This window comes from Undibacterium sp. Dicai25W (assembly GCF_049340505.1).
Classification (GTDB): Bacteria; Pseudomonadota; Gammaproteobacteria; order Burkholderiales; family Burkholderiaceae_D; genus Undibacterium; species Undibacterium jejuense.
In genome coordinates, this window is sequence record NZ_JBMPOQ010000009.1 from 1 (window position 1) to 57,671 (window position 57,671).

The following is a 57,671-nucleotide window of genomic DNA, read 5'->3' on the forward strand; positions in this document are numbered from 1 at the left end:
CTCTCAACGGGAGGACACCTGTTGAATACCGATTATTTCATCAACCTCAAAACTCTAGTAATACATGGCACTGATTGGGGGAGGTTTACAATTGAGCTTGGAGAGATTAAATTTTATTGGAACTGAGGTACTTGGAGTCAAAACCGACCAACTAAGATTGGACCTTCTAGAGGCATTCAAAATCCATGGTGAGTAACGTGCGAGACGAAATAAGGAGAATCGTGAGCAGATTACCCTACCAAATGCCGATAATTGAATAGAGATAAATAGCTTTTCGAATTTTAGAACTACAAGGGCAAGGTGCAAAAAAGTCTTAAGTACACTAAAAAAAACTCCCGAACGTCAGGGAGCCTGCGAGCCAAAGGCTAGCAATAAAAGAAGTAAATAATGAATTTAATCATTAAATAAATCCAAATCAATCCAACGATGATTAACAACAGCGGTATTAACGTGAGGAAAAGCAGCGCTTTAAAAATAGCCATGCTTATACTCCGTTATGAGACGCAACTTTCGCATCGAGTTTTTTTAATAATGTTGACGCAGTAACCGAAGGCGGACTATTAGATGTATTGACCTCAGTAAAAAATTCCTCGACGATTTCTGCCACCTCATCATCGCCCTCCTCAAACGCACTATTAGCAAAACCAACTTTGGCTGCTAAATCTAATGCCTGTTGATCATAGCCAACCGATTTTCGTTGAGCGTCAACCTGCTTTGCCTGTGAAATAGCTTCCTCTAGAGTTAGACCATCCCGAACCGTCAAGTCAACAAAGTAGATTGCTGATCGATAAGATTGCGTTGTACTTTTTGCTCTTAGTTTTAATTCAAGTGGCATACTCGATAGCAAACATCCCGATACAGCTTGGTAGTAACTGAGTCTGGCCGCCAGAGTTCTAATGCTGTTATAGCCCGTCGTCCTAAAGATAAAAGTTCCTAATTCTTCAGTGTCACCGATTTGTACGTTTAAACGGCCATAGGGCTTGCATAATCCGCTTTTGGCAAGCTCGCATGCGCTTGGAGAAGGGCAGTCAATAGTTACGATACCATTGCTTGTAAAACGCCTACAAGTCTCTCCATTGCCAACGCAAATAGGTCTTCCTGTATTACGATCAAACATACTATATTCAGCCCTTAAATTAAGATCAGGATCGTTAAACAAGAGACGAACTGGGATCGAACGGATTTTGCCATTACCTGTTTTGCGTAGGCTTTCATCAATTGGATGAGGAACCCAGCCGTCTTTATTTTGTACCTGAGAGGTAATGGTGAACTGGTCATCCTTTTCAGGAATTCGCTTACCATTTCTCTCAACAACTTTTCCTATAGAAATTCGCCCAAGTACAGGCGGCGTTATTGCTAAACCTTTTATCATGATAAATACTCCTTGAAGAGAATGCTGCCCATCCAAGCACTAGACATCGGACAGGCAGCACAAAACAACTCACAGCTGAGTGAGTATTGGTGTGAAATAATGGGATTAGATTATTTAATGCGAGGTAATCAAGAACCGGCGAGCGCCAGGCTTAGTTTTGAAGTAGCGTTGAATAAGATCTGGTTGATCTAGAAGCAGATTTTCCATATCTATGACCTGGCCATCTTTGCTCTTTTTGTAGCTTACTTTGCCAGTTTCAAACTTAGCATAGCTTGCATCCCCCATTCGTTGCTGAACACGCTGCTTTAACTTAGCTTCAATCTTTTCACGATTGGCGATATCAGTACGTAAGTTAACCAAGTCTGCAAAGACTGAAGACATTTCAACGTCTTGGCTGAAATCAACCGTATTGCCAGCATCTGAGGGATATAAACAGCGTAACGCTTGTTCAGCAGACTCACTACCATCAGCTGGTGGTGCTGTGTCAGTTTCTACGTAATGCCAGAACTGACGCTCTAGCGATATCAAGCGATCTATTAAAGCATCGTCTCGATTTATCCTGTAGATACGGATTTCCTGCCCACAGATGAGAACGCAAACATCAGCCGAGGCTTTGCCAGTGACTGCAAGTTGATGTTGAACCTGTAACTGAACGTATTCCGGAACGCCGTCTCTCCAGAGTCGAGCACCAAACTCACCAGCCGTTTTGCATTCAAGTATTTGTACGTCTGGCGCTCCTATGACCTCACGATCAATGTTTGCTAGCATCCACGGTTTGTCCGCATCAGGATGCTGTAGAACAGCGTTAATACGCCGCACTCGATTGCCAGATTGCTTGGTGTAGTGAGCAGCTACGATTGGTTCTAACAAGGTCCCCCAATACATTGGGCTTGTCTCGTCCTTAGGATCAATTTTAGGTAAGCCCGAATCTCTGCCTGTTTTAATTAGCCATAATTCCAACTGAGACTGATACGGATTTAAACCAACTGCTGCAGCAGCATCAGAACTACCTATGCCATTTTTTCGTATATCGAGCCAATCATCTCGGCTTAGATTATTAGTTTTCACTAGTTTCAACGCAGGTCGATTTACGGATATTTTCGAGACCCTTTCTGCATAAATCATTTTCTTCTCCTTAAATAGAAAAAAGCCCAGTAAAGTATCAACTAGACTGGGCTTACTTGAGGTAAGACAATTTACGAGACCAATGACATCGCCTGTTCTAGAGCTTTTTGCTTTAACGTTGCTCCGGCGCCAAACCATGCTGAATCAAGACGATAGTCGTTTGTGCGTGCACGCTTTTGATGATCAACGTACTCAGTAACAGCGTTCAATAATCCAAACGCCGTCCCTTTTGCCGATGAAAGCTCAGCACCTCTGCCACGGCCATCGAATAATTCCTGAACTTGTTTCATTGCTCGTTCATTGGTGGTCGTGGTACTTAAGCATTCAGTACTGTTAAATAGACGGAAGATAAAATCACTAGATTCAGAATGATTTACCTTACGGTTTGAAAGTGCTTTCATCTCGTAAATAAACGTCTCCCAAGTAGACACAGATATTCCTAAACGTAGTTTGACTTTGTTGGCATCAAAGGACGTACTATGGGGAATTTTCACTGCTCCGGCTTGGTCTCTAAGTGCAATATTGAGGGTATTGTTGCAAACCACTCTTATCGAAGTGAATTGGGCAGTTGTGGCTAGCGTCCCATCGCAAGCAGTGGCAAGAAGCAAATAGGCGTTAATTAAATCATTGCCTTTAATTATTGCTCCTTGATTTGTTTTTGCAAGTGCCCAAATTTTTCGGCCTCCTTTTAAAACTCCTGCCGTTTCTAGCTCGTAACCACTAACTTCTGTTAGATCACGGTAAAACTCAAGAATAGTCTTCGGCTGCACTACTTGATAACGTTTGCTGACAACAGACAATGGAGATTTATTGTCTGATCGATAGAGAACTTTCTGGTCTGAAAATAAATGAATTCCATGAGGACTATTTGTGGTTTCTTCAATGAAGCTTACTGGTGCTTCTTTGATCTCGAAGCACAGTCCTGACTGCTTTTGCCATACTTCAATAGGTTGTTTTGCTAAGAGCTGGTTGCCTAAGCCATGCCAAGGTGTGCTGTTTGCATAAGCAATTGACTCGATTAAATGTGACATGGTTATGTTCCTTTTTAAGTATTTGAAAGACGAGATTGAGCCTCTGCAACATCTATGCAGATAAGCGTAAAGGACGAAGATTATTTAGTAGGGGCTAACGGGGAGATATTGCTTTGAACGTAGTTGGCATGCTTGAAATTTCTTAGAGGTAATCTAATTCAGAATTGCATTCTTCATTTCTGCTTTGCAGATGCCGATTCAAGTATTCGGATAAGAACCGAAATAGTGTCGAAATTGCTTCGATCAAAATGATAAGAAAAAAGCTTTTAGCAGATTGATTCATATTTGCTCCCTGTGGTGTTTGAAGATGTAGATAAATAACTACATTTTTCTTATACCAAATAGAAGCATTCAAATTGAACCAACTGATTTTTGGCTGGCTAACTAGGATAATTGGCGCATTTATTTTTCTAATTTTGCGTCAATTTTTTTGACTCTTTGCTGTATAAACACCGTCTGCAGGGAACTTGAATATTGGTGTTTATGAGTTTGTTTGGTGTAGACTACTAATAATTCTGGATGTGTGTTTGTTCAGAATGGCGCTTCAGATTTTGTAGCGATTTTGTATCCGAAAACTTTGTGTGGTCGCTAACTTCTTGATTTAACAACGATTATTGTCAATCGTGCAGAAGGGATAATTTTCTGCCGGAATGCCCGCTTTTGTCAGTGCATTAAATAAAGTAGATTTGCCGACGTTAGGCAGGCCGACGATGCCGCATTTGAGACTCATAGTATGTCCTTGTGCGCCTTAGGGAGCACGATAAATGTGCCTGTCGGCGTGAGGCAGACAGGCAAAAAAGCCGATAAGATGGAATTAACCCGCTATTTTACCGGAATTGGCGTCCATTCTGACCCGCAGACTGCTGATTCGCTGTAAATAAGCCAGTAAGAGTCCGCCTGCCACGGTCAGTCCGAGTACCAAGCCTATCCAGAAACCTTGCGCTGCCATAGGTGTATCCGGGTGCCACGGCATCCAGTCTGGGGCCAGACCAAGCACACTGCCGATAGGCAAAGCAAAGCCATAAAACGCCATTAAATGGATTAACATTGGCGTTCTGGTGACTTTATAACCACGAATCGCGCAAGAAGTGGTGACTTGCGCCGCATCAGATAGCTGGAAAATAGCCGCGAATAACAATAGATGGGCAGTCATTTTTTGTACATCAGGGTCGCTGGTGTAGGCCGCAGCGATCAGGTCTCTGAAGACCATGATAAAAGTGGCTGAAATAATCGCAAACGCCAGACCAATACCAACCCCGACCCAAGAGACAAAGCGCGCCCGTTGCGCATCACCTTCGCCCAGCGTCTGGCCGACGCGCGTGGTCAATGCGATACCGATGCTTAACGGCACCATGAACACCAGCGAAGAAAAGTTCAGTGCAATCTGATTAGCTGACACCGGTATCACGCCAAAACGGGCGACCAGCAACCCCACCGCACCAAACGCGGAAACTTCAGCGAAGTAGGTCACGCCGATCGGTAAGCCGAGTTTGAGCATGGAGCGAATTTCACTCCAGACCGGACCTTCTGCGTGGGTAAATGGGTAGGTGGCGCGATACACATCGGCACGGCGTATCCACAGCAGCATCGCCACCAGCATGAGCCATAAACCCAGGCCAGTCGCTACTGCACAGCCGGTGGCGCCAAGCTGCGGCATGCCTAAATGGCCGTAAATAAAAATCCAGTTGATCACAATATTAAAACCCAGCCCGCCAAGCGCAATCATCATGACTGGCTTAGTCTCATTGAGACTGGTGGTATAGCCATACAAGGCCCGGTACATACCAAACGCGGGCAAGCCAAGACTGATTACATGCACGAATTGCGAGGCTTTTTGATTGACGACCGCATCAATGTGCAGATGATCAAAAATTAAGGTTGCTGCATTCAGTAACAGGCAGGCAATCAGACCAACGCCAAAACCCATCCACAATGATTGGCGTATGGTGTGTGGCATTTTATTGAGGTTATTGGCGCCAACTTCATGTGCCACGACGGCATTGACGGCCATCATGATACCCATCACGGTCACCAAAATGATGGACCATAAAGAAGCACCTAATGACACTGCGGCCAGCTCTTCCGCGCTTAAATGCCCCGTCATCGCCACATCAGAGACGCCCATGCCGACGGTAGCGAGTTGACCAATTAAAACAGGCCAGGCGATTTGCCACAGGGCGGCGGCTTCAGTGCGGATACGGGTTTTCATAGGAAATTAATACTTTTTTTTCAGAACAGCGCGCTAGCTTAACCTATCGTCTCGCGAAAAAGGGGAAGTGTCACTGATATCGCTTATCTGATTGCGTTGATGGCATGACAAATCAGCAAAAAAACAGATCAAACGTTCTTGACATGCAGAAATTCTATCCTAAAGTGATATCACTTTGATTTCATTGTGAGATCTGATAGCAGAATAGCTTTGCGATCAAGGTGGTAAACCCTTAGATAAGAAGAGTAAGAAGAAAAATAAATTCCCCTGGAGTAATCATGAATAACGTGAATAAAAGTGCTGAACCAGCATCACATTCAGCAAACCTAGCAAACCCAGCAGGCATTAAAAGAATACTGCTCAAAGAAACGTAACCTGTCGTTAATACGGGTACCTTGTATAACTAAAAATAAATTTTAAAAATTAAAAATTAAAAATTGGCGAATAAAATGTCTCATCCTTTCTATGAAGAAAAACAGTATTTGAAAGTACTTTGGATCACTGCGCCATTACTGGCTGCCTTTTTCATCTGGCAATTTACCAGAGGTGAGTTTTCCGCTTTTGCTGGACTGATGAATGGTAGTGGAAGTTGGCTCTTTCCAGCGTCTTTTATGTTAGTCATTGTTATCCAATTAAATTTCGGAATGATGAAGATTAATGTTGACGAAGAATATTTACGCTGGCAGTTCGGCTTGTTGACTCTGCCAACGTGGAAAGTCGCTTTGAATGACATTGCGGATATAGAAATCGTTGATCTACGTTGGTATGAAGGTTATGGCATCCGTCTGACGACCAGCGGTATGTTGTATCGTGCGTCAGGTTCCCAGGCACTACGTGTGGTTCGCAAAAATGGCAAAAGTTTTCGCCTGAGCAGCACCGATCCACAACGCCTGCTCAGTTATATCCAGCCGCGTCTCAACAAATAACGATGGCCAGTCCAGGTAAAAAATCGTTTGCATTGCGTATCGATCCTGCCCTGTGGGCAGAGATCGAGCGTCTTGCAGCGCAAGAGTTGCGCAGTGCGAATGCACAAGTGGAATACATGTTGCGACAGGCATTAATCCAACGTGGGCGTCAGGTGCCGCCAGCATCAGACGATCCAGATGAAGCGGCGCGATAATACAGAACTGATGCCGTATTAAAAATTTAAAGCCTGCACTTTTTGCATGTCTGGTTTTGTGATGAATGCGATCAACTCATCACGCATTCTGGCGCTTTCTGCGATCGCTGTTCTCCATGCTGTCATTCGTTGCTGGTGATTGGTTCCGTAATAGAAGAAATCTTTACGGTCCGGTAATTTGCCGCGTGGCAGGCTGCGCAGGAAGTCTTTCGATGGCGAAACCATGATCACATTATCGAGCCAGTGTCGATGTTGCCAAGTGTGCGCTCGTCGCCACGGCAACGACTTATCTAACCATCCCGGAACAATGTGATCCGTAAAGTGCGGATACAACACTAATTCGCTATTGCCGCGAGCATTTTTTTCCGGCAGACGCGAGTATGGCAAAGCAAGATGGTAATCAATGATGCCGCCGTCCCAATACGTTCCTGCTGGTGTATGTGGAATATTTTTGACTGGCTCCATAATCAAAGGTAAGGTACCGGACGCTAACAAAGCCGGTGCCAGATTATCGACGCCAAGAGCACAGAATTGGGTCTCAAAGCTGTCAAATTTTGCTTTTAGCCAAAACAGTGGATCACGCGCATCGCCAATGACTACTCTATCCAAATGCTTCGCTAAGCGTGAGCGCGAAGCCAGATTGGCAAACGTTGCAGCCACAAATCCCAGCTTAGCTTTGGCTTCAGAGTTTGGTGCATTTAAGGCCCCACGCCCACGATTTGTCATCAAATGCAGACGGTGTAACGGCTGCTGTACAATTTCACTTTCATAACCGCCGATGAAGGCTTGCAACAAGCTTTGAATTTCTTTGGTAACGTCATTGGCGCTTGGTTTTTCCGGATAGCTTTGTTCGCAATATAAATCCGCCAACCGCTGAAATGCAGCGACCGGATCAGCGCAACTCGCTGCCGCCATACGCCAAGACCCTATCGATGCACCGATCAGGCTACGTTCACGCGGCGCAGCTGGCAACCATTCGCCGAAGAGCCACTGGTCTATCCCTTGCAAAATCAAACCTTTAGGGCCACCAGCGGCGGCTGGTATCACCGCCACATCTTGTGCCTGCAAGCCGTGTTCTTGCAAATGAGCATACGCTGCTTTACCAGCATGGATTTGGATTGCTGAACTCATAGTGTGACATTCAATAACATTGAAGTGAAACAATGCCCGTGTGCGATATTGCGATCAAACAAGGGCGTTCGCCCTAGGCATTACTTTGTTGTGTGCAATTGCATCATCGCTTCTGGAAATTTACCTTCCGCCAGCAAGGGCAAAATATCCATGCTTTTAGCGATAGCTTCATCGATCAAGGGCTGTTCTTCTTTGCGTGGTCTGTGCAATACAAAATCGGCCACGCCTTGCTGCAAATTCAAGGTACGTGGATGACCGATACCGATGCGTAAGCGCCAGTAGTCTTGCGTCCCCAAGGCAGCGGTAATATCTTTTAAACCATTATGACCGCCTGACGAGCCGCCTTTTTTGAGCTTCGCAATGCCCGGCATGATGTCGAGTTCATCATGCACAACTAATACTTCATCCGGCGTGATTTTATAAAAGCGACACAGCGCTCCAACCGATTGCCCGGACCGATTCATATACGTCTGCGGTTCTAACAACCAGACTTCATTGCCAGCGATACGGGTTTTACCAACGAGCGCATTAAAATTTTTATCGCGTTGCAAGCTCACCGGAAATTGATCCACCAGCCAAAAACCCGCGTTGTGGCGGGTTTGTTCATATTCAGGGCCAGGATTACCCAGCCCTACGATCAAACGAATAGACATGTTATTGAGAATTTTTTAAACTTACTTTGACAGATTTAAGACTTGTGCTTTTTGAGCAGTGGCAACAAATATTTACCTGTCACGCTATCGGCATTTGCAGCCACTTCTTCTGGCGTTCCGCTCGCGATAATCAAACCACCACCAGCACCACCTTCTGGCCCCAGATCAATCAGCCAATCGGCGGTTTTAATCACGTCCAGATTGTGTTCAATAATGACCAGCGTATTGCCCTGATCGCGCAAACGATGGATCACCTTGAGCAGCAGGGCGATATCGTGGAAATGTAAACCAGTCGTTGGTTCATCCAGAATATACAAAGTGCGACCAGTATCGCGCTTTGATAATTCGAGTGACAATTTTACGCGCTGCGCTTCACCGCCTGACAGTGTGGTCGCACTTTGACCAAGGCGGATATAACCCAGACCCACGTCCAGCAAGGTGTGCAATTTACGCGCAATGATAGGGACTGGTTTAAAGAATTCATGCGCATCTTCTACTGTCATTTCTAGTATCTGATGGATGTTCTTGCCTTTGTATTGCACTTCCAGCGTTTCGCGGTTGTAGCGTTTGCCGTGGCAGACATCACAAGGTACATACACGTCTGGTAAGAAGTGCATTTCGACCTTGATCACGCCATCACCCTGACAGGCTTCGCAACGACCGCCTTTGACGTTGAACGAGAAACGCCCCGCGCTGTAGCCGCGTTCTTTCGCCATCGGCACAGTCGCAAATAAATCGCGTATCGGTGTGAACAGGCCCGTATAAGTTGCCGGGTTAGAGCGTGGTGTACGACCAATTGGTGCCTGATCGACGGAGATCACTTTATCAAAATGTTCCAGACCACTGACGTGCTCAAATGCCGCAGGTTCCGCCTGTGAACCATACAAGTGACGTGCCGCAACGTGGTACAGCGTGTCGTTGACCAGCGTTGATTTGCCTGAACCAGAAACACCTGTCACGCAAGTCAGTAAGCCAACTGGCAGATTCATGGTGACGTTTTTCAGATTATTTCCACGCGCACCGGCGATCACTAATTGCTTATCGGGATTGCTGACGGTGCGTTGTTTTGGTACGGCGATTTCTAATGCACCACTCAGATATTGGGCGGTTAAAGAACGTTCGCTTTTCATAATGTCAGCAAGCGTACCTTGTGCAATGATTTCGCCGCCATGTACACCAGCACCCACACCCATATCGACCACAAAGTCGGCACAGCGAATGGCGTCTTCATCATGCTCAACCACCAGCACGCTGTTGCCGATATCACGCAAATGTTTAAGCGTGTCGATCAGGCGGTCATTATCGCGTTGATGCAAACCGATTGAGGGTTCATCCAACACGTACATCACGCCAGTCAGACCAGAGCCAATTTGCGATGCCAATCTGATCCGTTGTGCTTCACCACCCGACAAGGTGTCGGCACTGCGATCGAGCGACAAATAATCGAGGCCCACATTGTTCAAGAAAGTCAGACGGGAAGAAATTTCTTTGATAATACGATCTGCAATATCGCGCTTCGCACCATGTAATTTCAGGTGTTCAAAGAAATCCAGTGTCTGGCGCAAAGGCATGGCGCTGATATCGTAAATCGCTTTTTCTTGCTTGCCTGTACCAACCTTGACGTAACGTGCTTCAATGCGCAAACGCGCGCCGTCGCAGGACGGACATTGTTTTTCGTTGATGAATTTAGCGAGTTCTTCTTTGACTGCCATCGAATCGGTTTCGCGATAACGGCGTTGCAAATTATTGACCACGCCTTCAAACGCGTGTTCTTTGACGACCGCGCGGCCTTTTTCATTGATGTACGTGAATGGAATTAATTGTTTGCCTGAACCATGCAAAATAATTTGCTGCGCGGTTTCAGGCAATTGTTCAAACGGCGTGTCGATATCAAAATCAAAAAACGCGGCCAGATTGGAGAGCATCTGGAAATAAAATTGATTGCGTCTATCCCAACCTTTTACCGCGCCGCTGGCTAGTGACAAATTAGGAAACGCGACAATACGCTTAGGATCAAAAAACTCTATATGCCCCAGACCATCACATTCCGGACAAGCACCCATAGGGTTGTTGAAAGAGAACAAGCGTGGTTCTAATTCTTGCAAAGAATAGCCGCAAGTCGGGCAGGCAAATTTGTTCGAAAACAATTGCTCGTGCTTGCTATCCATGTCCACCACCAGGGCGCGACCATTGGCGATGCGCAAGCAGGTTTCAAATGACTCTGCCAAACGTTGTTTGATCTCTTCTTTGACCTTGACCCGATCAACCACCACGTCAATCGTGTGCTTTTCGGTTTTCTTTAATTTTGGTAAGTCATCGACTTCGTAGATTTTGGCTTCATGCGTGCCACTTTGCACACGGAAGCGGATAAAACCTTGTGCCTGCATTTGTTCAAACAAATCGACATGCTCGCCTTTGCGATTCGCTACTACCGGAGCCAAGATCATCAGCTTGGTGTCTTCGGGCATCGCCAACACCGCATCGACCATTTGCGAGACGGATTGAGCCGCTAACGGGTTTTCTGGATGATCTGGGCAATAAGGCGTGCCGACGCGGGCATACAACAAACGTAGGTAATCGTGGATTTCGGTCACGGTACCAACGGTCGAGCGCGGATTATGCGATGTTGCTTTTTGTTCGATGGAAATGGCCGGTGATAAACCTTCTATCATGTCGACGTCGGGCTTTTCCATCAATTGTAAGAACTGACGTGCATATGCGGACAGCGATTCGACATAGCGACGTTGTCCTTCTGCATACAGCGTATCAAACGCTAGCGAGGATTTGCCAGAGCCCGATAAGCCAGTAATCACTACCAGTTTATTGCGCGGCAAATCGAGATTGATGTTTTTCAGGTTATGCGTTCGCGCTCCTCTGATCCTGATCAACTCGCGTTTCTGCATGAGTGCGATATCATCTGCGCCGAACTCAATTTCAGCTGGTTTTGGCGCTGCTGTGGCTTTTACGGCTTTTGGTCGTGTCGTCATAGTATTTAAAACTGCAAGTGAACTGCGTTTGATCCGAATTTGGGCGGGGACAATCAACCTGCTACTATAACGGTTTTTTGAAAATTACCGCAGACTCCTCTGCGCTTTCAACAAATTAGCCTGTACCTACCGGTTTTAAATATGACTTTAGCAACAAATATCAAGGACGCCAGTGATACACGGCAAGATATGGATGAAAAATCCGGCATGAGCCGTGCAGAAATTCGTTCTAGCGCTTCATTGGCTGCCATTTTTGCTTTGCGCATGCTGGGTTTGTTCATGTTATCCCCCGTATTTGCTATTTATGCAAAAAATCTCAGCGGCGGCAATAATCCGCTCTTGGTCGGGTTGGCGTTGGGCATGTTTAGTCTGGTGCAGGCGTTTTTCCAAATTCCTTTGGGTATGGCATCTGACCGCCTGGGACGCAAGCCTGTGATTGTTGCGGGTATGCTGATGTTTGTGATCGGCGCCGTCATCTGCGCAGAATCGACGAGTCTGTTTGGCGTGATGCTCGGTCGCGGCATCCAAGGCCTGGGCGCGATCTCTGCCGCCATCACTGCTTTAATTGCAGATAGCACACGTGAAGAACATCGCACCAAGGCGATGGCGATGGTTGGCGGCTCTATCGGCATCAGTTTTGCGTTGGCAATGGTCATCGCTCCGGTTTTGTTTGAAAGCGTTGGCATGCCAACCATGTTTGGCATGATGGCGGCGGCTGGCTTAGCGGCGATTGCTGTTGTGTTGTGGGTCACACCGGATGCGCCGGCATTACCAGCACAGCGTGTGCCGTTTTCAAACGTGCTAAAAAATCGCGAACTGATGCGTCTGAACTTTGGCGTGTTTGTATTGCATTTTGCACAAATGGCGATGTTTGTGGTGGTACCTGCAGCACTCGTGCGCGTCGCAGAAATCCCTCTGGCGCATCACTGGAAAGTGTATTTGCCAGTGATGCTGGTTTCTTTTGTCGCCATGTTGCCAGCGATTATTGTTGCGGAAAAGTATGCCAAAATGAAACAGGTGTTTCTCATTGCAATTAGCCTACTGCTCGTCGTACAGCTTGGATTTTGGCAATTCATGGAACATCCGGTGGCGCTGATTGCATTATTGTTTGGCTTCTTTATCGCCTTCAATACGCTGGAAGCAAGCCAGCCATCCTTGGTTTCCCGCATTGCACCACCCGCTGCGAAGGGAGCCGCCTTAGGCGTTTATAACACCTTGCAGGCGCTGGGTATTGCCTGCGGCGCTGCCGCTGGCGGCGTGATGAGCAAGTTTGCCAGCGCCCCGACGATCTTCGCTTTGTGTGCAGTCTTGACAGTTATCTGGCTTATAATCGCAGTCAACATGCCGGAAATACCTCGCCGCTCGGCACCACAGAGCGCAAAGCAGGTCTAAAGCCGCACACTATTCTTAAAAATTATCGGAATTAATCAGTAAAACAGGAGAAAACCATGGCATCCGTCAATAAAGTTATTATCGTTGGCAATTTGGGCCGCGATCCGGAAACACGTTATATGCCAAGTGGTGACGCAATGACCAGCATCACAGTAGCAACGACTGACAGCTGGAAAGACAAAGCATCTGGCGAGAAAAAAGAACAAACCGAATGGCACCGCATTACCTTCTTCGGCAAACTGGCAGAAATCGCCGGTCAGTATCTGAAAAAAGGGTCACAAGTCTACGTCGAAGGCAGCTTGCGTACACGTAAGTACACCGACAAAGACGGCGTAGAAAAGTACGCGACCGATATCAAAGCCGACAGCATGCAAATGCTGGGCGGTCGTCCAGGCATGGGCGGCGGCGCACCGATGGACGACAGCGGCTACGGCGGTGGCGCACCTGCCCCAGCCCCACGCCAGGCAGCGCCAGCACCACGCCAACAAGCGCCTGTGTCACGTCCGGCACCGAATTTCTCGGATATGGATGATGACATTCCGTTCTAAATAGGACGTTTTTAGAAAACGTTGATTAAAACCCCTGAAAGGCCTGTTTTTACAGGCCTTTTTCTTTTTCTTATAAAAAAACCGTTGATTAAGATTTTTCCGTTTTCCTACTTATTTTTTTGTTGATTAAAACTGTGAAAGAAGCAAAAAATTTTTATTTAAAAAGTTAAAAAAACACCTTGAATTCGATACTGTTTATTTATACAGTGGTTGAGATGGGTATTTCCACGTGGAAATATATAGAGGGGTTAATTATGACGACAAATAAAAATATATCTAAAAACAGTGTGTTCGAAGCAACGAAAAAATCAGGGAAATTTTCTAATCGGGTTAGTCATTTCGTTTTCTCTGATGGAGAGCGTTATCCAATGCTCTTAGATGTTGACGGTAGACCTGATTATTGGACAACCCTGTATATAACGGAAACACGTCGTACATCGGTACTTCAAACACCATTGAGCGTACTCTTCGTCATATTGTTCATTTGAACTTATGGCAAGAGGTTAACAATCGAGACTTGCTTTCTGAATTTAGCGAGGAACGGTTTTTAACAGATCAGGACATATCTTCATTACGCGATCATTCTTTGCTCAATACCCGTGCTGTGCGCAAATGGGTAAATAAAAAATTAAATATAAGTGCAATTAGACTTTCTGTTGCTCATCCCACCCGGAAAATTCCAATTGATACTGTCTTAAAGAGCTATGCATTAAGTCGCATTATTGATTTTGCAGATTATTTATCTTTCATCGCACGTGCAATGTTGAGGCAAAGGTCAAATTTCTCCGAGATTGAGCCTCGTATCATACAAATGAAGCAAAAAATCTTATCTCAAAAACCGAAAGGCTTTTCAGGAAGAAGTTCAAATTTTGATCCTGATACGAAAGCTCCGCCGGCGGAAATTTTTGAGCAATTCATTGTTGGCGCGCACTCAAAGATACTTAATTTAGTTACGCGGTCAAGGCGACATTTGCTAAAGTGGCTGGTGAACACCGCGAAATCTTTAAAGCACCCAAAACAGGTGATGGCACCAAAAACTCAGCCAAAGGTTTGGTCGCGGTATATAAAAACGCGCAAGGTGAGTTCTATCTGAAAGACCAGGTGAGTTGGAACGAAGTCAATCACTGTGAATTGGTTCCTGTATTTGAAAACGGCTGTTTGCTCAACGAGGTGACGCTTGCAGAAATTAGGGCGCGTTTACCTATTACAGATACAGTTAATTTGAATTGATAAATTATGCCCAAGCATGTTATTTAGCAAGCTAAGGATTTAAGGATTCGATGATAAATAAGTTTCGTTCGAAAAAATAAAATTTGGAGGTACTTGAATGACTTTAAATAATCCACGCAACATTTTTGTTTTGTTATTAGCAGAAATGCTTTGTGTATTTTCGCTTCACTCAAATGCTCAAGATCTACCTGTACCTGCAAATGAAGCTGCAAATGCTAGCAAAAATAAGATAAATAAATTTGATCCTCCGTACACATTTACTGCAGATCAATTGTGGGAAAAGTTGCTGAATGTAGCTGCGAGTTTTCCTGATGGACTCACTCGCACCAATATAGATAAGATTTTTTCCACGAGTTTGGAGAGGGAAGCTTATTCAAACCCACAAATATCCAAATATGAAACTGAAGCCTGGCAGGTTTCGCAGGGAAAGGATTGGTTTTTTTCTATGGGCGCTGTTTTGAAAAATCATAAGGCTATCAGCTTTAGTTTTTCTTGGAGAGACGGTCCTCTCGTGTTGCCACCTAGAGGTATGTGCATACCAATGAAAAAAGTGGAAAGCACCTTATTAAAGTATGGTTGGGAATCGACTTCTAAACTTCGAATGTATCCGCAGTATTGGGTTGATTATCATTTTATTAAGTATATGCACGGTTCAATGCGTATTACTTCAGATGGAGACGGTGACGCCGCTTGTCTCTTAGATTTTTTTATAGTTAATAAATAATTGCCGGACATGTTTCGAAAGGTTCGGTAGTAAAATTTTTTAGAGATTGGGATGGTGACCAAATGCGAAATTTTAGATTGCGTCTATGTGTCATAATGTATTTTTTTGCAACTTGTTGGATTTTGCCGGGAAACGTAGCAATTTCCGGTGAAATATTTGAGCAGGTTTTGAACTCGAAAGATATCGTTGTCGCACCACACGATCCATTGTTGAAGTGTGCATATGAAGATAAAAAATTTCAAAATGCAAGAAATCTAATTGAAAAAACAGAAGAATTTAAAAATATGCAAAGCCGAATACAAGAGCCTTTTCGTGTAGCTTATTTGGAAAAAGCAGTAGATAGCCCAATTGAATATCATGGAGTTTGTTTTGATAGTGTAACTGTTTATGTCGATAGAAAAGAAAAATTTGAGCTTGTTCTTTCATTCGTTGTAAATCGCAATACTCATCAGATATATTTGCAAGATTTAAATGGTACTTTTCGGCATATTATTAAAAAGTAAATTTGTAACCCTCCCGTAAAATCAAGCCATGCATAACTAGAGTTCTTGAGGCAAACTTATATGCCAAAGGAGAACAGAAATGCGTAAGAGCAGATTTACAGAGACATAGATCATTGGAATATTGAAAGCAGTTGAAGCTGGTAGATTGGTCAAAGATGTTTGTCGGGAACATAGTGTTTCTGAAGCGACTTATTACCAATGGAAATCTAAATATGGCGGTATGGAAGCAGCCGACGTAAAGCGCCTCAAAGACTTGGAGGAAGAGAATCGTAAGCTCAAAATGATGGTTGCTGATTTATCGTTAGAGAACCATGCGTTTAAAGAGGTGATCGGTTTAAAGCGCTAACCCCGAACCAGAAACGGGATTTCGTCAAACAACTGCAAGAGGTTGGACTTAGCCAGCGTCAGGCTTGCAAAGCGATGCAACTCTCACGTTCAAGCATGAGCTATCAGCGGCGGATGGTACCGGATGACGACATCATTGCAGTTTTGCAGGAATTGGCAGAACGTTTTCCGGAACGGGGATTTGGCAAGTATTTTCAGTTAATAAGGCGACGTGGCCACACCTGGAATCATAAGAGAGTTTATCGCGTTTATTGTGGACTAAAGATGAACCGGCGACGCATTGGTAAAAAGCGACTTCCAACAAGAGACCCGCAGCCATTGGCAGTACCTGGGGAAATCAACAAGAGTTGTCGCGGTCATTTCTTCAAATGTGTTGACGCACACCGAATATTGGCTGTATAAGCTACGGCAGGTGTCTAAATTTACTTTGCATTTGATCTACAAAAACGATTTAGACAACGTAAAGTTGATATCAATGAATTTCAAGTCAGGAAACTGGCATCGTTTAAAACTCAAGTTAGAAAATTTTCTAAAATTTGAGAGTCTCGAATCTGCAACAGATTTGAAGAGATAAAAAATAAATTTGGATTGTGCAAGTGATCAAGATTGTCTTATTGCTGATAAGGCAAAGTGTAAAGAATTTGATGCATTTTCAGTTTAAAATACACAAAATGTAGTTTGAAAATATAAGCATTTAAAAATTTTGTTATTTTAAATCAACACGTTATTTGAAATTAAAATTTACAAAATGACTATCAGGTATACATAACCGTTCTAGCGAGAACTTTCTTTAATTTGTAATTAATAAGCCCGTACGTCAATGACTGCGGGCTTTTTTCTTATTTACATTTTTATTTGCTTTTGATATCGCAAGTTATGTAAGAACTTTTGAAAGTGTAAATAACGATGTCGTATTCCGTTAAGGTCTCTAAATTTTCAACAGGTGAGAGGTTCGCCCACCTTATCGTTAACGATAACCGATTTCGCTTTTAAAAAGTTAATGCAACGGAACCCAGAAGAATGGGTTGTCATTTAAATATTTCTAGTCTATTGTTTGATGGTTATTTACATTGGTAATGTGATGGACAGAAGGTTGTTAGAAGATTTTTTGACAGACGCTTTTTGGCACAACGAAGACGTTCAGGCTCACTTCCAATTTTAAATTAGATTAAATCTGTAATTTTTTACGAGCTTTTAAATGATAGTTCCAAAATATTGGGCTGATGGTCGGGCGCAAGATCGTCGAAATGGGCGGCAAGTCACAGTTCGACGCTTTGGCTGGTCAAATACTAATCAAGATGAGGCTCAACAGAACGCTAATCAGAGGGCGTCTGATGCATTAAATCGGCTTTTGGCTGGCGAGACGCTTGCGCGATATGAGCCTAGGATTCCATATAACGGCGCGGATGGCGTTCCAATTCGAGAAGAGATTGTGAGTACAATCGGGGATGCGGTCATTACACGGAATTCATATGGTGCAAGGTGCCTCAATACGCCAAACGTATTATTTGCTGATATTGACTTTAATACGTCTCCATCACATCAGTTACTACGAATCGCTTTCGTATTCGTATTTTTATGTGCAATTGGAATCGCAGTTTTATTTCATTCAAAAATTTTAGGAGTTTCTCTCGCCTTTCTATCGCTCTTTTTAGGAAAACCTTTAGCTGGCGTTTTTAATCGTGCAAAATTGCGAAGTAAGGGGGGAGTAGCTGAGATAGCAAAAAGAAAAATAGTTAACTTCCTTGCCGCCAACCCAGATTGGAATTTGAGACTATACAGATCACCCGCTGGATTTCGAGTGATTGTGATGCATCAGCCATTTCTCGCTGATGATCAGCGAGCCGTATCGTTCTTAAACGAGATTGGCTCTGATCCTTTATACATAAAAATGTGTGCGCATCAGAAATGCTTTCGTGCGCGTTTAACTGCAAAGCCCTGGCGCATTGGTATTGAGGCACATTTGAAGCCACGTCCAGGAACTTGGCCGATTGCACCAATTCACACATCTAAGCGTAACGCGTGGATTGAAGAATATGAATCAGTAGCAAAATCGTTCGCTGCCTGTTCTTTTATAGAGGATTTGGGGAGCGGAGTAGTTGACCCATACGTGAATAAAATTCGAGATTTGCATGATGAATTGTCAGGTGCACTTTCTGGATTTCCAATAGCCTAAGGGTTAAATGTCTATTGAAGTATATTTGAAAATATTTTATAGGACTGCAAGAGGCGCATTGGAGTCACTGGCGATAGATTTAATTAACTGGTCAATTAAAGGTCTGAAAAGTTTAAATAACTTCGGCCGAATTGGCCTTTGATTCTCGATTTATTAACGGTTTTACTCACTCACACGCAAGGCTATTTACAGAAAAAAGTGCTCATAACCGTTTTGAGACCTAGTAGAGTTGATTCTGTAAACTATGTCCTGTAAGTCTATGATTTACAGGACATTTTTCTTATTTACATTTTTTTGATTTTTGCATTACCTAGTAAGCTGAAATGTAAACAAGAAAAAACGTAGCAGTATTATGCGTTTTTCAAAAAATTTATATTTCCAGAAGTAGATAGGCGTTCGCGATTCTTTTTTTCGTATTCAATCATGCTCGAAATCGTTAAATTAAGGGTAAGCGCTAAATTAACCCCACCTATCGCCCGGTTAACCCAACGACCTTAGGTCTCCAGGATCGCAATGTTCTCCCGCATACGCGTCCGCAGCGTCTCCTGCCATTCGGGCTCCAGCCAGTGAGCAACCACCTGGTCAAAACCCTTACTGATACGCGTCAGTAGTGTATTAAGATAGCGACTAGCCTCGTCACTGCTGTCGAAACCAAAACGACGGGCGTCGGCCAGTACTGCCGAGCGAGAAATATCGAAACGCCCGGTTGACAGCTGCAGCGTCAATGTCCGCGGTGTCTCAACCGGATTCGGTACGACATCGAAAGCCGGTGCCAGACGCCAGCGTCGTTGCTCGTGTTGGTACACGACTGCATGATTTCGGACATGGTCATCATCATTTCCGCACACTGCATTAAAGACCATTCTCCCAAACAGCTCGCGCCGGTCTTCCACAGGAGCTCCTATGATGCGCAGTTCCTCCGCCAGACGCGGATAGCTCCAAAGGTCTGTTTGCGTTAATTTGTCTGGATACTCCGCCTGTAGCAGCGAAGCTGCGCTAACACACATCAAGCGCCGGTCTCCAATTCGGTCATAGCGCAGCACGCGCACCGCACTGGTTCCCTCGGCGGCAGGATGCAGAACAGTCGCCGCGAAATCCAAACCACTCGCCGCCCCCCATTGCTGGCCGACATGTTCGAGACAAGGTATGTCAGCAATATCGCTGGCGATTCTAGGCTTGACCAGCCAGTACTGCCCCTCATCGTCGCGCAAGGTCGCCTTGGGGCGAGCGCCCCCTACACTGGCAGTCTGTACTAAGCGGCGGCGAAGTCGGATGTCAACTGCCGGCCGTTGCGCGCTCATAGCTGCCAGCTCTTGCACCAGTAGCGGTAGCTGGATTAACTTAGGGTAGGAAAGCTGCGCCACCGAGGGGGTGGGTTGTGTTCCTACGGCGAGGGCACCCCAGCGGTCAGCATTATTAGAAAGAATCAGATAGCGTGCCAGCAGCGTGTCTTCGGGCAGATTGTGCTCGCGCCGAAGCAGCGTCTGGCCCCATGAATCCGGACAAGCATCTCGCAGGACATCGTGCAGACCATTGTAGCGTGTCGCTGGCCGCTCGTCCTCCGGGCGGAAAGGCAAGTTGACCGGGTCTATCGCCCACGTGTGGCCTGCATCGACATAACTGGGGGCGTACTTGAATCTACCCGAGCCTGCAACGGGGCCAGCTAGATAGCGTCCGACCGTGACCCACTCTCCATTGTCTGGACGTTGCAAATAAATGAATAAGGGCTTAGAAGTATTCAGCATCTACTTCGCCTCCTCGTTCTTGTCGGCTGAGCTTTACTCTACGTTGGGGAGCGTCGGACCACAGGGCGGGTGCTAGCACAGGTATAGCATCCTCAAACACGCCCAAAATCAACAATGCAGCGAGGTAAGCGCCAGCAGCTGTACCTGGGTCGCCTCGTTCCATACGGCGCAAGGTAGCCTCAGAAATACTCATTCGCACGCACAAGTCGGCTGCCGTTATGCGCTGGCGTAAGCGTTGCGTGTGGATGCAGCGCCCCCACGTGCTCAGTCGCTCCCGTACCAAAGTTGGCACCGTATCCACGTTCAAGAGCTTTTTAGGCATACGTGAATCCCCTCATAAAAAATGTATTATAGAGCATAATATGATTTTTATGAGGGTTTATCGATTTAGTGATAAGCCATGCTTGATACGAAACGAAGGGCTTTTATATTTTCTGAATGTTTTTTCGATCAGAGGCAGAAACCGGATTGCCCAGCGGTTGATGGCGGAATGGTCGACAAAGGCGCCACGTTCTTGCATCGTCTCTTCGAGATGGCGGTAGCTGAATGGGTAAGCTGCATACCAACGAATACAGACGGCTATCATTTCTAATGGAAATCGCATTCGTTTCGCGTCAAGCATGGCTTGGTACCAATTTAAAAAAGGTGCTGAGCTTAACCGACTTCGCTTTTAAAAAGTTAATGCGACGGAACCTAGAAGAATAGGTTGTCATTTAAATATTTTTAGCCGACTGTTTGATGGTTATTTACGTTGATTAAAAATGTGAAAGAAGCAAAAAAATTTTTTATTTAAAAAGTTATTGCGACAGAACCCCCGCAGCGGGAGCAAATGGCTGGATAGCCTTCACATGGCGATCCGCGACCCTTTTGAAGTCTTCAGATATACGAGGATCGTTGATTACGTCCTGCCAAAATTGAAGCGCCATATCATAACACTTCGATAGATGCCTCAACTCCACTCGACCCATGTAGACTGGTAGCCAGTCTCGTTCAATAATCTCACCGTGAGAATTGGGACGATATAGCATTGGAAGCATGTCATATGCATTCAGCAATCGGTGCTTGCGTTCAAATGTCCATGAGACTGCGATATTTCCATGGTGCTTATCAGTGTTGCCGATGAATGAACCGAAAAGGTCGAGTATTTCCACGGTAATAATGTCTTTTCCAGAAAGCTCTCCGAGTCGGCCAAGCTCACGGGCGACAGCTGTCCAGTTCTGATCCATCATCCCCAGATCACCATCCAATGCGGAGAAAGTAGCTATCGGAAGCCGTCCTCTCAACCCGACTCGATCAAACCGAACAACCTCCAAAAAAATCCGAGAACCCAATTCGAGAATTGCGGTTTTTGCTGCGGCGATACCATTGCGCGCCAGAACTTGTAATGCCAAATGCTCAGATATGAGCAAGTCTCCCCAACGTCGTCCGGAAGGAGTATCAACTTGCGGAGAGAATTTAACTATAACGTGCTCAACCAACATCCCATCATCTTCGCGACGGATCACGGCAGTGAACTTAGGCTGCTCGCCACCTGCGGATGAGCCCGGAGGCTCGCCTTGCATGGAGTCGTCCGCCATCCCAGGGTAACGCACAGCGCGTTCCTTAGCCGGTATAACTTGCTTCTCTAGCGTGGCAAAAGACTCAATGTACCTAGTATATGACTCGTTCCCTAGAATGAGGTCTCCTGCTGCATTTTCACTGCGCCGAGAAATGTATTTCAATACCTGTTCATCCGTCCAATGTAGGATGTTGTCTGGTAAATCCAAGTCCCGGTTTCTTCCCGGCTCCATGCGCCCCAAAAATCCTTGAGGACGGAGGTCTCGGGTGAAAAATGGCATACCCCTAAACACGCCATAACCGCTCCCCTCCAAGGGAATCATGGCGTAAAACTCGCCTTGAAGAACGTCCAAGTATCCAATGGGTGCAAGCCCTCCCTCCTCGGATACACGGAAAATAGGAATAGGGACATCGACCCCCTGGACGTGACGTCTCAGAGCATACTGTCGCGCCTTACCCGCCCCCAACACCACCCCGTCGCGTACAGTTGCCCATTGACGAGAGAAAGTTGGTTGACTGATGTCAAGTTCTCTCAGAATGGACGGCGTTTTTGCAGGTCCTACCTTGAGAAAATGTTGCAATCTTTCAATTTTTTGGATTTTAGCCACGATGTTTTCAAAATTCTATGAATAGAAAAAATCAGCTTTTTTCTATAGGAGAAACTCAATTTTTGAATACTAAAATGAATACTAAAATGAATAGTATTGCGAATGAAATTATCGTATCACAAAAGCGCTACGGAAGATACGACGCATCGAATTGGAACGGCGTTGTTTGTTGACGCGCACCGAATATTGACCAGACGGGGGTGCGTTGTTGCACCGATATTGCTCTAGACAATAAATCCTTACCCAAAAAAATTTTAGGAGGCGGTTTGCAAATTACAAGTGAAACACCCATCAAGTCGAAAACCGAATTCATTAGCCCCTCGGTCTGGCGCAACGGGAGGTGAAATACCAAACGTAACATCAACCCGGTTTCTATCGCCAGATCAGAATAGAAAGCCTGTCCACCTGGTGTGAGCCGGGGCGTCGCCCTCCAGTCAGCCATCGCTTCTTCCGTCACCCATAAAGTCAGATTACCACGCCGCCTCAGTCCAGCGTCATACTCCGCCCAGTTTTTCACCTGGTATTCCATTTTCGGGATATGGTGCCGACCTTTGGCGTTATGTTTATTGGGCATCAACAGCTTCGATTTATCAAAATCGGCACTTCACTCGATTGGCTGCGCATCCGTGCAACAACGTCTATCAAGCATGTCGTATCGCCATTTTTTTAAAGCGGTTAGCATGACTGATGTCACAACTTAAAAGTTAGTGCGACAAAACCTTAATTTAAACAAGGGTGTTTGAACTCATAGCCTTTAAGGGAGTAGCGAAAAGGGACTAAGTCACCGTGTCTAGAAAAATACCATTCGGAGCCTTTTCTCAAGAATACGTAGGAGTCTGTATATCGTTGCGGAGTAGTAATATCGTCCCATTCTATCTGTACCTGTAATTGGTCGGGAGCGATCAATTTCCAGCAATAGAAAGTTGAGTACACATACCGATCTGTTCCATTGCTTGCTTCCGGAAGTAAACGTAGTTGCTCGCGTGAATCGGGTAGTACATGCTTCAGAGAATCTTTGGAAGAATTTGCTGTAACTGTCCTTAATTCCATTGCAAATAGAGCAATCGAAGTACTCGCACTTTTAATCTCTGCTACAATTTTTTTCTCATTGTCCTTAACAAGAAATCCTTGTTTTATGAATTTGAAAGGCTCTTCTGCAAAGAATCCATTACGCTGTGTTTCGGATTGTGCCTCTGCATTATTCATCGCTGTCATTGATACGCTCAAAAAAAATATAGACGCAGCATACATACTAAAAAACTTTTTCATAAAATATTAACTCCAGTAGAAAATTGCTCCGCAAATAAACTCTTTCGAGAGCCGAAAAAATGGCTGTAATTTTATTTACACCATTGGATAACAATCGTGAATCCCAGCAGCTGCCCGTCGCTTGTCCATTCGCATAACCTTTATTAAAACAGAGCGACAGCAATAGCAATGACTGTTCTCATCATTGGACTAACTCGGAATTGTTTGGAAGCAATGACACTTCAAACTGTATTATTGTTTTTTTTGAAATATGATACTCACTGTACGGTACCAAAAAATAATATTTTTAGTATTGGTTCCGCATGAATTTGGGCGGCTGCAACAAGTTGTGTTCGTCGACGATGCTCACCTCAGTTAAAAAAATCGCCCGAGGTGAATGATGGGCACCCGGCGCAGACATATACCAACAAAGTATGCATAAAATGCAAAGCGGTTCACATTCAGGGGTCTAATAGATTTTTTTCAGAGTGGAAGGTGAGCATCATCAAATCTTCCGCTCAGGCTTGTCCAACAGCGCGTTAGTGCACAGACGCACCATCTCTATTTGTATAGCGTTTTGATTCTCAGACACTTCAAGATTGCCGGGAACCACATGCCAGATATCACGAACATACTCACAGGGCTTAGCACAACGGAAGCGCAGCGTCGTCTGCTCAGTGACGGGGTGAATGAATTGCCAACCGCGAGGCCGCGCTCACTGCTGGGGATAGCCTGGGCTATCGTGCGTGAACCGATGTTTATCTTGCTCATCGCCTGTGGCAGCATTTATCTGCTGTTGGGCAGCAGGCAGGATGCCGCTATCTTGTTGGGCTCAGTGGTAATCATTATGAGCATGAGTTTTGTACAAGAACGCAAGAGTGAACGTGCGTTGGAAGCATTGCGTGACTTGTCCAGCCCACACGCACTGGTGTTGCGCGATGGCGAGCAAAAGCGGATACCTGGTCGAGAAGTCGTACGCGGCGATATCATTTTTTTGACCGAAGGTGATCGCGTACCGGCTGATTTATTTTTGCTCGACAGCTTGGGCATGACGATTGATGAGTCCTTGTTAAGCGGCGAATCCATCCCGGTGCGCAAGGTGCCCGGCAGCGAAGCGATGCCCAGATTTGCGGCACCTGGCGGCGATGATCACCCGTACCTGTATTCGGGGACGCTAGTGGTGCAGGGTAAGGGGAAAGCGCGGGTTGAGGCGACCGGTGCTAAAACTGTTCTTGGTGGTATTGGCAAAGCATTATTCACGCTGGAAGCGGAACCCAGTCATTTGCAAAATGAGACAGCGCATGCGGTCAGAGTTATTTCTGTTTCCAGCATTGTTCTGGTTTTAGTACTGACGATATGGTACGGCGTTACGCGTGGCGATTGGCTGAACGGTATTCTGGCAGGTTTGACGATGGCGATGTCACTGTTGCCAGCAGAGTTGCCGTTGATTTTGACTATCTTTCTGGGTCTTGGTGCGTGGCGGATCGCCAGAAAGCAAGTGCTGACACGCCGCATTGCTGCGATTGAAATGCTGGGCGCTGCAACCGTATTGTGCGTTGATAAAACGGGTACCTTGACACAAAATCGCATGGCTTTGGCGCAGATCGTCGTAGAAGACCAGACCTATGTTTTTGGTGATTCAAGCTTGAAAACACCGGCGGATTTTTTAGAAATTTTTCATGAAACGCTGGAATTTTCTATGCTATCGAGTCAACGCGACCCCTTTGATCCGATGGAAAAAGCGATTCAGGAAGCAGGTCGTACCGCACTCGCTGGTACGGAGCATATTCATGATCTTTGGACATTGGTGGAAGAATATCCGCTGTCGCCGCAATTGCTGGCGATGTCGCGGGTCTGGCATTCTCCTGATCGCGTCGATTATGTGATTGCTGCTAAGGGGGCGCCGGAAGCGATTATTGATTTGTGCCATTTATCAGACGATGAGACGCGGCGAATTAACGCACAGGTCGATCAGGTCGCAGATCAGGGATTGCGCGTCCTGGCGGTCGCTAAAGCGAGTTTTCAGCAACATGCGCTGCCAGATATTCAGCATGATTTTGAGTTCAAGTTTCTTGGTTTGATCGCGCTGGCTGATCCGCTTCGACCCAGCGTCAGTGCGGCAATCTCACAATGTCATACGGCGGGTATTCGTGTCGTGATGATGACCGGTGATTATCCGGCCACTGCGACGAGTATTGCCCGCCAATGCGGTATCGCCAATGGCAGTGCCGTCATGACAGGAGCGGATCTCGATACGCTTGACGATGTGGAACTGCAAAAGCGCTTGGCGCAGGTCAATGTGTTTTGCCGCTTACAACCGCAACAAAAACTGCGATTGGTCACAGCACTTAAAGCCAACGGTGAAGTCGTTGCAATGACCGGTGACGGCGTCAACGATGCACCCGCACTCAAGGCGGCACATATTGGCATCGCGATGGGCGGGCGCGGCACCGACGTCGCGCGCGAGTCGGCAGCACTGGTGCTGTTGGATGACGATTTTAATGCCATTGTCGCTGCCGTCGCGCTCGGCAGGCGTATTGTCGATAATATCCGCAAGGCAGTTGTGTTCGTGGTTGCTGCCCATATCCCGATTGCTGGCATGTCGATGCTGCCAGTCATGATGGGATGGCCATTGATCTTGCTCCCTGTGCATATCGTTTTTTTTGAACTGATGATCGATCCGACTTGTTCTATCGTTTTTGAAGCGGAACCGGAAGAAGCTGATGTCATGAACAGACCTCCTCGACGCACCGATCAAAAAATATTTAATGCTGAATTGTTGATACTGGGGTTAAAACAAGGTGTGATTTTGTTATTGGTATTGCTGGCGGTTTATCTGTCGGCGCAATGGGCTGGATTGACTGTTGCTCAAGCACGTGCGCTGACTTTTAGTGGCATGATTGTCGGCGATATCTGGCTGATTTTGATCAATCGTTCGTGGTCATTGTCGTTACTGCAATCGGTGCGATTGCATAACCCGGCGTTGTGGAGTGTGGTTGGGTTCGCGTTGTTGATGTTGGGGCTGGCATTGTATGTGCCATACATGAGCGCATTGTTTCGCTTCGATGCACCACCGCTGGGGTATTTGTGTGTGACGATTGCGGCAGTCAGCGGGCTACTTGTGTTTTGTCATCAATTCATCCGTGCCAAGGCGGTTCAAGATTCAGCCTGAGGCGGAGTAAAAATTACTCATGTCGTAGTGCAACGATAGGATCCATGCGAGCGGCATTGCGTGCTGGAAAATAGCCGAAAAGTATTCCAATGCCCGCTGAGAATACCAATGAAAGCAGATTGATGGTGGGATCAAATGCGTAAGGCACCTTCATCAGCCCTGCCAGAAAATACGAAGCGATAGTGGCGATCACGACACCTACTAAGCCGCCGAGCGCCGATAGCACCATGGCTTCAATCAGAAACTGCAAAAGCACTTCCTTTTCCAGTGCGCCGACGGCAAGCCGCAGGCCGATTTCACGCGTGCGTTCGGTGACGCTGACCAACATGATGTTCATAATTCCTATGCCACCCACCAACAGACTCACTGCAGCCACGGCACCCAGCAGGCTGGTCAGCACACCCATGGTGCTGGAGAGTGTTTCGGCGAGCTGTTGCGTATCGAAAATATTAAAGTTGTCATCATCGTGCTCAGCCAATTTCCGGCGCTCGCGCATGAGCTGACGCAGGCTTGCTTTGAGTGGCGCGCTATCGGCGTTTTCTTGCATGGAGACCATCAACATATCGACCCGGTGTGACCCTGTTACACGGCGCTGTAGCGTATTTAATGGCACCACCACGGTATCATCCTGATCACCCATGCCGCTCTGTCCCTTGCTACCTAAAATGCCGATGACGTTGCAGGAAAATTGTTTGACACGCAATAATTCTCCTAAGCCTGTTTTGCCCGGCGTGCCACCAAAAATTTCGCGACGTACTGTTTCACCGATGATGCACACGGCGGACCCTGCGCGTTGTTCATCCGGATCGAATTCGCGTCCGCTGGCCAGCGTCCAGTTGCCGGTTTTGAACCATTCATTGGTGCTGCCAGATACACTGGTAATCCAGTTGCGGCCGTTCGCAATGACGGTGACGCTGGCACGGCCTAAAGGCGCTACTTGTGCTACGCCACCGATCTGCGCGGCAATCGCGTCAGCATCGGCATCCGTAAAGTGAGGAATGCCAGCACTGCCTGCTCCCGAACCACCGCCACCGGGCCCGCGTTGACCGGGGCTGACAATCAACAGATTCGCCCCCAGACTGGATATTTGGGTATTGATCGCTTGCGTCGCGCCATTACCCAGCGTCACCATCGTAATGACGGCGGATACGCCAATGACGATACCTAAAATAGTCAGAAACGAGCGCAGCAAGTTGCGCTGCACCGACCGTAGTGCGAGGATGAATACGGAAAACAGCATCAGGTGCTTTCGTTGGGATTCAGGGATGGTGGTGCCGCTGTCGCTGGATGCGGATTAATTTCATCCCTGGCGATGCGCCCATCAACGAACATCACCATGCGGCGCGCATAGGCTGCCATGTCAGGTTCGTGCGTTACCATGAGTACCGTAATACCGTGATCACGGTTGAGTGCCATCAGCAATCCCATGATTTCATGGCTGCGCTGAGTATCGAGATTGCCGGTGGGTTCATCTGCTAGTACCACATCCGGTTGGGTGACAATAGCGCGAGCGATGGCGACGCGTTGTTGTTGGCCACCAGATAATTCGGATGGGGTATGGCTTTCCCAACCGCCGAGCCCAACGGACTGAAGCGCCACCGTTGCAGCAGCCCGGCGCACGCTGGCGCTATCACCACGGTACAGTAACGGTAGTTCAACGTTTTCCTGCGCAGAGGTGCGGGCAAGCAGATTAAATCCCTGAAAGACAAAACCAAGATACTGGCGGCGCAGGCGCGCGCGCTGGTCGCGTGACAGCGCTTCAACATGGGCACCTTTGAATAGATACTGCCCGCTACTCGGTGTATCGAGGCATCCCAGAATATTCATTACAGTCGATTTGCCAGAGCCACTGGGGCCACTGATGGCGACAAATTCTCCTGCTTGAATATCGAGGTCGATTCCCTTTAATGCCATCAATTCGGCCGCACCACTGCCGTAGCGCTTGGTCACGCCACGCAAACTGATAAGGGGAGTGGCGCTGTTCATTTAGCTTTGGTACTAGTTTGATCGGTAATGACCAGCATGCCCGCCTGCAAATCACCGCCTGTGATTTCTGTCATATGACCGTCGCTGATGCCCGGTGTGACCGCTACAGCAACTGCTACTTTGTCACGCAGCACCCATAATTGCTTGGCGAGTGCCGTGCTGGCACCAGCCGCGGCTGACTTGCGATTGGTGTTGCCTGGAATGTGTGGAATCAGACTCGACGCCATGCCAGGTTTGGTTGCGCTTGACGCGGTGCCTGGCATGAAGCGCAATGCCGTGTTTGGAACCAGCAACACGTTATTGCGCTGCGCGGCGATAATCGAAGCTGTTGCCGTCATTCCCGGGCGCAGACTCATATCGGTGTTGTCGACATCAAGATATGTGAGGTAAGTGACAACAGCATCGGTAATGGTAGAGCCAAAGCCAACGCGGGTGATTTTGGCCGGGAATTTACGGCTCAGATAAGCGCTGACGGTGAACGTCGCATTCTGCCCGACCTTGACGGCGCCGACGTCGGCTTCATCAACATATACCCACAGACGTAGTTTGCTCAGATCGTCAGCTAACGTGAACAGCGTGACGGCTTGTAACGAGGCTGCTACCGCGTTGCCGGGATCGACGGTGCGGGTCAGTATGATGCCGTCAGCAGGGGCTTTGATGGAGGCCTTGGACAGTGTGATCTGATCAGTTGACAGAGCGGCTTTCGCATCATTCACACCGGCCTGCGCACTGAGATCGTCGGCTTTGGCGCGATCCAGCGTTGCACGGCCGGTATCGAGTTCGGCTTTGGAGGGCACTTTACCTGCCGAGAGGGTGGCGACCTCATTGAGCCGATTCATACTTGCTGTGGCTTCTCTGACCGTGGCCGAAGTCTGTTCAACTTTGGATTTCGCCGCATCCAGCGTGGCAGTGGAGCGCAAAATCTGGTCATTCAGTTTCGCCGGATCGAGCACCAGCAGCACTTCGCCCTTTTTAACGATATCGTTGACATCAACATTGACCTTGAGCACAGTGCCAGAAAGTTCACTACCAATGTTAATTGAACGAATAGGTTGTAGCGTACCGTTGGCAGTCACGGTCAAGGTGATGTTGCCACGCGTCGCTGCTTGGGTGTTGTAGACCGGTAGCGCGTTTTGCGCATTACGTGCCATCCACCACCAAATCATGCCTGCAATGACGATCACCAGCAATGTGCCAGACCAGACCAAGGGACGAAGATACCAGTGCTTTAAACCCGGCTCGTTAAGCAGCGTGTTGATATCTATCGTCGCTGACGCTTTAGGCGATGGCGTTGATGCTGTTGGGGTAGCAGGTGCATCAGGTGCTTCAGGTGCAACTGGAACAGTCTTTCCCAATGCCTTTTCGGGTGCGGTTTTATTCGTCGATGGCGCCGCTAACAGCAGAGCATCATCCGGCGCCAGGTTTATAACTGGAAAGGAAGGTTTCATGGCGTTGCGATCAAAGTAGACTGATTTATTGTTGGTATTTCAGGTGCCATGTTTTTTACAATATTCTTCTCACTGTTAGCTTGCCATCCACCACCGAGTGCCTTGTAAAGTCGAATCTGATCGCTGCTGACAAGCGCATTGGCGCTGGCAAACGCATCCTGAGTAAGGAGTTGGGTCAACTCGGTTTGCAATACCACCTGAAAATCAACCAGCCCACTGCTGTAGCGCTGGTTTGCCAGATGTGATGCACTGGCGGCGGATTCGCTGGCAATGCCCAGACTGCGCAGGCGCTGCTGGTCGTTGTTTAACGCAAGCAAGGCGTTTTCTACATCGGACAGGGCAGTCAGCACGGCGGTTTCATACGCTAGTTGTGCCTGATCGGATACGGCTTGTTGGAGCGCTACCTGAGCGCGTCTTGCTCCACCATCAAAGATTGGTAGGCTTACCCCGGCAATCAATGAACTGATCACCGACGATCCATTTGTAAGCATGCCAGTACTCAAGGCACTCAGACCAATTGAGCCACCCAGAGAAAAGCCAGGCAGGCGTGCTGCTTCTGCCTGATTGATACGTTCCCTGGCTGCTAAAACATTGTATTCAGCCGCTTTTATATCGGCGCGTTGGCGCAAAACTTCCGCAGGTATATTGATCGGCAGCTCGCTGTCCGCCTGTGGTACCGCTTGTACTGTCGATAATATTGTTTCCAGGATTGCTGGTGGCTGCCCGGTTAACAGTGCCAAGGCATGTTGGTTCTGTGAAATGGCAATTTGTAATAACGGCAGCGTAGCTCTGGTCTGCTCAACAGCGGCACGTGCCTGTTCCACTTCAAGCGCCGTCACCAATCCAGCTTGCTGGCGCCATTGTGTAATGCGCAGTGTCTCTTCCTGATTCGTCAGATTTTCTTGTGCAATGGCAAAGCGGGTCTGGGCGTCGCGCAGGCTGATGTAGGTCAATCCCACTTCGGCTGCAATCATTACCTGCGTGTCACCAAGACTGGCATTACTCGATAGCGCAGCATTTTCAGCGGCATTTCGGCCACTGCGTGCAGCGCCAAAAATATCTGGCACCCAATTCCCTGTGGCATCTACTTGAAATAAATTGCTACTACCAATGCCATTTGATCTGTTGCGTTGCGCTGAAGCAGATCCATTCAGCGTTGGCTGTAGTGCCGCTGCTGCAATGTCACGCTGTGCCCAGGCCTGACGCAGCGCCGTCTGGGCGGTCTTTATCGTCAGATTGTTGTTAAGAGATTGGCTCACCAGCATGTCAAGTAGCGGATCATGAAACTTTAGCCACCACTGTATTAACGTATCGTTACCCGTCACCGTTGGCGCTGACCAAGTTCTTGGTATTGCAAATGAAAGTCCGGATTCAGGAGCAGAAATGGTGGAGGAAGCGCATCCGTAAAGTGTCGATAAAGAGATAAAAAACGCTGAAAAGCCAAACCGTTCCGACCACAAACGTGAGTTAAAATAGTTTTTGATTTTGATATCCGACATCTGTTGTGCCTCAGTTTTTTTTCTGGTTTACAGATTCCGCAAATGACCTCGCGGCGTCTGTTCGGCAACGAACTTAGACAAGGGTTTGTCTTGATAGGGCACCTCTTAATTGGCTGACTTTTTTACAAAACGCAGAAAGGAAATACGATGCATAAACCGACCTTTATGTGGCGTTTCACCTTAAGCATCGCTGCTGTCTTCTTGATACTTTCTAGTACGGGATGTTCAGGCTTGTATATCGATCAGGCCAACTCATCTCAATTGAATGACATGTCTTACACGACACTCGGCCAAGGAGCTCCCACCGTAGTATTTCAGTCGGGTCTCGGCGACAATCGCCATGTCTGGCAACAAGTTCTGCCTGTGATAGCACGTGACCATCGGGTATTTGCCTACGACCGGCCCGGTTATGGCGCAAGTAAGTCGACGGATCGTGCGCGCGACCCCTGCGCTATTGCAGAGGAAGAACGTCAGTTACTTCATGATGCTGGATTTCAACCTCCTTATCTGTTGGTCGGCCATTCATTGGGTGGCCTTTATCAATTTGCGTTTGCGAAGTTGTATCCGGACGAAGTCGCTGGCATCGTTTTGGTTGATGCGACTTTGCCCATGCACTTGCAGCTCATGCAAAGCGAGGCTCCAAATTCATTTGCTGTGATGCGTGTGATCCGCAATACTTTGTTCAGCGCCGTCGAGAAAAGAGAATTAGACGAGAGTAACCTGTGTATGGATCGTCTGCATCTGGAGCAGGCACTGACTGTTCCCGCACGGGTTCTGGTCAGAACCGAGTTCAAGTTGGAGGAGTCGGGGGATTTTTCAACAATGACTTTGCGCCACCAGAACGATTGGCTTTCGCTGGTTGGCGTTGACCATATACAGGCAATAGGACATAGCGGGCACTATATACAGAAGGATCAGCCGCAGGCGGTTATCGACGCAATTAAGGCGTTCACTTTAAAGCATTAACATGAATAAATTTTTTTAAAAAACTTACCACTAATCCAGAAGATGAATCGCGGCTGCGTTCTCCATTGCTTAAGTCTTTATTTGGAATCGCTTTAATTTTCGGCGGATTTTACGAGTTACGTACCGGCGCGATCAAACTTGGTAAAGTGAGCAATAATCCGGTGATTCTTTTTTTGATCATCAGGTAATGTTTATGGTGATGCTAGTGTCTATCCGGGGGCCTTACTCTTGCGTTGCTTTACAATGTAAGCAAACTCTATCTTTAGTGTGAAAATGAAAGTATAAATTTGAAGCAAGACGCTTCAAATTCTTTACTACGCTTGCCAGAAAAGCATTACATTATCGCACTTACTCTTTCAGTTATCTAGGGCAACATTCCCCCCTCCGTTTTTCTAAAATTATAAAAATGAACAATAGTCTTAACGCCGTAAGTAGGCTCAATGGTCTCGATACGTTGCGCGCATTAGCCATTTCTTTGGTGCTGATGTCGCATTATGGTGTGGTGGTCAGCCACAAACCTACGTTTGGATTCCTGACTGATATTGGCTGGATGGGGGTGGACTTGTTCTTTGTGCTGAGCGGCTATCTGATTGGCAATCAGGTGATTTCTGCTTTTGCGCGGGGCGAAGGTTTATCGCTGAAGACGTTTTTTGCACGACGTTTATTGCGCACGCTGCCCAACTATTATGTGGTGCTGGCGCTGTATTTCGTGTTTTCGGCTGAGTTAGCAGGATCTGCAACTGCCCCGATATGGCGATTTTTAAGTTTCACGCAAAATATAGGTCTGCATTTTGGTGAGACATTTTCTCATTCGTGGTCGCTGTGTGTTGAAGAACAATTCTATGTGATTCTGCCGCTGGTGGCGGTGATGATTGCCGGGTATAAAAAATCGCTCAAACTTGCGTGGGGAATTCTGATTGTTGCGATTCTTGCCGGCATGAGCTTCAGAGGCTATTCCTGGTTAGAGTATGGACGGCAATCCATGAATGACGTGGACTATGCGGTACGCATTTATTATTCCAGCTTCGCTCGCTTCGACGAATTACTACCAGGTGTCGCCATTGCCTTGCTCAAGAATTATCATACTGCGTTATATGAAAAAATCACCCGCCAGGGGAACCTGTTACTGGCGCTTGGAGCGACTGCTTTCGTTATCATGGCATATCTGATGTTGAATAATTTCCAAACGGATGTCGATGGTTTTAATTTTTATCTGATGACGTTTGGCTTTAGCATGCTGTCCTGGAGTTTTGCCTTATTGACGTTGGCAGCACTCAGCACTACATCGCTGTTGCATAGGATTCGTGTACCAGGTGCAGAGCGTCTGGCCTTGTGGTCGTACGCGATTTACCTTGCACATAAGCCGATTTTTAAGCTGTTGGTCGCACCACTCAAAGCCTGGAATATCGATTTCAATGCACCGCTTGGTATCAGCATTGTGATGGGCGTCGCTATTGTCGGTGGTTGGTTGCTATATCGACTGGTCGAAACGCCGTTTATGAATTTGCGGGCGAAGTTTTTTCCCGCTACCTCTTCACGCATGGCTGATGCAATGCACAACCATGCGATCATGAATTCTGCTTCTATTTCTGGTCTTACATCGACATCGTCACCGCAAAATTAAATATGCGATAGTGTGGAGTGTTTAACTCAGTGTCAGTTTAATGTTCAAACCATGACAATGCCTGTTGCAGAGATGCGCGGGCATTTTTTTCGATAATCGCATTATGTGCCACCACGATACGCTCTATCGGCCATGCCAGAATTTTGTTGGCGCAGTCACGTGCGGCTGGCTTATCTTTGGTCATCCAGCGTATCGTTTTAGGAACCGCCAGTTGCTTGCGCACACCAGTCAGTAACGCGTACATTGCTGCAGAAAAACTCAAATCACCTTGCCACCATTGGCACAAGTCCGTCAGTATCAATGTACCTGAGGCACGATGAAACCATACTGTTTCGTTACCCACCGGGATGCCGGCAAAGAAAATTTGTTCCAGATCAGTTTGCCATTCAGGTTCAATATGGGGGCTTAATTCCTGCATGCCTTTGAGGTCAGGACGTTTTTTGGATAAGCCAGGTGCGCCGTACAAACGGGCGGCTGGATATGCATGGAGATAATCGCCAACAAACAAATGATGGTATTTATTCGGTGCAACGATAAATTCTACTTTGCCTAATGCATCAAGCTCTGCCTTTAATGCCGACGACAACGCGACTGGTGAATGCAGCCACAGGTTGCCATTCGATAATCGTATGACAGTCATCCGGGACGAGACTGGCAAACCATTTGAGGTAAAAGCATGTTGTGCATGCCAAATATTGGGAGCGATCAGCTGTAGCATGTTGTGATCCTTTTTGAGTGAAAACACCAGCCCAGCTTGCATAGTCGCAAAAGTCATTGCTGCAAAATATTTTCGCCGGGAATTTTTTACCATACCGCTTGGTATGGTGATATTCTCACCCACGCTTGCAATTGTCAATACCTTTCGGTATGGTGGCTAAATGGAAGAAAAAAATAACCGACAAACCTGGCTGAGTGCCGGTTTACAAATACTTGCAGCGCAAGGTCCAGAGCGCTTACGCATCATGAGTATTGCTGAAGATTTGGGCGTAACCAAAGGTAGTTTTTATTGGCATTTTAAGAATCTCGATGAATATCATTGTGCCCTGATAGAAGAATGGGAGCGTAGTGACACACAACAGGCGATTGCTTTTGTGGAAAGCATGACGGGTGACGCTAACGCCAAATTACAATGCTGGATTACCGGTGCTTCTATGTCTGATTTACGCCTGGCCAAAGCGATCCGCACATGGTCTATGTCGCATCCCCTGGTGAAAGAAGTGCAGGCAAGGGTCGACGAGCAAAGGATCAACTACTTAAGCAAATTACTTCGAGACGTAGGCTGGCAAGCAGAAGAAGCGGCGACATTAGGACAATGGACTTACTGGGCATTCATTGGTTTTTCTTCTCAGTCTGAACCTACGATCAGCGACAAGCAAATTCAATTGATTTTGAATGTGCTAACGCCGCGCCGGGTGTGATTCAATTGATGATAACGACATATCTTTGACAGCAATGTGGAACTCTGCCGCCATGTAGGAGTCTTCTGGTAAGGAACGTTTGTGTGGCTACATCTGAATACAGTTGCGAACAGTTTGTTTCTTGATTTTTAGTATTGAATCGCAGTAAAAATGAACAGTATGTTGGATATCATGACGCTCAAAATTACTAGAACGCAAACGTGGCATTGACCTAGACATAAAATTATGTAGCTCATCGTGTGCGATACTCATTGCGAGAGCATTCATTTTGAAAAGGCAATAGAAGAATATGAAAAACCTGAAATTCGCGTTGGTGAATGTAATGATCATGGGTTTAGTAGGCTCATTAACTGGCTGTGGCGGCACGTTTGAAGGGACCGTAGGTGGTACCGTGAACGGACTTGCCGGAGGCACCTCGGTCACTTTGTTAAATAACGGAACAGACTCATTAACCGTCAATACTAACGGTAATTTTACGTTTGCTAAAACAATGTCAGCGGGTGCGGCGTATAACGTGACTGTGAGCACGCAACCTATCAATCAAACTTGTACCGTGACCAATGGAGCTGGCAGTATCAGTAACTTCAATAGCTCTAACGTCACCAATATTGCAGTCAACTGCACGATCAACATTTCCAGTAACAATTATGTGTACGGCAATGTCACTGGTCTTGCTTCAGGAAAAACCGTGACTGTGCAAAATAATGGCACAGACACGTACAAAAGTAGTGGTGGCAGTTTTATTTTCCCGACCCCGCTTGCGGTGGGTGCTTCTTACAATGTGACGGTTTCGGTTCAACCAAGCGGTCAGACGTGTACGGTGAGCAATGCTACAGGTTTGGTGGGTAGCAGCACGGTAGTCCAGATTGCTTGCCAATAATATCTGGAAATGCTTGATTGAGCAGGTCGAGGCGGTTAGCGAAGTTATTGTTTAAAGATATTGTGTGAAGAACTTCGCTGTTCACGTTCGGACTTTGTACGAATAAAGCTGGCGCTCGATGATGTTTTTAAAATTTGAGCGACCTGTTCTTTTAGGACTGGCAATACCTGTTCACTAAACCATGGGTTTTGCTTGAGCCAGATATTATTTCGTGGACTTGGGTGGGGCAGTGGTAATAAGTGCGGCCAGTTTTTCTTCCAATCTAAGACCTGTTGAGTGACATTGGTTTTGCTGTCATCTTGCAGATGCCATGCCATGCCATCGCATATTTTCCTATCACTAACGTCAGTTCAATCTTCGGCAGCAGAGCCAAGACTTGCTCGCACCATTGTGGCGCACATTCTTTACGCGGCGGTAAGTCGCCTGATTTGCCTGTCCCCGGAAAGCAAAATCCCATAGGCAAAATCGCAATTTGTTTTGCGTCGTAAAAAATTTCTTTGTCTATGCCCATCCATTCGCGCAGGCGCTCACCGCTTGCATCATCAAACGGTATGCCCGTTTGCTGTACCTTGTTGCCTGGTGCTTGTCCGGCAATCAAAATTTTTGCATCTTGATGTGCTTGCAGAATAGGGCGCGGAACACATGGTAAATGTTCTTTGCATAAGGTACAGGAACGCACTTCTTTTAACAGGCTATCGAGCGGAGTCAGCGGAATCGTGGCCATGGTGTTGCCGTCCTTATGAAGAGTCTTTTTCTAGCGTTGATGAAAAAACTGGTGGATAAGCATGTCAGCTTATCCATCCATGCTCCTATGATTAGATTAGGTCAGATCACAGTTCTGATGATTTTTTATTGGCAATAGTTTTCCAATTTTTGTCTGCATCAGTGATACGGTCTGACATGTTTTGTAGCCACAATGAGCGAATTTTCGCGTCCAAGTTCAAATACAGTTTGCCATTCACAATATCAAACTGCTCTGGATCTGCAACAAATTTTTTGTTGACTGAAACACCAAACGAACAATAGCCACCGTATTGAGGTAAAAATTTTTCTGGATTAGCTTCAAACACTTTTTTGTTTTCATCTGTTGCAAATAAGTAGGTGACGCCATTGAGTTCAGTCAGGTGATGACCGTTGCCACGTTGCGGCTTTTCCTGACTGAAATAGGTAGTCAAATCATATCCGCCGGCGCCGACGACATTATTGGTGATGCTGTCAGCAAAGCTGGGTGCTGAAAGCAACAAAGCAAACAGACTGGTTACTGCAAGTATTGCGTGTTTAAACATGTTCATGATGATGCTCCTAAAGATGTAAAAATGCGTTTGTGCGGGAAGCCTTAAGCATTCAATTCCATGCTAACAACCGGGAAATCGATCGTTGTTCTGGCGACATTGTTGGTGTAATTGGTGAACGTCGTAGCGACCACATTAGCGATAATTTCTAACAAGTCTGCTTCGCTCAAGCCACTCGCTTTCAATTGATCGAGTGTTTCAGTTGCAACGTGACCACGTTGTTCTACCAAGGCTTTGGTGAAGCTGGCAATGGCTGCAGCGCGGTCTGTACCTGGTTGTGCCGTGCGGGCAGCGATCAATTGTTGTGGATTCAATCCGGCATTTTTACCCAGCAAACTATGCGCACTGACACAATACTGGCAGCTATTTGCTTGTGAAGTTGCCAATGCAATGATTTCGCGTTCACTTGCAGATAAGCTACCGGCACCAATGGTTTGGTTTAGTCCCAGCAGGCTATTTAAGGCAGTCGGTGATTTTGCCAAAGTGGCAAATAAGTTTGGAATCATCCCGATTTGTGCTTTGACTGCGTCGAGCGTAGCGGCAGTAGTTGGATCTGCTTGTTCAATCGATAAAGAGGTAATGTATGTCATGGTGATTTCCTTTAGTCAGTTATCTCTCGGCTTGAGCGACAGGACAAAGAATAAGCTATACTAAAATACGTTTGTTAAACAAAAGTATTAAAAAATATGCGGATCGTCCAAGATGACTGAAGACCCTCTCACGCCATTACTTGCGCACTTTAAGGCGCAGGCCCAGCTCTTTTATTCTGGCAATCTGTGCAATGACGTGACTTTTAGTGATGAAATGGGTACTGGATTTTTGCATTTGCTAAAGGCCGGTAGTACTCAATTGCAGGATGAAACTGGTTATGCCGTCACATTAAATGAACCAACGTTGGTGTTTTATTCGCGGCCTATGCAACATTGGTTTCATCCTGATCCACATCGCGGCGCGGATTTAGTCTGCGCCTCTATGCGCTTTGAACACAAAACCTTTAATCCGATATTGCTGGCATTGCCTGAACGTTTTGAATGTCCGCTCAGTTCGCTCAAAGGGGCAGGTAATCTGCTTGAATTACTATTTAATGAAGCGTTTGACTCCAAACCGGGTCGCCAGGAAGTACTTGATCGCTTGTTTGAAGTGCTATTGATCGATGTGTTACGTGTCGTTTTGGCGAGTCCAGATGGCACACCTGGATTGCTTCGTAGTTTGCTTCACCCTCAGATTAGTAAGGTATTGGCAGCGATTCATGCAGAACCGACCAGAGATTGGTCTCTGGAGGTGCTGGCGCGCCACGCGGGCATGTCGCGTAGCAGCTTTGCCTCGGCGTTTAAGAAAGAAGTAGGAGATTCACCAGGTAACTATCTGACTCGCTGGCGCATCACACTGGCGCTGGCGCTGATACGCGAAGGTGTTCCGTTAAAGCTCGTTGCTGAGCGAGTCGGGTATATTAGTCAGGCTGGATTTTTACGGGCGTTTAAACTGGTGATAGGAACTTCCCCGACCAGCTGGAAAAATAGTGGGGCAAAATAAAAATTGATTTTGTCGATCTATGCATGCGAAGATCTCTGGCGTGGTTTAATATATTAAAATCTGAAGAAGTCAGTTAATTTGGCTTCAATATTTTTGATTATCGCTGCCACGCCGGACTAGTTCTGCTTGTCTTGCTTTTGCTAATGATATTAGTGGTCTGGCTGGCCAAGTTTCCACGCATCGTTCCCATCATTATCCGTTTTGATTATTGTGAGTGCGTCTTGAGTCTGTGCTAGCTGATGCGCTTGTTTTTTTACGATGAGGTCTTATGATTGCCAAAAAAATTTCCGTGATGATGTTTTCTTTCTTCGCACTAATGCCGGTGGCGCGTTCTGCGGAAAAGCTGACAGTTGGTTTGATCGTTACCACGACCGTCGAAGATACCAAAAAGCGTTGGCAACCTTTATTAAATGATCTATCCAAAAGCACAGGAATGGAAGTGCAGACGGTGATCTCTTCAAATTATAAAGAGATTGTTGATGGCTTTAAAAACAACACAGTCCAAATAGCTTGGTTGGGCAATAAGGTAGCGCTGGAGGCTGTGGAAGATGGCAAAGCGACCATCTTTGCGCAGATGGTCAAAAGTGATGGATCCCGCGGTTATAAGTCATTATTAATCGCTAGCGCGAAGAGTCCTATTAGCAATTTTGACCAAATCGTAGCCAAGCCAGGTGTTTATACCTTTGCTGATGGTGACCCCAGCTCTACCTCAGGATACCTGGTTCCTGCTTATTTTTTGTTTTCAAAAAATAAGATTGAGCCAGCTAAGGTTTTTAAGAAAGTAATTATTGGTAATCATCAGAAAAATTTTACTTTTGTGACGAAGGGCGAGGTTGATGTCGCTACCTATAACTCTGAAGAATTAGATAGGATGACGAAAGAGGCACCTGGAGAAGCAAAAAAAATTCGCGTTGTCTGGTCCTCTCCATTAATTCCTAATGATCCTCTGTTATATAAAAAAGATTTGTCCCCGGCGACTAAAGCCCGGATAGAGGATTTTTTTATCAATTATGGCAAAGCTAAGAGTGCAACTAGCCAACGCGAAACTTTAAAAAATATTCTGGATTTATCCGGATTTCAACGTTCGAATGATGCCCAGTTGAAGCCAATTGCTGATTTAACTCTGTTCAGTATATTGCGCAGCAATTTGAATGACGCTAAGTTGACTGATAAGCAGAAACAACAAAAATTTGATGAAGTTAGTGCTCGCTTTGGCAGGTTAAGTATTGTTCTTGAGTCTGCACGTTTGAATTGAGCGAACTGTGTATGCATCATCGGATATGCAAATTAGCCTGCTGAGTAGGCTGATAAAAGTTCCGGAGCGTCGTGGGGGATTTCTAACCATGGTGCTGCCCTCACCTGAAAGGCTGGTCACACACTGATGTGGCCGCCTGAAATGCTTTCAAGCAGATTGATTTGGTTTTTTCAATACTGCCGCAACACAAAAATGGTGCCACTCGACAGCGGCACCATTTTTACGACATTGAATATGTCGTCAAGGCTGTCGGCCGAACCTGTAATTGCAATCGCAATCGCGTGACGCTCAAGAGTTTTCTTTCCCCCCTCCCGGTTCTGCAATAACCAGTTAAGGCTCCTAAAAACACATTTTTTTACAAATTCATTTACAAAAGAAACAAACGACTAGTAATTAAAATGTATTAAATAAACAATTAAATATCTAGTTAATAATTAAATTCGTATTTTTTAATAAAAAAAACAAAAATAATTAAAATTTTTTTGGGTTTTTGTAACTTTTCATGTCAACGGAAGTCCACTCTCCTTCGTTTTTGTCTTCAATGGATCTTTGCCAGCACTTTTCGGGTAGCGAAGAATCCCTTCTCAAGGAGTCTGGAAATGATTTACGAAATTTTGGTTCGCCCTTCTGACAATAAGAAGATGACATCCGATAATTTGATTTGGATAGAAAGTGATTTGCCATCACGTTCATTCGAAAAATGGCTGCGCGATCGCGCTTTATTGGATGGCACCTTGAACGCGCCTATCGTACGCTGGAGTATCGTTCAAACGACACGTCCTGCTCATTTCAAATTGGCGACGCAGGCTAAAGCATTGAAGAGCCGTATTTCTGAATTGATGAGCGCGCAACCTGAGGTGCGCGAAGTGCCAGATGCTTCTATTGCATTGAGCGCATTTCGCTTGAAAGCGCAAAAGACAGAACTGGCTGGCGCTTACCTGTAAGTCTGACTTCCGGAAAGGAAAAAAGCACAATCTAGCTTAGTGTAGATTGTGCTTTTTGTCCTTGTGCAAAGCAGAGAAGCTTAACGTATCACTAAACTCTTCTGTCGTATCAGAACTCTTCCCAGTCGTTGTTATTGCTCACAGGTTTAGCCGTATGCTTGGTTCTTGAGCCGACTTTGGTGGTTGCACCCAGTTGAAGAACTTTCTTGGCGGACTTTCCTCGTAATGTTGCTGGAGCTGGTTTTGTCGCTGACGCTACCGCAGTTTGCGCTTGAGTTTGTACGTAGCCTTGCTCTGCAATTTTAAATTGCGCGACCACGTGAGACAGCTTGGTTGATTGCTCGCGCATGCTTTCAGCGGCCGCGGCTGCTTGTTCTACCAAAGCGGCATTTTGCTGCGTCATTTCATCCATTTCATTGATTGCAATGTTCACTTGCCCGATGCCAGAACTTTGTTCCTGGCTGGCAGACGTAATTTCTGCCATGATGTCGGCAACGTGTTGAACTCTGGTAACAATCTCTTTCATCGTCTGCCCTGCATGATCGACCAGCGTGCTACCGTGTTCGACTTTGCCAACAGAATCATCAATCAGGTGCTTAATTTCTTTTGCTGCTGAGGCGCTGCGTTGCGCCAGATTCCGGACTTCAGACGCTACGACAGCAAATCCCCGGCCTTGCTCGCCTGCACGCGCAGCTTCTACAGCCGCGTTAAGTGCGAGAATATTGGTCTGAAAAGCAATCCCGTCAATGACAGAAATAATATCAACGATTTTGTAAGAACTTTCCTTAATGGATCCCATGGTTTTTACCACCTGGTCAACCACATCGCCGCCTTTCAATGCAACGCCAGACGCCGTAACGACTAATTGATTTGCTTGTTTTGCATTGTCAGCGTTTTGTTTTACCGTCGAAGTCAGCTCTTCCATGGAAGAAGCGGTTTCTTCTAGTGAGCTAGCTTGAGATTCGGTGCGTGAAGATAAATCGGCATTGCCAGAAGCGATCTCGTTGGCAGCAACATGAATTGCTTCCGTTCCTTGTCTGACGTCGGCAATGACATGACTGAGGCCGACGCTGATACCATTGATTGCGGCCATTAATTCGCCGATTTCATCTTCACGATGGATGCTAACAGTGTCTGTCAGATCACCTTGCGCCATTTTTTTTGCAATATTGGTCGCTTCAGCAAGAGGTTTGGTAATCGAAGTTGTGATTAGCCAGCCACAAAGGCCAGAAAGACAAGCAGCGATAACGGACAAGACGATCAGTAAAATTCTGCTAGTCTCATAGGTTGATTGAATTTCTGCGGCGTGTTGATTGATCTGCTCGCGTTGCAATTGAAGAAGTTCTTCGATTTTTTTTACGTAAATTTTTGAGGCAGGTAAGAAATCTTGCTCCAGAGCTTGATTCGCTTCTTCGGCTTTATCTGCTTTTTTGAATGTGACGACCTTTTCACGCGCATCCAGATATGTTTTGCGTGAGTCGGAAATTGATTTGAATAAAGCTATTTCTCGCTCTGAATTTAAATGAGATTCAATGCTTTTTTGTAAAACAGCAGAAGTGCGGGTAGACTCTTCCTGGTCTTCTTTGAAAAATGAAGCCAAAGATGGATCTGAACTTTTCGCAATGGCGCTGGTTCTACGCACGCCAGTATGGATGTTGCGATACCAGTCACTCACCAGACGTTCAGTGGTTAATGGATCGTTTAATAATTCCTGGGTCGCATGAGCCACATTGCTCAGGCGAGTTAATGCAATGATAGTTGTGATAAGTGACAAAAAAAGAACCAAGGCAAATCCTAAGCCCAGTCGTTTTCCTACAGATAATTGTTTAGTGAAAGAATCCATCTTTTTTCCGTAAAATTTCGGTGCTTTGGTTGATCCATCTTTGGGTGCATTGACTGATGATATTCGCGATAATCAGGTGCTTAGATAATATAAATTATTGAAACCATACGCCGCGAATTCCGATTTCCATCGGGCAATAATTATAGAGTCTTTACTCCATCTTTTGATGCGTGTTTTTACGTAAGTGATTGATTTTTTTAAAATAAACAGTGGTAAACCTCAATAGTGGGTACTCGTTATGTTTTTTAATTAACTCTTTCGAAGCAAATTTTTGAAGATGCTGAATTATTTTTGTTTGATGTTCTTTTACTTTAGTACTTTTTAGGTTAATTGGTATGGCAAGACTTCCTCGTTTGGTAATTCCTCATTCTTTGCATCACGTAATTCAGCGTAGCCATGAGGGTATTGCTTTGTTCGCAGATGAAGAGGATTACCGCTACTTTCTGAACATTGCATTGCAGGCGACAAGACAATTTAAGTTGGCAGTCCACGCTTATGTGTTAATGCCCGACCATATACATTTTGCGTTAACGCCCTCAGACGAGCAGGGCTTGAGCAGAATGATGCAATATATAGGACGCTATTACGTTCCCTACTTCAATCGAAAATACCAACGTTCCGGTAGTTTGTGGCAAGGGAGATTTAAGGCTACCGTGATTCAGGCCGAGACATATTTTTTACCGTGCAGTGTTTATATGGAAACCAACCCTGTGCGTTCTGGTTTGGTCTCAGATGCCGCTGACTATCCGTGGTCCAGTTATCAACATCACATAGGCCAACGAACGGATATGTTGGTTTCAGATCACCCTATTTTTTGGGCGTTGGGCAACACGCCTTTCCAGCGCGAAGCAAACTACAAAGAGATGATCGCGGCGTCCCTTTCAAAAAAAGAGATCAATTTATTGTCGGAATCGACGAAAAAAGGGTGGCTGCTCGGTTCCGCTGCATTCAAAATTGAAATGGCAAAATTGAGTGAGCGCAGAGTAGAGCCAGCCCGGCCTGGTCGTCCACGTAAGCCTGTTAGTGCTTAATGCGGATTGAGATAAATAATTTAGTGCGGTAGGTTATCGCATTTTCTCTAATTTATTTTACTCTGACCCTATTAAAAATAATTGATAATTCCAGATTAAATTAACTTACTCTGACCCTATTTTATTTGTGTTGATGTTTCTTTTGCGCTGCACTATTCTCCATCTCAGACTTTCAATTTTGCACTCTGGAGATAGCTATGCAAGCCCAAGGTTTATACGATCCGTCCAACGAACATGACGCCTGTGGTGTCGGTTTTATTGCGCACATCAAAGGTAAAAAAAATCACGCCATCGTCGAACAAGGTTTGCTGATTTTGAAAAATCTCGATCACCGGGGTGCGGTTGGTGCTGATGCATTGATGGGCGATGGTGCCGGAATTCTGATTCAGATTCCAGACCAGTATTATCGTGAAGAGATGGCGAAGCAGGGTGTGCAGTTGCCACCGCCAGGCGAATACGGCGTTGGTATGATCTTTTTGCCAAAAGAACATGCTTCCCGTTTGGCGTGCGAACAGGAAATCGAACGTGCAGTCCGTGCCGAAGGCCAGGTCGTGTTGGGTTGGCGTGATGTACCAGTCGATCGTGAGATGCCGATGTCGCCAACCGTGCGTGAAAAAGAACCGGTGATTCGTCAAATCTTTATCGGACGTGGTCCGGACATCATGGTGACCGACGCGCTGGAACGCAAACTTTATGTGATCCGCAAATCCGCAGTACACGCAATTGAAGCCCTGAAACTGATTCACGGCAAAGAATACTTCGTACCTTCGATGTCAGCACGCACTATCGTCTACAAAGGCTTGCTGCTGGCGGATCAGGTTGGCGTTTACTACAAAGATCTACAAGATGAACGCTGCGTTTCTGCGCTGGCACTGGTGCATCAACGTTTTTCTACCAATACTTTCCCAGAATGGCCACTCGCTCACCCATACCGCATGATTGCGCACAATGGTGAGATCAATACCGTCAAAGGCAATTTCAACTGGATGCGCGCCCGTGAAGGTGTGATGAAATCGGCCGTATTGGGCGACGATTTGCAAAAATTATATCCATTGATTTTTGAAGGCCAGTCAGATACCGCGAGTTTTGACAACGCGCTTGAATTGCTGGTGATGGCCGGTTATCCAATTGCTCAAGCCATGATGATGATGATTCCGGAAGCCTGGGAAAATCACGGCATGATGGATGAAAACCGTCGTGCATTCTACGAATATCATGCAGCAATGATGGAACCATGGGATGGTCCGGCAGCGATGGCATTTACTGATGGTCGTCAAATCGGCGGTACGCTGGATCGTAACGGCCTGCGTCCAGCGCGTTACATCGTCACTGACGACGACCTGGTTGTGATGGCATCTGAATCTGGTGTTTTGCCAATTCCAGAATCCAAAATCATCAAAAAATGGCGTTTACAGCCAGGAAAAATGTTCCTGATTGATCTGGAAGCAGGTCGTATTATCGATGATAAAGAAATCAAAGATACTTACGCTAATGCTAAACCCTACAAGCAATGGATCAAATCTGTCCGGATTAAATTAAACGAGCTCAAAGGCGAGGCAGATACTCAGCCAGAAGCGGCAACCTTGCTCGACAGACAGCAAGCGTTTGGCTATACCCAGGAAGATATCAAGTTCCTCATGACACCAATGGCAACCACTGGTGAAGAGGCGATTGGTTCTATGGGGAATGATTCGTCACTAGCGATCATGTCCAACAAGCTCAAACCCCTGTACAACTACTTCAAACAGTTATTTGCGCAGGTGACCAATCCACCTATCGATCCGATTCGTGAAGCGATGGTCATGTCATTGGTTTCATTTATCGGGCCTAAACCCAACTTGCTCGATACAAACAATATCAACCCGCCTATGCGTTTGGAGGTCGCGCAACCGGTTCTGAATTTTGATGATATCGCTAAGCTGCGTAACATCAGTGCCAACACGGGCGGCAAGTTCAAATCCTATGAACTTGATATCTGCTACCCGATTGCGTGGGGCAAAGATGGTATCGAAGCGCGTCTGGCTTCAATCTGCGCAGAAGTAGTCGATGCGGTCAAATCCGGCCACAATATTATGATCATCACCGATCGTAAGATGGACGCCAATTTTGTTGCGATTCCGGCCTTGTTAGCGACATCCACTGTGCACCAACATCTGGTCAGCAAAGGCTTGCGCACAACAACAGGTCTGGTTGTCGAAACTGGCTCTGCGCGTGAAACACATCACTTTGCCCTGTTGGCAGGTTATGGTGCTGAAGCAGTGCATCCATATCTGGCAATGCAAACTCTGGCAGACATGGCAAAATCTTTGCCAGGTGATATTTCTGCTGAAAAAGCGATTTACAACTACACCAAAGCAGTCGGAAAAGGTCTGATGAAAGTTATGTCGAAAATGGGTATTTCGACCTACATGTCTTACTGCGGCGCGCAAATTTTTGAAGCGATTGGTTTGAACAAATCGCTGGTCGATAAGTACTTTAAAGGCACAGCATCCAACGTTGAAGGCATCGGTGTATTTGAAGTCGCAGAAGAAGCCTTGCGTTTGCATACACTGGCATTCGGCGCTGATCCTGTTCTGGAAAACGCGCTCGACGCGGGCGGTGAATATGCTTTCCGTATTCGTGGCGAAGATCATATGTGGACCCCTGATGCAATTGCAAAATTGCAGCATTCGACTCGCGCTAACAACTACAACTCCTACAAAGAATATGCGCAGATCATCAACGATCAATCCAAGCGCCATATGACGTTGCGTGGTTTGTTTGAATTTAAAATCGATCCGGCTAAAGCTATTCCTTTGGATCAGGTTGAACCAGCCAAGGAAATCGTTAAACGCTTTGCGACTGGCGCGATGTCTTTGGGTTCTATCAGTACCGAAGCACACGCAACACTGGCGATCGCGATGAACCGCATTGGTGGCAAATCCAATACGGGTGAAGGTGGTGAAGATCCGGCGCGTTACCAGCAAGAATTAAAGGGCATTCCTATTAAGCAAGGCGCGAGTCTGGCCTCAGTGATTGGTCGCGAGCAAATTGAGGTCGATATTCCTTTGCAAGAAGGTGACTCTTTGCGCTCCCGCATTAAGCAGGTCGCATCTGGTCGCTTTGGTGTGACTGCAGAATACTTGATTTCTGCTGATCAGATTCAGATCAAAATGGCCCAAGGTGCGAAGCCAGGTGAGGGCGGTCAGTTACCAGGTCACAAAGTATCTGAATACATTGCGAAACTGCGTTTCTCTGTTCCAGGCGTTGGTTTGATTTCACCACCACCACACCATGATATTTATTCGATTGAAGATCTGGCGCAATTGATTCATGATTTGAAAAACGTTAATCCCAAAGCGTCTATCTCTGTGAAGTTGGTATCAGAGGTGGGCGTCGGTACGATTGCGGCAGGTGTCTCAAAAGCCAAAGCGGATCACGTGGTCATTGCAGGTCATGATGGCGGTACTGGTGCTTCGCCCTTGTCTTCAATTAAACATGCTGGTACACCATGGGAATTGGGCTTGTCTGAAACCCAGCAAACGCTGGTATTGAATGGCTTGCGTGGTCGAGTCCGTGTGCAGGCCGACGGCCAAATGAAAACTGGTCGCGACGTGGCGATTGCCGCCATGTTGGGTGCAGATGAAATCGGTTTTGCCACGGCGCCATTGGTGGTTGAAGGTTGCATCATGATGCGTAAATGCCACCTAAATACTTGCCCGGTTGGGGTTGCAACGCAAGATCCGGTCTTACGCGCCAAGTTCTCTGGCAAACCAGAATATGTGGTGAACTATTTCTTCTTTGTTGCGGAAGAAGTACGTCAAATCATGGCGCAATTGGGTGTGCGTACTTACGATGAATTGATCGGTCGTGTCGATTTGTTGGACAAATCCAAAGCGGTGACACATTGGAAAGCGAAGGGCTTAGATTTCTCCAGAATTTTCCATCAACCAGAAACCACTGCGCATACAGACATTCGTCATGTTGAGGCGCAGGATCATGGGCTCGAAAAGGCGCTCGATAACAGACTGATTGCCCAAGCAAAAATTGCTTTGGAAACGGGCGAAAAAGTATCGTTTATTTCGCCTATCAAAAATCTGAACCGCACAGTCGGTGCGATGTTGTCTGGTGAAGTGGCGAAAAAATATGGCCATGCAGGTTTGCCGGACGACACGATACATATTCAACTGCAAGGTACCGCTGGTCAATCCGCAGGCGCCTTCCTGGCTCAAGGCGTGACCTTGGACCTGGTCGGCGAAGGCAATGATTATGTTGGTAAAGGTTTGTCCGGTGGTCGCATTATCATCCGTCCAAACACAGAATTCCGTGGTTGGGCCGTTGACAATATCATCTGTGGTAATACGGTTTTATACGGCGCGATTGCCGGTGAAGCGTTCATTAATGGTGTAGCAGGTGAACGTTTCGCGGTACGTAATTCGGGCGCGGTTACCGTCGTTGAAGGAACTGGTGATCATGGTTGTGAATACATGACTGGTGGCACGGTGATTGTATTGGGCAATACTGGTCGCAACTTTGCTGCGGGTATGTCGGGTGGGATCGCGTATGTCTACGACCCGGACGGCGAATTTGAAGCTAAATGCAATATGTCCATGGTAACGTTGGAGCCCGTTTTGGCAGGCGACGTACAGACGGCGACGGTTGACAAAGCAATCTGGCACAGCCGTTTGCGTGGTGGCGAACCCGAAACTGATGAAGCGATATTGCGTAGTTTGATTGAGCGCCATTTCAAGCATACCGGTAGTACCCGCTCCCGCAATTTGCTGGATGACTGGGCACGCAGCCGCGCTAAATTCGTTAAGGTTTTCCCAACCGAATACAAGCGCGCTTTGGCTGAAATGTACGCAGCAAAACAGGCAACTTCAGCTTTAGAAAAGGCAGCTTAAAAAACATCAATTGTCAGCTGTGTGTGGTATCACGGCTGACATTGAAAAATGATTTTAGGGCTGTCAGCCCGCAACGATATTGAGGTCAAATTATGGGTAAAGTAACCGGTTTTATGGAATATCAGCGCTTGCAGGAAGCCAGCGAAGCGCCGCAATCGCGTAAAAAGCATTACAAAGAATTTTTAGTGCATCTGGATGACGCGCAATCAAAAGTTCAGGCAGCACGCTGCATGGATTGTGGTATTCCGTTTTGCAATAACGGCTGCCCGGTTAATAACATCATTCCCGACTGGAATGATCTGGTGTATCACGGTGATGTAAAGCAAGCATTGGAAGTTTTACATTCAACCAATAACTTTCCGGAATTTACCGGACGCATTTGTCCTGCACCATGCGAATCAGCATGTACTTTAGGTATCAATGAAGACGCGGTCGGTATTAAATCGATAGAACATTACATCATTGATAAAGGTTGGGAAAATGGCTGGGTAACGGCGAAAGTTCCGACCAACAAAACTGGTAAAAAAATTGCCATCGTTGGTTCTGGTCCTGCAGGTCTGGCTGCCGCACAACAATTGGCGCGTGCCGGACATGATGTGACTGTGTTTGAAAAAAATGACCGTGTCGGTGGTTTGCTGCGTTATGGCATTCCTGATTTTAAGATGGAAAAATCGCACATCGATCGCCGCGTTGAGCAGATGCAAGCTGAGGGTGTCACGTTCCGCACAGGTGTATTTGTTGGTAAAGATTTTCCAGCATCGATAACAAACTGGTCGAAAGAAACGATTTCTCCAGAAACCCTGCAAAAAGAATTTGATGCTGTTGTTATTGCTGGTGGTGCAGAAACACCGCGTGATTTGCCTGTGCCAGGTCGTGAGCTTAAAGGCGTACATTTTGCGATGGACTTTTTGCCTCTGCAAAACAAGGTCAATGCGGGCGACAAAGTAAAAGATCAGATCATGGCAACTGGCAAGCATGTCGTGGTGATTGGTGGTGGCGATACAGGTTCCGATTGCGTTGGTACATCTAATCGTCATGGCGCAAAATCGGTGGCGCAGTTTGAATTGTTGCCGCAACCTCCAGAGCAAGAAAACAAGCCATTAGTCTGGCCGTATTGGCCGACGAAGTTACGTACCTCGTCTTCGCATGAAGAAGGATGTGAGCGTGATTGGGCGGTCGCGACTAAACGTTTGGAAGGCAAAGCTGGTAAGGTTGATAAGTTAATTGCTTGTCGCGTGGAATGGAAAGACGGAAAAATGCAGGAAGTTCCGGATTCTGAATTTGAAATGAAAGCTGATTTAGTATTGCTGGCGATGGGTTTTGTTTCTCCAGTTCAACAAGTTTTAGATGCATTTGGTGTCGATAAGGATGCACGTGGAAATGCAAAAGCTACCACAGAAGGTGTTGGCTGCTATAAAACTAACGTCGATAAAGTGTTTGCTGCTGGTGATATGCGTCGTGGTCAATCTTTGGTGGTGTGGGCCATTCGCGAAGGTCGTCAGTGCGCGCGTGAAGTTGATTCGTATTTGATGGGTAGCTCAGTCTTGCCGCGTTAAATACCCCTTCTAATTTGTCAATTTTGACATTGTTTGCGTTATTTTTATCAATAGCTGATTTCCGGAAAGAAGCGGAAATTAGCTATTTTTTTTGGATATTATCAAAATATTGAAAGTTAATGACTTTGAGTTCATTAATTATTTGTGCTTTGCAAAAAATATTTTGAATTAAAATTTAAATAAATGGCAATTTTCAATATTTAATTCGGAAATTTTCATTTATTTTGAATTGGTGAAGATTTATTATAATTTTGATATACTTGTTGTAACAACTTCCTTTTCTGATCTGCATTACAATCTAGCTTTTGCAACATAAAATTCTCATACGTGCCAAATCTTGTTGAAATTCGCGATGTGCAATTCGGTTACGGAGCGCGGACAATTTTGTCTGGGCTGCGAATGGATTTCCCACGTGGTAAAGTCATTGCCGTCATGGGCGGCTCAGGTTCTGGTAAGACCACTATCCTGCGTTTGATCGGCGGACAAATACGTCCGCAATCAGGCACTGTGAGTGTTAATGGCCAGCCAATCCAGGATATGGATAATCAAGCTTTGTATGGCATGCGCAGAAAAATGGGCATGTTATTCCAGCACGGCGCATTATTCACGGACCTAAGTGTCTTTGATAACGTCGCCTTTCCGCTGCGTGAGCATACCAATTTGTCAGAATCGATGATGCGCGATCTCGTCATGCTGAAGTTGCAGGCAGTTGGATTGCGTAATGCTTCCGGTTTGATGCCATCTGAAATTTCTGGTGGTATGGCGCGTCGGGTAGCATTGGCGCGCGCGGTGGCACTTGATCCGGAATTATTGATGTACGACGAACCTTTTGCTGGTTTAGATCCGATTTCTATGGGTGTCACGGCCAATCTGATTCGAAATCTGAACGATGCGCTGGGATCAACATCGATTCTGGTATCGCATGACGTGAATGAGTCTTTTGCGATCGCTGACTACGTCTATTTCTTGTCGCAAGGAAAAATCGTGGCAGAAGGAACTCCAGCGCAGATGCGTGAGTCTGAAGATCCCTATGTCAAACAATTTGTCCATGCAGAAGCTGATGGCCCCGTTCCTTTCCATTATCCAGGCAAAACTTTATTGGATGACTTGGGTTTGAAAGGGCAGGCATGATATTTGAACGCATAGGACGTTGGGTACGTGAATCAGCGAATGATCTTGGCTATGCCACACGCTGTTTCTTTTTAATTTTGCGGAGTGCGTCAGGTTTATGGCGCAGACCACGACTGATTACCGATCAGATTCATTTTATCGGTAATTATTCGCTGGTAATTATTGCGGTTTCCGGTCTGTTTGTTGGTTTTGTTCTTGGTTATCAAGGGTATTACACGCTGAATCGATATGGGTCGGAAGAGGCATTGGGCCTTCTGGTCGCCTTGTCACTGACGCGTGAATTAGGTCCGGTAGTGACCGCTCTATTATTTGCCGGTCGCGCCGGGACTTCATTAACAGCTGAAATTGGTCTGATGAAAGCCGGCGAACAATTGGCGGCGATGGAAATGATGGCGGTTGATCCGATACAGCGGGTGTTGTCTCCACGCTTTATTGCCGGTTTGATTGCATTACCTATCCTGACGGCGATTTTTAATGCTATGGGTGTGATTGGTGGCTATATCGTTGGCGTGAAATTGATCGGTGTCGATGAAGGCTCATTTTGGTCGCAAATGCAGGCTGGGGTTGAGGTTTGGCAAGATATTGGTAATGGTGTCATAAAGAGTATCGTGTTTGGCTTTGCGGTCACGTTTGTGGCGTTGTTCCAGGGATATGAGGCACAGCCGACGCCCGAGGGCGTGGCCCGAGCGACTACTCGCACCGTGGTGATTTCATCTTTGTTGGTATTGTGGCTAGATTTCTTGCTGACTGCATGGATGTTTCAGTAAAAATAGAATGAGTTTATAGAGCGTAATAAGGCAAGTACGTTCTCTGCAGCGATAACATGAACTTCCTTTTTAGTACAAGGAAGCGGATTTTTTAGGAAAAATAATGCAAAAAAAATCTTTAGATTTTTGGGTGGGTTTATTCGTTGTCCTTGGGGCCGCAGCACTGCTGTTTTTAGCGCTTCAGGCCGGGAATATGAGTTCACTTTCTTTGGATAAGACCTATGATGTAGTAACTCGGTTCGATAATATCGGCGGCCTCAAGCCACGCGCAGCAGTCAAAAGCGCAGGGGTTGTCGTTGGTCGTGTAGCTGATATCAAATTTGATGACAAGACCTATCAGGCAACTGTTACTTTGCGCTTAGACACGCGTTATAAATTTCCAAAAGACAGTTCTGCCAAGATTTTGACGGCAGGATTGTTGGGAGAGCAATACATTGGTCTGGAAGCTGGCGGAGATACCAATAATCTGGTCGCTGGTGACAGAATTAAAATGACGCAGTCAGCCGTGGTGCTGGAAAATCTGATTAGTCAGTTTTTATTCAGCAAAGCGGCAGACAGTAGTTCGGATGATAAAAAATGAAACACCAAATGAATAAAATTTCCCTGACCCATCTTTGTAAGATGTTGGCGCTCACTATGTGTATTCTGGCGACAGGCTGTAGTACTACCACAGTGACTAAGATCAAAGATAAGGCTGATAAGACGATTGATGCCATTGCGGTTAAAACCAATATTGGTCAAAACCCGCGTGATCCGCTCGAAGGCTTCAATCGCGTCATGTACAATTTTAATGACACGATTGACCGTGCGGTTGCAAAACCGGTGGCGCAGGTGTACCACGATGTTTTACCAACATTTGTGCAGAATGGAGTAGGCAATTTTTTTGGTAATATCGGCGATGTCTGGAGTGCGTTTAATAGCTTGCTGCAAGGAAAAGGCGCGGAAAGTTTTACCAGCATCGTACGTGTGGGATTGAATACAACTTTTGGTCTTGGTGGTTTGATTGATATCGGTTCTCCAGCTGGATTGACCAAACATAAAGAAGATTTTGGTCAGACTTTGGGTGTTTGGGGTGTCAACTCCGGTCCATATCTGGTGTTGCCAATCTTAGGCCCAAGTACCGTGCGTGATGCCATTGCAACGCCGCTGGATTATTATGGCGATGCCTGGTCGTATTACAAGCCGGTATATATACGTAATACAGGCACAGTGGTGCGACTGGTCGATAAACGCGCAAATATCCTTGATGCAGGTTCTTTGATTGAAGACGCAGCACTGGATCAATATGTCTTTATCCGCGATGCCTATTTGCAACGACGAGAAAATCAAATTCATCCTGACGAATAATTCTGTCTGGGTGTCGATAATGTTAAAAAATTAATGCCGCAGATACGCTTGTATTTTATATAGGTAGCAACAATGTAAGCGATGGCAAATGTTGATCATCGCTGGATATGGAAAAAAAATGAAATTAATAACATCAATTAAAAGCCTTTTCACACAAATTTTTGTGTTGGCATTGGTAGGCTTTACGCTGGCTTCGCCAGCGACTGCAGCAGATGAAGCACCTGATGTGCTGGTTAAACGCATCAGTCAGGAAATCTTAGATCTGGCAAAAAATGATAAAGAAATTCAGGCGGGGAATCAAAAACGGGTGTACGACATGGTGGAATCAAAAATTCTGCCGTACATCGATTTTCAGCGTATGACCTCCTTGGCGGCAGGTAAGAGCTGGAGAGAGGCCACACCTGATCAACAGCAGCAACTGACCAAAGAATTCCGTACGTTGCTGGTATTCACTTATTCTGGAGCGATCTCTCAGATCAAAGATCAGCGCGTCGAGTTTAAACCTATGCGTTCTGCACCGGAAGATACTGAGGTGGAGGTTCGTTCACAAGTGATTCAGTCCCGTGGCGATCCAATTCAATTGAATTATCGCCTTGCTAAATCTGCAACTGGCTGGAAAATTTATGACATCAATGTACTCGGTGCTTGGTTGGTTGAAACTTACAAAGGTACCTTTAGTGAATCCATCAGTAAATCTGGTATCGATGGCCTGATTAAAACCTTGTCGGATAAAAATAAGAAGTTGGCTGCAGCTCCAGTTAAGTCAACCTCTAAATAACTAAATAACTGAATAACTGAAAGTTTTCTGTGTATAAATTAGCAGGCGAACTCTCGCAGAAAAATGCCCGTGAAGTTGCGGCGGCTGGTAATGCCGCCATTGCGCAGGGGCAGTCTGATTTTGATTTTTCCAGTCTTGTTCAGATTGATTCATCGGCCGTTGCCACGATGATTGAATGGCAACGTCAAGCTGCACAATATAAGAAAATTCTGCAATTTCATGCGGTCCCGGCAAGTTTAATCAGCCTGATACAACTTTATGGCCTGTCTGACCAATTTCACATCACCCCTGCCGAGCGACATTGACGTTCACTGCCAGGGGGAAATTCTCACGCCACTTTCAAGGCAATTACCGTAGCTGCTTTCAGTTCAAACGCTGAAAATCCCCTATAATCAAAGGTTTCGTCGCTATTCATTTAGTGATGAAACTACTGGTTTCTCGTTTATTTCCGATTCCTTTTGAGCACGCAAGTGCAAACATGCCATATGGCTGCCATACAAATTAGCAATATACAAAAACGCTACCAGTCCTTGCAGGCACTGGGGGGTGTCTCACTGTCGATTGAAGAAGGTGAATTTTTCGGATTACTTGGGCCAAATGGCGCAGGTAAGACGACACTGATTTCCATTTTGGCCGGACTAAATCGGGCAGATGCTGGCACGATTACCGTGCAAGGGCATGACGTTGTCAGCGACTATAGAAATGCCCGAAGCAAGTTAGGTGTTGTGCCACAAGAGTTGGTTTTTGATCCATTTTTTACCGTCCGCGAAACCTTGCGCATGCAGTCTGGTTATTTTGGTATCAAAAATAACGACAAATGGATAGATGAGATCATGGAAAACCTTGATCTGACCAATAAAGCCGATACCAATATGCGCGCCTTGTCCGGTGGTATGAAGCGCCGCGTACTGGTCGCGCAAGCACTCGTACACAAACCGCCGGTTATCGTTCTGGATGAGCCAACTGCTGGTGTGGACGTTGAATTGCGTCAGACTTTGTGGAAATTCATCGCACGTCTGAACCGTGACGGTCATACTATCGTGCTGACCACCCATTATCTGGAAGAAGCGCAGGCTTTGTGCAATCGTATTGCAATGCTCAAGCAGGGAAAAGTGGTGGCACTCGATACTACGGCCGCCCTGATTAAGCGCATCTCAGGCTCACAATTGCGCGTTACTTTGGCGAACAGCGGTAATATTGCTTTGCCAGCTTCTTTGCGTGACAAAATTATCACTCACGAAACACCGTCCAATCCGCATCAATTTATTTTGCGGGTGACTGATTATGCCCACGTCGAATCGATGTTAAGTGAGTTCCGTCTGGCGGGTTGTGTGATCGACGATTTGCAGTTGTTGCAAGCGGATCTGGAAGATGTCTTCCTGCAAATTATGGAAGGCTGAATATGATGAATATGACTGGTTTTAATACGCTGTTGTACAAAGAAGTGTTACGCTTCTGGAAGGTCGCAACGCAAACGATTACCGCGCCAATCATGACTGCATTGTTGTACTTGCTGATTTTTGGTCATGTACTGGAAGATCATGTACAGGTATATCCGGGCGTTCGCTATACCGCTTTCCTGGTACCTGGACTGGTAATGATGAGTGTTTTGCAAAATGCATTTGCGAATTCATCGTCATCCTTGATTCAGTCTAAGATCACTGGCAATCTGGTTTTTGTTTTGCTGCCACCTCTATCGCACTGGGAAATTTTTGGCGCATATGTTTTGGCTGCGATATTGCGTGGACTGGCAGTTGGTGCTGGCGTCTTTATTGTGACGGTATGGTTTGCGAATCTGAGTTTTTACTCACCTTTATGGATTATTCTGTTCGCATTGCTAGGTGCTGCCATGCTGGGTACGATGGGCTTAATCGCTGGTATTTGGGCAGAAAAATTTGATCAGTTAGCCGCGTTTCAGAATTTCCTGATTATGCCTGCGACCTTTTTGTCGGGTGTGTTTTATTCGATTCATTCCTTGCCGCCATTCTGGTTAACGCTGTCACGTTTTAATCCATTTTTTTACATGATCGATGGCTTCCGTTTCGGTTTCTTTGGCAAGTCCGATGTCGATCCTTTGCATAGCTTAATGATAGTCACAGTGTTCTTTATTCTGCTGGCGACAATTGCACTGCAGATGCTGAAGCGTGGTTATAAGTTACGTCACTAATTTAGTTTTAGAAAGAAAAGCTGTGTTTCCTACCCCTGAACAAATTAAAAATTACATTGCAGCTGGCCTGGAATGTACCCATCTGGAAGTCGAAGGCGACGGCCAGCATTTCAACGCCGTCATCGTTTCCGCCGCATTTGCCGGTAAGCGTCCGATTCAGCGTCACCAATTGGTGTACGCCGTGTTGGGTGATCGCATGCGCGAAGAAATCCACGCTTTATCGATGAAAACCCTGACGCCTGAAGAGTACCAAGCATAATGGACAAATTACTGATTACGGGCGGTTCCCGCCTGAACGGCGATATTCGTATCTCCGGTGCAAAAAATGCAGCGCTGCCTATCTTGTGCGCGGCCTTGTTGACCTCGGATGAATTGGTGTTACATAACGTCCCTTCATTACAAGACGTTAGCACCATGTTTAAATTACTACGTCAGATGGGCGTCAGT

General features: G+C 46.3%; 50 protein-coding genes and 4 pseudogenes (1 of these 54 running past the window's edge). 30 read left to right on the forward strand and 24 right to left on the reverse strand.

Going from position 1 to position 57,671, the window contains the following annotated elements; translation table 11 throughout:
• Positions 1-484 precede the first annotated feature (484 nt).
• The 5 genes and pseudogenes from ACO0KY_RS11590 to ACO0KY_RS11610 all read right to left on the reverse strand — a co-directional run bounded on the left by ACO0KY_RS11590 (position 485) and on the right by ACO0KY_RS11610 (position 5,737).
• A complete protein-coding gene (locus ACO0KY_RS11590; RefSeq protein ID WP_423046205.1) occupies positions 485-1,372 on the reverse strand; it encodes a hydrolase or metal-binding protein in 888 nt (295 codons plus the stop codon).
• A gap of 114 nt (positions 1,373-1,486) precedes the next feature.
• A complete protein-coding gene (locus ACO0KY_RS11595) occupies positions 1,487-2,497 on the reverse strand; it encodes a YqaJ viral recombinase family protein (RefSeq protein ID WP_423046207.1) in 1,011 nt (336 codons plus the stop codon).
• Between the two features lie 71 nt (positions 2,498-2,568).
• Positions 2,569-3,528, reverse strand: coding sequence for a DUF932 domain-containing protein (locus ACO0KY_RS11600; protein WP_423046209.1), 960 nt, complete (start codon positions 3,526-3,528; stop codon positions 2,569-2,571).
• Between the two features lie 610 nt (positions 3,529-4,138).
• Positions 4,139-4,258 (reverse strand): annotated as a pseudogene (locus tag ACO0KY_RS11605) (GTPase); the annotation flags it as partial.
• 84 nt (positions 4,259-4,342) lie between these two features.
• Entirely contained in the window at positions 4,343-5,737 is a 1,395-nt protein-coding gene (locus ACO0KY_RS11610) for an MATE family efflux transporter (protein ID WP_423046211.1), read from the reverse strand.
• Between the two features lie 449 nt (positions 5,738-6,186).
• Between ACO0KY_RS11610 and ACO0KY_RS11615 the strand changes: the two genes are divergently transcribed.
• Positions 6,187-6,663 (forward strand): hypothetical protein, encoded by a 477-nt coding sequence (locus ACO0KY_RS11615; protein ID WP_423046213.1) that lies wholly within the window; start codon positions 6,187-6,189, stop codon positions 6,661-6,663.
• A 2-nt stretch (positions 6,664-6,665) separates the two neighbouring features.
• Positions 6,666-6,857, forward strand: coding sequence for a hypothetical protein (locus tag ACO0KY_RS11620; RefSeq protein WP_423046215.1), 192 nt, complete (start codon positions 6,666-6,668; stop codon positions 6,855-6,857).
• Between the two features lie 18 nt (positions 6,858-6,875).
• On the opposite strand, the gene ACO0KY_RS11625 is transcribed toward ACO0KY_RS11620, so the two are convergent.
• From ACO0KY_RS11625 to uvrA, 3 genes are all read right to left on the reverse strand, one after another.
• Positions 6,876-7,988: a patatin-like phospholipase family protein gene (locus tag ACO0KY_RS11625; protein ID WP_423046217.1), complete on the reverse strand. Its 1,113-nt coding sequence runs from the start codon at positions 7,986-7,988 to the stop codon at positions 6,876-6,878.
• A gap of 80 nt (positions 7,989-8,068) precedes the next feature.
• On the reverse strand, positions 8,069-8,641 hold the full coding sequence (gene pth, locus ACO0KY_RS11630) for an aminoacyl-tRNA hydrolase (protein WP_422990445.1): 573 nt from the start codon (positions 8,639-8,641) through the stop codon (positions 8,069-8,071).
• A 35-nt stretch (positions 8,642-8,676) separates the two neighbouring features.
• Complete coding sequence (gene uvrA, locus ACO0KY_RS11635; protein WP_423046450.1) at positions 8,677-11,544, reverse strand: excinuclease ABC subunit UvrA; 2,868 nt, start codon at positions 11,542-11,544, stop codon at positions 8,677-8,679.
• A 291-nt stretch (positions 11,545-11,835) separates the two neighbouring features.
• Here uvrA and ACO0KY_RS11640 point away from each other — a divergent pair, with 291 nt between their 5' ends.
• The 7 genes and pseudogenes from ACO0KY_RS11640 to ACO0KY_RS11670 all read left to right on the forward strand — a co-directional run bounded on the left by ACO0KY_RS11640 (position 11,836) and on the right by ACO0KY_RS11670 (position 18,546).
• Positions 11,836-13,020: an MFS transporter gene (locus ACO0KY_RS11640; protein WP_423046452.1), complete on the forward strand. Its 1,185-nt coding sequence runs from the start codon at positions 11,836-11,838 to the stop codon at positions 13,018-13,020.
• Between the two features lie 56 nt (positions 13,021-13,076).
• Positions 13,077-13,568, forward strand: coding sequence for a single-stranded DNA-binding protein (gene ssb, locus ACO0KY_RS11645; RefSeq protein ID WP_422998830.1), 492 nt, complete (start codon positions 13,077-13,079; stop codon positions 13,566-13,568).
• 484 nt (positions 13,569-14,052) lie between these two features.
• Positions 14,053-14,661, forward strand: coding sequence for a hypothetical protein (locus ACO0KY_RS11650; protein ID WP_423046219.1), 609 nt, complete (start codon positions 14,053-14,055; stop codon positions 14,659-14,661).
• A gap of 234 nt (positions 14,662-14,895) precedes the next feature.
• Positions 14,896-15,522 (forward strand): hypothetical protein, encoded by a 627-nt coding sequence (locus tag ACO0KY_RS11655; protein ID WP_423046221.1) that lies wholly within the window; start codon positions 14,896-14,898, stop codon positions 15,520-15,522.
• Between the two features lie 95 nt (positions 15,523-15,617).
• Complete coding sequence (locus tag ACO0KY_RS11660) at positions 15,618-16,025, forward strand: hypothetical protein (RefSeq protein WP_423046223.1); 408 nt, start codon at positions 15,618-15,620, stop codon at positions 16,023-16,025.
• A 109-nt stretch (positions 16,026-16,134) separates the two neighbouring features.
• Positions 16,135-16,694 (forward strand): annotated as a pseudogene (locus tag ACO0KY_RS11665) (transposase); the annotation flags it as partial.
• A gap of 874 nt (positions 16,695-17,568) precedes the next feature.
• A complete protein-coding gene (locus tag ACO0KY_RS11670; RefSeq protein ID WP_423046225.1) occupies positions 17,569-18,546 on the forward strand; it encodes a hypothetical protein in 978 nt (325 codons plus the stop codon).
• 494 nt (positions 18,547-19,040) lie between these two features.
• Here ACO0KY_RS11670 and ACO0KY_RS11675 read toward each other — a convergent pair whose 3' ends face one another.
• The 6 genes and pseudogenes from ACO0KY_RS11675 to ACO0KY_RS11700 all read right to left on the reverse strand — a co-directional run bounded on the left by ACO0KY_RS11675 (position 19,041) and on the right by ACO0KY_RS11700 (position 23,725).
• Positions 19,041-20,291, reverse strand: a complete 1,251-nt coding sequence (locus ACO0KY_RS11675; RefSeq protein WP_423046227.1) for a type II toxin-antitoxin system HipA family toxin — start codon at positions 20,289-20,291, stop codon at positions 19,041-19,043.
• Positions 20,275-20,613, reverse strand: a complete 339-nt coding sequence (locus ACO0KY_RS11680) for a hypothetical protein (RefSeq protein ID WP_422990452.1) — start codon at positions 20,611-20,613, stop codon at positions 20,275-20,277. The genes ACO0KY_RS11675 and ACO0KY_RS11680 overlap by 17 nt, the downstream gene beginning before the upstream one ends.
• Before the next feature lie 96 nt (positions 20,614-20,709).
• Positions 20,710-20,913 (reverse strand): annotated as a pseudogene (locus ACO0KY_RS11685) (IS6 family transposase); the annotation flags it as partial.
• A gap of 175 nt (positions 20,914-21,088) precedes the next feature.
• The gene (gene yjjJ / locus ACO0KY_RS11690) at positions 21,089-22,456 is read right to left on the reverse strand and encodes a type II toxin-antitoxin system HipA family toxin YjjJ (RefSeq protein WP_423046229.1); all 1,368 of its coding nucleotides are present in this window, start codon (positions 22,454-22,456) and stop codon (positions 21,089-21,091) included.
• A 271-nt stretch (positions 22,457-22,727) separates the two neighbouring features.
• Positions 22,728-23,030 (reverse strand): annotated as a pseudogene (locus ACO0KY_RS11695) (transposase); the annotation flags it as partial.
• 146 nt (positions 23,031-23,176) lie between these two features.
• Positions 23,177-23,725 carry a hypothetical protein gene (locus ACO0KY_RS11700; protein ID WP_423046231.1) on the reverse strand — a complete coding sequence of 183 codons (549 nt, stop codon included), beginning with the start codon at positions 23,723-23,725 and terminating at the stop codon, positions 23,177-23,179.
• A gap of 592 nt (positions 23,726-24,317) precedes the next feature.
• On the opposite strand from ACO0KY_RS11700, the gene ACO0KY_RS11705 reads away from it, so the two are divergent.
• Positions 24,318-26,876: a cation-translocating P-type ATPase gene (locus tag ACO0KY_RS11705; protein WP_423046233.1), complete on the forward strand. Its 2,559-nt coding sequence runs from the start codon at positions 24,318-24,320 to the stop codon at positions 26,874-26,876.
• 13 nt (positions 26,877-26,889) lie between these two features.
• Here ACO0KY_RS11705 and ACO0KY_RS11710 read toward each other — a convergent pair whose 3' ends face one another.
• The 4 genes from ACO0KY_RS11710 to ACO0KY_RS11725 are packed head-to-tail and all read right to left on the reverse strand — an operon-like array spanning position 26,890 to position 31,809.
• A complete protein-coding gene (locus tag ACO0KY_RS11710; RefSeq protein WP_186913006.1) occupies positions 26,890-28,116 on the reverse strand; it encodes an ABC transporter permease in 1,227 nt (408 codons plus the stop codon).
• Positions 28,116-28,862, reverse strand: coding sequence for an ABC transporter ATP-binding protein (locus ACO0KY_RS11715; RefSeq protein WP_423028656.1), 747 nt, complete (start codon positions 28,860-28,862; stop codon positions 28,116-28,118). The genes ACO0KY_RS11710 and ACO0KY_RS11715 overlap by 1 nt, the downstream gene beginning before the upstream one ends.
• A complete protein-coding gene (locus tag ACO0KY_RS11720; RefSeq protein WP_423046236.1) occupies positions 28,859-30,310 on the reverse strand; it encodes an efflux RND transporter periplasmic adaptor subunit in 1,452 nt (483 codons plus the stop codon). Before ACO0KY_RS11720 ends, ACO0KY_RS11715 begins: the two co-directional genes overlap by 4 nt.
• On the reverse strand, positions 30,307-31,809 hold the full coding sequence (locus ACO0KY_RS11725; protein WP_423046238.1) for an efflux transporter outer membrane subunit: 1,503 nt from the start codon (positions 31,807-31,809) through the stop codon (positions 30,307-30,309). The genes ACO0KY_RS11720 and ACO0KY_RS11725 overlap by 4 nt, the downstream gene beginning before the upstream one ends.
• A 147-nt stretch (positions 31,810-31,956) precedes the next feature.
• On the opposite strand from ACO0KY_RS11725, the gene ACO0KY_RS11730 reads away from it, so the two are divergent.
• Together ACO0KY_RS11730 and ACO0KY_RS11735 are read left to right on the forward strand one after the other, a co-directional pair.
• Positions 31,957-32,775, forward strand: coding sequence for an alpha/beta fold hydrolase (locus ACO0KY_RS11730; protein ID WP_423046240.1), 819 nt, complete (start codon positions 31,957-31,959; stop codon positions 32,773-32,775).
• A 406-nt stretch (positions 32,776-33,181) separates the two neighbouring features.
• Positions 33,182-34,399: an acyltransferase family protein gene (locus ACO0KY_RS11735; protein WP_423046242.1), complete on the forward strand. Its 1,218-nt coding sequence runs from the start codon at positions 33,182-33,184 to the stop codon at positions 34,397-34,399.
• A gap of 37 nt (positions 34,400-34,436) precedes the next feature.
• Here ACO0KY_RS11735 and ACO0KY_RS11740 read toward each other — a convergent pair whose 3' ends face one another.
• Positions 34,437-35,117 (reverse strand): DUF4336 domain-containing protein, encoded by a 681-nt coding sequence (locus tag ACO0KY_RS11740; protein ID WP_423046244.1) that lies wholly within the window; start codon positions 35,115-35,117, stop codon positions 34,437-34,439.
• Positions 35,118-35,277: 160 nt separating this feature from the next.
• On the opposite strand from ACO0KY_RS11740, the gene ACO0KY_RS11745 reads away from it, so the two are divergent.
• Entirely contained in the window at positions 35,278-35,817 is a 540-nt protein-coding gene (locus ACO0KY_RS11745; RefSeq protein ID WP_423046246.1) for a TetR/AcrR family transcriptional regulator, read from the forward strand.
• 289 nt (positions 35,818-36,106) lie between these two features.
• Positions 36,107-36,697 (forward strand): hypothetical protein, encoded by a 591-nt coding sequence (locus ACO0KY_RS11750; protein ID WP_423046248.1) that lies wholly within the window; start codon positions 36,107-36,109, stop codon positions 36,695-36,697.
• Between the two features lie 44 nt (positions 36,698-36,741).
• Here the strand turns inward: ACO0KY_RS11750 and ACO0KY_RS11755 are convergent, their stop codons facing one another.
• The 4 genes from ACO0KY_RS11755 to ACO0KY_RS11770 form a co-directional block, all read right to left on the reverse strand.
• Positions 36,742-37,014 carry a hypothetical protein gene (locus tag ACO0KY_RS11755; protein WP_423046463.1) on the reverse strand — a complete coding sequence of 91 codons (273 nt, stop codon included), beginning with the start codon at positions 37,012-37,014 and terminating at the stop codon, positions 36,742-36,744.
• The gene (locus tag ACO0KY_RS11760) at positions 36,960-37,421 is read right to left on the reverse strand and encodes a uracil-DNA glycosylase family protein (RefSeq protein WP_423046250.1); all 462 of its coding nucleotides are present in this window, start codon (positions 37,419-37,421) and stop codon (positions 36,960-36,962) included. Before ACO0KY_RS11760 ends, ACO0KY_RS11755 begins: the two co-directional genes overlap by 55 nt.
• A 106-nt stretch (positions 37,422-37,527) precedes the next feature.
• Positions 37,528-37,989: a YHS domain-containing (seleno)protein gene (locus ACO0KY_RS11765; RefSeq protein WP_423046252.1), complete on the reverse strand. Its 462-nt coding sequence runs from the start codon at positions 37,987-37,989 to the stop codon at positions 37,528-37,530.
• Positions 37,990-38,033: 44 nt separating this feature from the next.
• Positions 38,034-38,579, reverse strand: coding sequence for a carboxymuconolactone decarboxylase family protein (locus ACO0KY_RS11770; RefSeq protein WP_423046254.1), 546 nt, complete (start codon positions 38,577-38,579; stop codon positions 38,034-38,036).
• 112 nt (positions 38,580-38,691) lie between these two features.
• On the opposite strand from ACO0KY_RS11770, the gene ACO0KY_RS11775 reads away from it, so the two are divergent.
• The 3 genes from ACO0KY_RS11775 (at position 38,692) to ACO0KY_RS11785 (ending at position 41,721) form a co-directional block, all read left to right on the forward strand.
• On the forward strand, positions 38,692-39,522 hold the full coding sequence (locus ACO0KY_RS11775) for an AraC family transcriptional regulator (protein WP_423046256.1): 831 nt from the start codon (positions 38,692-38,694) through the stop codon (positions 39,520-39,522).
• 268 nt (positions 39,523-39,790) lie between these two features.
• Positions 39,791-40,777, forward strand: a complete 987-nt coding sequence (phnD, locus tag ACO0KY_RS11780; RefSeq protein ID WP_423046258.1) for a phosphate/phosphite/phosphonate ABC transporter substrate-binding protein — start codon at positions 39,791-39,793, stop codon at positions 40,775-40,777.
• Between the two features lie 599 nt (positions 40,778-41,376).
• Positions 41,377-41,721 (forward strand): hypothetical protein, encoded by a 345-nt coding sequence (locus ACO0KY_RS11785; protein ID WP_186913020.1) that lies wholly within the window; start codon positions 41,377-41,379, stop codon positions 41,719-41,721.
• Between the two features lie 109 nt (positions 41,722-41,830).
• On the opposite strand, the gene ACO0KY_RS11790 is transcribed toward ACO0KY_RS11785, so the two are convergent.
• Entirely contained in the window at positions 41,831-43,564 is a 1,734-nt protein-coding gene (locus tag ACO0KY_RS11790) for a methyl-accepting chemotaxis protein (protein ID WP_423046260.1), read from the reverse strand.
• A gap of 335 nt (positions 43,565-43,899) precedes the next feature.
• Between ACO0KY_RS11790 and ACO0KY_RS11795 the strand changes: the two genes are divergently transcribed.
• From ACO0KY_RS11795 to murA, 13 genes are all read left to right on the forward strand, one after another.
• Positions 43,900-44,595, forward strand: a complete 696-nt coding sequence (locus ACO0KY_RS11795; RefSeq protein WP_423046262.1) for a transposase — start codon at positions 43,900-43,902, stop codon at positions 44,593-44,595.
• Positions 44,596-44,792: 197 nt separating this feature from the next.
• Entirely contained in the window at positions 44,793-49,478 is a 4,686-nt protein-coding gene (locus ACO0KY_RS11800; protein WP_423046264.1) for a glutamate synthase-related protein, read from the forward strand.
• Between the two features lie 92 nt (positions 49,479-49,570).
• Entirely contained in the window at positions 49,571-51,034 is a 1,464-nt protein-coding gene (locus tag ACO0KY_RS11805; protein ID WP_423046266.1) for a glutamate synthase subunit beta, read from the forward strand.
• Positions 51,035-51,361: 327 nt separating this feature from the next.
• Entirely contained in the window at positions 51,362-52,165 is an 804-nt protein-coding gene (locus ACO0KY_RS11810; protein WP_423046268.1) for an ABC transporter ATP-binding protein, read from the forward strand.
• Positions 52,162-52,932: a lipid asymmetry maintenance ABC transporter permease subunit MlaE gene (gene mlaE, locus ACO0KY_RS11815; RefSeq protein ID WP_186913026.1), complete on the forward strand. Its 771-nt coding sequence runs from the start codon at positions 52,162-52,164 to the stop codon at positions 52,930-52,932. Before ACO0KY_RS11810 ends, mlaE begins: the two co-directional genes overlap by 4 nt.
• A 103-nt stretch (positions 52,933-53,035) precedes the next feature.
• On the forward strand, positions 53,036-53,512 hold the full coding sequence (gene mlaD, locus ACO0KY_RS11820) for an outer membrane lipid asymmetry maintenance protein MlaD (protein WP_186913027.1): 477 nt from the start codon (positions 53,036-53,038) through the stop codon (positions 53,510-53,512).
• A gap of 8 nt (positions 53,513-53,520) precedes the next feature.
• Entirely contained in the window at positions 53,521-54,279 is a 759-nt protein-coding gene (locus tag ACO0KY_RS11825) for an MlaA family lipoprotein (RefSeq protein WP_423046270.1), read from the forward strand.
• A 118-nt stretch (positions 54,280-54,397) separates the two neighbouring features.
• Entirely contained in the window at positions 54,398-55,057 is a 660-nt protein-coding gene (locus tag ACO0KY_RS11830) for an MlaC/ttg2D family ABC transporter substrate-binding protein (protein ID WP_423046272.1), read from the forward strand.
• 29 nt (positions 55,058-55,086) lie between these two features.
• On the forward strand, positions 55,087-55,362 hold the full coding sequence (locus tag ACO0KY_RS11835) for an STAS domain-containing protein (RefSeq protein WP_423046274.1): 276 nt from the start codon (positions 55,087-55,089) through the stop codon (positions 55,360-55,362).
• 180 nt (positions 55,363-55,542) lie between these two features.
• On the forward strand, positions 55,543-56,457 hold the full coding sequence (locus ACO0KY_RS11840) for an ABC transporter ATP-binding protein (protein WP_186913029.1): 915 nt from the start codon (positions 55,543-55,545) through the stop codon (positions 56,455-56,457).
• Positions 56,458-56,468: 11 nt separating this feature from the next.
• Positions 56,469-57,224, forward strand: a complete 756-nt coding sequence (locus ACO0KY_RS11845) for an ABC transporter permease (RefSeq protein WP_186913132.1) — start codon at positions 56,469-56,471, stop codon at positions 57,222-57,224.
• A 22-nt stretch (positions 57,225-57,246) separates the two neighbouring features.
• A complete protein-coding gene (locus ACO0KY_RS11850; RefSeq protein WP_186913030.1) occupies positions 57,247-57,483 on the forward strand; it encodes a BolA/IbaG family iron-sulfur metabolism protein in 237 nt (78 codons plus the stop codon).
• Positions 57,483-57,671 carry the 5' end (the start) of a UDP-N-acetylglucosamine 1-carboxyvinyltransferase gene (gene murA, locus ACO0KY_RS11855; protein ID WP_423046277.1) on the forward strand. 1,062 nt of this gene lie beyond the right edge of the window, so 189 of the gene's 1,251 nt are visible here — the first part of the coding sequence; its start codon is at positions 57,483-57,485; the stop codon falls past the right edge of the window. Before ACO0KY_RS11850 ends, murA begins: the two co-directional genes overlap by 1 nt.

Coding starts and splice junctions, on each gene's coding strand:
- ACO0KY_RS11730 (WP_423046240.1), top strand. CDS start 31,957: ATGCATAAACCGACCTTTATGTGGCGTTTCACCTTAAGCATCGCTGCT.
- ACO0KY_RS11600 (WP_423046209.1), bottom strand. CDS start 3,528: ATGTCACATTTAATCGAGTCAATTGCTTATGCAAACAGCACACCTTGG.
- ACO0KY_RS11735 (WP_423046242.1), top strand. CDS start 33,182: ATGAACAATAGTCTTAACGCCGTAAGTAGGCTCAATGGTCTCGATACG.
- ACO0KY_RS11750 (WP_423046248.1), top strand. CDS start 36,107: ATGAAAAACCTGAAATTCGCGTTGGTGAATGTAATGATCATGGGTTTA.
- ACO0KY_RS11700 (WP_423046231.1), bottom strand. CDS start 23,725: ATGAAAAAGTTTTTTAGTATGTATGCTGCGTCTATATTTTTTTTGAGC.
- ACO0KY_RS11765 (WP_423046252.1), bottom strand. CDS start 37,989: ATGAACATGTTTAAACACGCAATACTTGCAGTAACCAGTCTGTTTGCT.
- ACO0KY_RS11760 (WP_423046250.1), bottom strand. CDS start 37,421: ATGGCCACGATTCCGCTGACTCCGCTCGATAGCCTGTTAAAAGAAGTG.
- ACO0KY_RS11680 (WP_422990452.1), bottom strand. CDS start 20,613: ATGCCTAAAAAGCTCTTGAACGTGGATACGGTGCCAACTTTGGTACGG.
- uvrA (WP_423046450.1), bottom strand. CDS start 11,544: ATGCAGAAACGCGAGTTGATCAGGATCAGAGGAGCGCGAACGCATAAC.
- ACO0KY_RS11675 (WP_423046227.1), bottom strand. CDS start 20,291: ATGCTGAATACTTCTAAGCCCTTATTCATTTATTTGCAACGTCCAGAC.
- phnD (WP_423046258.1), top strand. CDS start 39,791: ATGATTGCCAAAAAAATTTCCGTGATGATGTTTTCTTTCTTCGCACTA.
- ACO0KY_RS11620 (WP_423046215.1), top strand. CDS start 6,666: ATGGCCAGTCCAGGTAAAAAATCGTTTGCATTGCGTATCGATCCTGCC.
- ACO0KY_RS11590 (WP_423046205.1), bottom strand. CDS start 1,372: ATGATAAAAGGTTTAGCAATAACGCCGCCTGTACTTGGGCGAATTTCT.
- ACO0KY_RS11795 (WP_423046262.1), top strand. CDS start 43,900: ATGGCAAGACTTCCTCGTTTGGTAATTCCTCATTCTTTGCATCACGTA.
- ACO0KY_RS11845 (WP_186913132.1), top strand. CDS start 56,469: ATGACTGGTTTTAATACGCTGTTGTACAAAGAAGTGTTACGCTTCTGG.
- ssb (WP_422998830.1), top strand. CDS start 13,077: ATGGCATCCGTCAATAAAGTTATTATCGTTGGCAATTTGGGCCGCGAT.
- mlaD (WP_186913027.1), top strand. CDS start 53,036: ATGCAAAAAAAATCTTTAGATTTTTGGGTGGGTTTATTCGTTGTCCTT.
- ACO0KY_RS11770 (WP_423046254.1), bottom strand. CDS start 38,579: ATGACATACATTACCTCTTTATCGATTGAACAAGCAGATCCAACTACT.
- ACO0KY_RS11595 (WP_423046207.1), bottom strand. CDS start 2,497: ATGATTTATGCAGAAAGGGTCTCGAAAATATCCGTAAATCGACCTGCG.
- ACO0KY_RS11615 (WP_423046213.1), top strand. CDS start 6,187: ATGTCTCATCCTTTCTATGAAGAAAAACAGTATTTGAAAGTACTTTGG.
- ACO0KY_RS11825 (WP_423046270.1), top strand. CDS start 53,521: ATGAATAAAATTTCCCTGACCCATCTTTGTAAGATGTTGGCGCTCACT.
- ACO0KY_RS11745 (WP_423046246.1), top strand. CDS start 35,278: ATGGAAGAAAAAAATAACCGACAAACCTGGCTGAGTGCCGGTTTACAA.
- ACO0KY_RS11715 (WP_423028656.1), bottom strand. CDS start 28,862: ATGAACAGCGCCACTCCCCTTATCAGTTTGCGTGGCGTGACCAAGCGC.
- ACO0KY_RS11655 (WP_423046221.1), top strand. CDS start 14,896: ATGACTTTAAATAATCCACGCAACATTTTTGTTTTGTTATTAGCAGAA.
- ACO0KY_RS11790 (WP_423046260.1), bottom strand. CDS start 43,564: ATGGATTCTTTCACTAAACAATTATCTGTAGGAAAACGACTGGGCTTA.
- ACO0KY_RS11640 (WP_423046452.1), top strand. CDS start 11,836: ATGAGCCGTGCAGAAATTCGTTCTAGCGCTTCATTGGCTGCCATTTTT.
- ACO0KY_RS11725 (WP_423046238.1), bottom strand. CDS start 31,809: ATGTCGGATATCAAAATCAAAAACTATTTTAACTCACGTTTGTGGTCG.
- ACO0KY_RS11710 (WP_186913006.1), bottom strand. CDS start 28,116: ATGCTGTTTTCCGTATTCATCCTCGCACTACGGTCGGTGCAGCGCAAC.
- mlaE (WP_186913026.1), top strand. CDS start 52,162: ATGATATTTGAACGCATAGGACGTTGGGTACGTGAATCAGCGAATGAT.
- ACO0KY_RS11805 (WP_423046266.1), top strand. CDS start 49,571: ATGGGTAAAGTAACCGGTTTTATGGAATATCAGCGCTTGCAGGAAGCC.
- ACO0KY_RS11705 (WP_423046233.1), top strand. CDS start 24,318: ATGCCAGATATCACGAACATACTCACAGGGCTTAGCACAACGGAAGCG.
- ACO0KY_RS11625 (WP_423046217.1), bottom strand. CDS start 7,988: ATGAGTTCAGCAATCCAAATCCATGCTGGTAAAGCAGCGTATGCTCAT.
- ACO0KY_RS11840 (WP_186913029.1), top strand. CDS start 55,543: ATGGCTGCCATACAAATTAGCAATATACAAAAACGCTACCAGTCCTTG.
- ACO0KY_RS11740 (WP_423046244.1), bottom strand. CDS start 35,117: ATGCTACAGCTGATCGCTCCCAATATTTGGCATGCACAACATGCTTTT.
- ACO0KY_RS11800 (WP_423046264.1), top strand. CDS start 44,793: ATGCAAGCCCAAGGTTTATACGATCCGTCCAACGAACATGACGCCTGT.
- ACO0KY_RS11755 (WP_423046463.1), bottom strand. CDS start 37,014: ATGGCATGGCATCTGCAAGATGACAGCAAAACCAATGTCACTCAACAG.
- ACO0KY_RS11775 (WP_423046256.1), top strand. CDS start 38,692: ATGACTGAAGACCCTCTCACGCCATTACTTGCGCACTTTAAGGCGCAG.
- ACO0KY_RS11670 (WP_423046225.1), top strand. CDS start 17,569: ATGATAGTTCCAAAATATTGGGCTGATGGTCGGGCGCAAGATCGTCGA.
- ACO0KY_RS11830 (WP_423046272.1), top strand. CDS start 54,398: ATGAAATTAATAACATCAATTAAAAGCCTTTTCACACAAATTTTTGTG.
- pth (WP_422990445.1), bottom strand. CDS start 8,641: ATGTCTATTCGTTTGATCGTAGGGCTGGGTAATCCTGGCCCTGAATAT.
- ACO0KY_RS11610 (WP_423046211.1), bottom strand. CDS start 5,737: ATGAAAACCCGTATCCGCACTGAAGCCGCCGCCCTGTGGCAAATCGCC.
- ACO0KY_RS11720 (WP_423046236.1), bottom strand. CDS start 30,310: ATGAAACCTTCCTTTCCAGTTATAAACCTGGCGCCGGATGATGCTCTG.
- ACO0KY_RS11660 (WP_423046223.1), top strand. CDS start 15,618: ATGTATTTTTTTGCAACTTGTTGGATTTTGCCGGGAAACGTAGCAATT.
- ACO0KY_RS11785 (WP_186913020.1), top strand. CDS start 41,377: ATGATTTACGAAATTTTGGTTCGCCCTTCTGACAATAAGAAGATGACA.